Raw genomic sequence first — 57,671 nt, forward strand, 5'->3', positions numbered from 1 at the left:
TGCAGGGCGAGCAGGCCCTCGAGGCCGCGCGCGCCCTCGACGCGAGGCGCGCGCGCGGCGATGCGCTCGGCCCGCTCGCCGGCGTGCCGGTCGGGCTCAAGGACGCGCTCTGCACCGAGGGCGCGCCGACGACCGCCGGCTCGAAGATCCTCACGCGGGCGGCGGCGGGCGGCTCGTCGAAGGCGCCTGATCCGTCGCGCGGGTATCGCCCGCCGTACGACGCCACGGTCGTCGCCCGCCTGCGCGAAGCCGGCGCGATCCTGCCGGGCAAGTGCAACATGGACGAGTTCGCGATGGGCTCGTCGAACGAGAACAGCGCCTTCGGCCCGGTGAAGAACCCGTGGGACCCGACGCGCATCCCCGGCGGGTCGTCCGGCGGCAGCGCGGTCGCGGTGGCGGCGGGGATGACGCCCGGCTCGCTCGGCTCGGACACGGGCGGCTCCATCCGGCAGCCGGCGAGCCTCACCGGCGTCGTCGGCATCAAGCCGACGTACGGCCGCGTCTCTCGCTACGGCCTCATCGCCTTCGCCTCGAGCCTCGACCAGATCGGGCCGTTCGCGCAGGACGTGAAGGGCGCCGCGCGCCTGCTCGAGGTGATCTCGGGCCGCGATCCGCGCGACGCGACGAGCCTCGACGCGCCGGTGGGCGCCTACGAGGCCGCGTGCGGCCGCGACGTCGCGGGCCTGCGCATCGGCGTGCCCGAGGAGTACTTCGCGAAGGGCATCGATCCGCAGGTCGAGGCGAAGGTGCGGGAGGCGATCGAGGGCCTGCGCGGGCTCGGCTGCGAGATCAGGCCCGTGCACCTGCCGCACACGCGCTACGCCGTGGCGGCCTACTACATCGTGGCGACCGCCGAGGCGTCGTCCAACCTGGCGCGCTTCGACGGCGTGCGCTTCGGGCTGCGCGTGGACGGCGAGCGCGGCGGGAAGGCGGACCTCCAGGGCCTCTACGGCAGCACGCGCGGCGAGGGGTTCGGCCGGGAGGTGAAGCGGCGCATCCTGCTCGGCACGTACGTGCTCTCCGCGGGCTACTACGACGCGTACTACCTGCGCGCGCAGAAGGTCAGGACGCTGATCCGGCGCGACTTCGACGAGGCCTTCCGCGAGGTCGACCTCATCGCGGCGCCGGTCTCGCCGACGGTCGCGTTCCGGCTCGGGGAGCGCGTCGACGACCCGCTCTCGATGTACCTGGCCGACGTCTACACGCTGCCCGCGAGCATGGCGGGCCTGCCCGCGATCAGCGTCCCGTGCGCGACCGCGCCGGCGCCCGACGGCGGGCCTGCGCTGCCCGTCGGCCTGCAGCTCATCGGCCCTGCGCTGGAGGAGGCGCGGCTCTGCAGGGCGGCCTACGCGTGGGAGCAGATCTCTCCGGTGCGCGGGCTGCGCGCGCGCGTGTCGATCGCATGAGGAAGGGAGCGCGAAGGTGAGCTCCGCGATCGCGGTGGCGGCGGCCGGCCCCGAGCACCTGGCCGGGCTCGAGGCGCTCTTCGAGGCCGCCGGCACGCCCTGCTACTGCCGCTACTACCACTTCGGGGGCACAAACAACGAGTGGCTCGCGCGGTGCTCGGACGGCCAGGGCGAGAACCGCCGGGAGTTCGCCGAGGCGCTCGCCGCACGCAGCGACGAGGCGCGCGGCGTCGTGGCGCTCGCGAAGGACGTCTCGGACGTGGTCGGGTGGCTCAAGGTCGCGCCCGCCGCGGTCGTGGCGAAGGCCTACGAGCGCCGGCTGTACCGGGGGCTGCCGTGCTTCGCGGGCGATCGCGCCGGCGTCTTCCTGATCGGCTGCGCCGTCGTGCACCCGGGCCATCGCCGGCAGGGCGTCGCGACGGCGCTCGTCGCGGGCGCGGTGGAGCTCGCGCCCGCCTGGGGTGCGCGCGCCCTCGAGGCCCTGCCCCGCCGTCCGAAGGAGCCGGTGAGCGACGAGGAGCTGTGGACCGGCCCCGTCTCCGCGTTCACGACGAACGGATTCGTCGAGGTGAACGCTTTCGAGCCGTACCCGGTCCTTCGCCGGATGCTGTGACCGCGCCGCCCCGCGGACGTCGCGGGCGGGCCCGGCGGCCGTCGCGCTGCGCTTGCGCGCGCCGGCCGACCAGGTAGTGTCGCGCCCGCGCGCATGGCTCCCCCGTCCGAGCACCCCGACGCTGCGGCCCACGACGACCCTGCCGAGCGGAGCTCCGCCGGCGGTGCAGACCGCGCCGCGCCTGCCGCCGACCCAGGCGCGGCGACGAACAGCCCGGGCGAGCTCGCGGCCGTCGAGGCCGCGCCGGTCAGCCGGCAACCGTCGTCCGGCCCGAGGGGCCGGGTCGTCGCCCTCACCGGCGCCGCGTCCTTCCTCGGGCGCAACCTCATTGGCATCCTCGAGGAGGATCCCCGCATCGCCCGCGTGGTGGCCATCGACATCAAGCCGCCGGACACGGGCGGCTCCAAGCTGCGCTTGCACACGGTCGACCTGACGGCGCCTGCATCCGGGGAGCACGTCGCCGAGGTGCTCGCGGCCGAGCAGGTGGACACGCTCGTCCACCTTGGCTTCCTCTCGTCGCCGACCCCGGCGACCGCCTGGGCCCACGAGCTCGAGTCGGTGGGCACGATGCACCTGCTCCACGGCGCGCGCCAGGCGAGCCTGCGCAAGCTGATCCTCTGGAGCCAGACGATCCTCTACGGCGCACACCCGACAAACCCCAATTTCCTCACGGAGAAGCACCCGCTCCGCGCCGATCCGGAGGAGCGCTTCTTCGCGGACAAGATGGCGGCCGAGCGGGAGTTCAACGCCTTCGGCGCGAAGGCCAAGGGCACGACCGTCACCCTCCTGCGGACCGCGCCGATCCTCGGTCCGACCGTCCAGAACTACCTCACCCGGTACCTGGCGCGGCGGCTGGTCATGACCATGCTCGGCTTCGACCCGCTGTGGCAGTTCATCCACGAGGTCGACGCGATCGCCGCCTTCAAGCTCGCCATCGACAGCGATTTCCCTGGAACGTTCAACATCGTTGGCGACGGCGTGCTGCCGGTCTCCACGATCGTGCGCCTCGCGGGCCGGACGTCCTTCCCGGTGCTGCACAGCGCCGCCGGACCGCTCGTCGCTGCCCTCTGGGCTGCGCACGCGGCGATCGCGCCGCCCAGCTTCCTGCGCTACCTGCGCTACGTGTGCGTGGCGGACGGCGAGAAGGCGGCGCGCGTCATGGGGTTCCGGCCGGTCTACTCCACGCGCGAGGCGCTTCTCGACTACACAAGCGCGCAGCGGCTGCGGGACGTGCGGCTCCTGCAGGAGACACCCGCGTGAGGCAGTTCGGGGGGTAGAGCATGGGCACGGAGCACGATCGAGAGCGCAGGGGAGCAGTGAACGGGCCGACGGCGTCGGCGCGGGGGCGCTCCGAACGGCCGGGGTCGATGCAGGTCGTGCCCAGCATCGACGTCGAGGACGAGGAGACCCGGTACCTGGCGCCGATCGGCCCGACGGAGCCGTCCGACGGGCGAAAGATGCAGTCGTCCGAGGCGCACGCCCCTGTCGTGCCGGTGACGGCCGACGAGCTGGAGCGTCAGATCCGGGAGCTCGAGACGCGGCTCAAGAGCATGCTCGCCGGGGGCCAGCCGCACGACGCGAGCGAGGGGGGCCGCGGCGGGCCCGAGACGCAGCGGGGCCCCCGCCAGGGCGACGCGCCCGCGGCTCGCGAAAGCTACGCCAGCGAGCCGCCGCCGTCCGAGCCGGGGACGGCGCGGGACGTCCTGTCGACCGATTTCTACCTGCGGCAGTGGGGTCGCGCCGGCCTGCGCAGCCGCTCGGAGGAGGTCGACGAGTTCGGCTTCGATCCCAAGTACGAGGCCCGCTACAGGCCGCTCTTCGACTTCCTGTACAGGCACTACTTCCGCATCGATCTCCAGGGCGTCGAGCACATCCCCAGCGAGGGGCGGTGCCTCGTGGTGTCGAACCACGCGGGCGGGCCCATCCCGTACGACGGGCTCATGCTGCGGGCGGCGGTGCGGCGGGAGCACCCGGCGCATCGGGAGCTCCGCTGGCTGGCCGACGACTTCGTGTACTACCTGCCGTTCGCCGGCACGATCATGAACCGGCTCGGCGCCGTGCGGGCCTGCCAGGAGAACGCCGAGCGGCTGCTCGCGGGCGAGCGGCTCGTCGCGGTGTTCCCGGAGGGGGCCAAGGGCAGCGGGAAGCTCTACAAGGACCGGTACCAGCTCCAGCGGTTCGGCCGCGGCGGGTTCATCCGGCTCTGCCTGCGCACGCGCACGCCGCTCGTGCCCTGCGCCATCGTGGGGGCCGAGGAGACGAACCCGCTCCTTTACCGGGTCGAGCACGTCACGCGCGCGCTCGGCATCCCGTACTTGCCCATCACGCCGACGTTCCCTGCGCTCGGGCCGCTGGGCCTCGTGCCTGCGCCCACCAAGTGGAAGATTCGCATGGCCGAGCCGGTGCGGTTCGACGCCTACGGCCCCGAGGCGGCGGACGACCAGATCCTTGTGCAGCGCCTCGCCGAGCGGGTACGCGCCACGATCCAGGGGCTCCTCGACGAGACCCTGGCCACCCGGAAATCGATCTGGTTCGGATGAAGCAGACTGCGCAGACGGTTCCTCCACCCATGCCCGAGCACACCCTGGAAGGGACACCGCCCCCTGAGCCCGAGCGGGCGACGACCGGCAGGCCACGCCCCGACGGCGTGCTGGTGATCGACAAGCCGCGCGGACCGACGAGCCATGACGTCGTGGCCCGGCTGCGCCGCATCCTCGGGGTGAAGCGCATCGGGCATGCCGGGACGCTGGACCCGATGGCGTCCGGCGTCCTCGTGGTGCTCGTCGGTGAGGCCACAAAGCTCGCCCCGTACCTGACCGCGGAGGACAAGCGCTACACGGCGCGCGTCGTCCTCGGCGTCGGCACGGACACCCTCGATGCGGACGGGGAGATCACGGCGGCGCAGCCCTTGCCGGCGTGGCTCGACGACGAGCTCGGCGCGCTCGCCGGGGCCGGCGGGGCCCCCGGCGCCGAGGCGGTCGCGCGCGCGGCGCCGCGCATCGCGGCGGCGCTCGACGCGGAGCGGGCGAGGCGGGAACAGACGCCGCCGGCCTACTCGGCCATCAAGGTCGCGGGGCAGCGCAGCTATGCCCTCGCGCGCGCCGGCCAGGCGGTGGATCTCGCGGCGCGGACCGTCGAGGTCCGGTCGCTCGCGGTCGCCGGCGCCTCGCGCGGCGGGCCCGGCACGCCGGCCGCGGACGCCGCGCCCGCCACCCTCGATCTCGAGCTCGAAGTGAGCAAGGGCTACTACGTGCGCTCGCTCGCCGGCGATCTCGGCGCGCACCTCGGCGTGCCCGCGCATCTATCTGCCCTCCGCCGCACCGCGAGCGGCGCCTTCACGGTGGCGCAGGCGGTGCCCCTCGATGCCGGCGCCGAGGCGCTGCGCGCCGCCCTGCGTCCGCTCGCCGAGGCAGCCGCTTCCAGCCTCCCCGTCGCCCGCCTGACCGAGGACGGCACCCGGCGCGCGCGCCTCGGACAATCGCTCACCGAGTCCGACTTCTCCATGGCTCCTGCGCATCCCGGCGCCGCCGTATGGCTCGACCCGGACGGACACGTCGTTGCGCTGGGCGCGCCGGACATTGCGCTGGGCGCTCCCGAGGGCACCGGCGCCGAGGCTTCCGAGAGCTCACCTGCGCTGCTCGCGACCCGATTTTCCGTCCTACGTGGTTTCACCGGGGGGGCGGATGTCCGTGGAAGTTCTGCCAAGTAATGGAAATAGTGTAACGCACGGCAATTCCCTGGACTTCGGCAGATCCACGGATCATGTCACTGGCCGAGCTCGGCCTTGTGGGTCGAGCCAGGGAGTCCGCCCTGCAGCGAGACCGCCGAGAGCGCGTGGATCCGTCCTCTCCCGAGATTTCGCGCCCCGGTCCGGTTGCGCTCCCCTCGCCTGTTCCGTTACGATTCGTCCGTTAGGAGTCTCGGTTTGAGTCCCGATTTCGTTCCATTGCCAGCGCTCGGCGCTGCAGTTCTCTCCGCTGTACTTGGCTCGCTGTTCGTCGGCGCCGACACCGCCCTGACGACGCTGAGCGCAACGAGGCTCGGCGCGCTGATTGAGCAGTCGAAGGGCCCCACGAAGGCTGCCTACGAGCGGATTCGTCGAGAGGACGCCAAGCTCCGCTCCCGTTACCTGCTCGGCTGGGTCGTCTCGACCAGCCTGACCGCCGCCTGCTTCGACCTCTTCTTCCGGCGAAGCGTCCCGGAGGCGGCCCTGGGTCTCGAGCTGGCGACCACCGCCGTCGTCTGCGGGGCCCTTTACGAGGTCAGCTCGACGCTGGGCCGCAAGCACGCCGATCGGGCGGCATCGATGGCGGTCCGCTTCTTGCGCCCTCTCGAGATCGCGATGCTGCCGCTCGCCATACCGCTTGGCTGGATCGGCTCCCGGCTCGGGCAGCGGGACGGGGAGCAGCCTTCGGACCCGCGGGTTGCCGAGGCCGAGGTCGAGATCCTTGTCGATGAGGTCGAGCGCTCTGGCCTCTTCGGGCGAGAACCGGCGGAGATGATCCGGAATGTGCTCGAGTTCGCCGATCGCACGGCGCGGGACGTCATGGTGCCGCGCTCCAAGGTCGAGGCGATCGAGATCTCCACTCCGCTCGAGAAGGTGCTGGAGATCGTGACCGAGAGCGGGCACTCCAGGTATCCGGTGTACAAGGACCAGATCGACAACATCGCTGGTCTTCTCTACGCGAAGGACATGTTCAAGGTCCTCGAGGAGCGCCGTCTCAAGAACACGACGCTCCGGGAGATCACGCGGAGCCCTGCCAATTTCGTCGCCGAGTCGCAGCCGCTCTCCTCTCTGCTGAGGGAGATGAAGAGCCGGAGACAGCACCTTGCGATCGTGGTCGACGAGTTTGGTGGGATGTCTGGGATTGTCACCCTGGAAGACGTCCTCGAGGAGATCGTCGGCGACATCCGGGATGAGCACGACGAGACGGACGATGGGGCGTCGATCCAGGACCTCGGCGATGGCCGGCTGGTCGCCGACGCGGCGGTGTCGATGAGCGATCTCTCGGCGTACCTGGGAGCGGAGCTCGACCGGGAGGGGAAGTACGACTCGCTCGGCGGCATGCTCACGCAGCACGTGGGCAAGGTGCCCGAGGTGGGCACGGCGGTGAGCAAGTTCGGCTTGCGCTTCATCGTGCGGGACAGCGACGAGCGGCACATCGGGAAGGTGGAGATCGTCCGCCCCCGTGCCATGGGCGCCGGCGGCGCTGCCTGAAGCGGCCGCCCGCGCACGCGAGCCCTTGCCGAGCTACCCCGCCCGCGGTGCTCGTCGCGCGCCGCGCGCAGCCCTCCGCTCTGCGACGGCCGACCGCCGCGCGCAGCCCTCCGCTCTGCGACGACCGACCGCCGCGCGTTGCCTTCCGTTCTGCGACGGCCGAGCGGCGCGCGCCCGCACAGGAGACGGGCCCAGATCGGCGTTTTCGGCGCGCAGGCGTACTCTCGTACGCCGAGCACCGAAAACGCCGAGGTGGGCCCGTATCCGCAGCGGGCGTGCGTCGCTCAGCGGGCGAGGGAGACTTTGCGGAGCTCGTTCGCGAGATCGTCGCCCTCTTTGATGAGGCCGGCCGTCTCGGTGGCGGGGTTTTCCTTGTTGCCCTCGAGCAGCTGGCGGACGTCGATCATCGCGCCGCGCAGCTTGAAGACGATCTGCTCGCTCGTGAAGGCGGCCACGGACTGAGGGTCGACCGGAAGGGCCTGCAGGTCGCCGCCGGCGATGTCGCCCTTGGTCCAGCGGGTGGCCTCCTTCTCGGCAGGCTTCAGGCCCTGCTGCGTGCGCTCGAGACGGGTCACCGCGTACTTCGCCGGCCAGTCCTTGCCGAACGGGAACGGCGCCTTGTTTGGAACGAGCTCGGCCAGCGTCTTGTCGCCGTCCCGGCGGAAGACGACCGAGAAGTTCACCACGGGCTCGTCCTGCTCCTTCCACGATTTCTCGACGGAGCTCTGCGCCGCCGTGAGCAGGTTCTTGAGGCTGTCCTTGGTCTTGTTGAGATCCTGGACCGACGTCGTGTAGGCGAGCAGCTGACGCATCACCCGGCCCGGAAGGCTGCCGATCTGCTTCCCCTCCAGGTTGGTGGCGTCGAACGGGACGTTGATCGCGCCGAGCTCGGTCGTCAGCTCTGCCGGGAAGCTCTTCTGCGAGAGCTTCGCGGCCCCCTCCTCGAGCTTCTTTGTCAGCTCCTCCATCTTCGCGTTCGCGGCCCGCACGTCCTTCTCGAGCGCCGCGGCGCCCTCGATAGCGAGCTTGGCGCGATCGCCGCGCTCCTTCGTGCCGCCGACCGCGAAGCCCACGGCGATGCCGAGCAGCGCCGCGAGGCTCGCGTAGAGCGCCGTCCTCTTCGAGGCCTTCCGGCGCTCCTGCTCGACCTCCTCGCCGACCTCGACCTTGATGGTCTGCGCGGCCGCCGTCGGCTTCGGCGGGGACGTCTGGATCACGGGACGCGGCGCCGGCGCGAACGGAGGCAGCGGGATGCCCGGAGAGATGCCCGGCGGAGGCGCAATGCCTCCCACGGAGGGCATGGGCGGACGCGCGCTCGGATACGGCGAGGGCATGCCGCCCGGGAGCGGGCTCCCGTCGGGAGGCGGCCCCGATCCGGGCTGCGGGCCTGGCACGGGAAGGGGGACGGCCGCTCCCGGGGCCCCGCCTATCGTCGTTTTGCCAAGCCGAGCCTTCAGATCGATTTTGCTCTTCTTCTTTTCTTCAGCCATCGGCTCCTCGGGGACGGGATCGCTGCACCACTTCGCCCTGAAAACGCCAGCCCGCCCGAGGGAACCGACCCACCGCGGCCCGAACCGGAGCTGCTCCTGCGCGAGCGGCGACAGGATGTGACACGGGCCGGCCTCCAGCGGACCGACATGGGAGCGGGGAGGAAAAGATCAGCAACACAACGGGAGCGTCGGGCGAGAGGACGACCCGCCGCGCACGTTAGCGGCGCGCCGCCTGGAATGTCAACGCGATGGCGATCATGGCGCAGCGTCGGTTTCGATGAGCGATCGCCAGGCCGCTCCGCCATCGCGATCCGCGGCAGCGCCCTCACCCGGGCGTCAGGCCCCGCCCCCTCCCCACCCGCACGTCGCCGGCAGCATGGCCCTCCGCCGAGGGACCGGGTAGGAAGCAGGGGCCCATGGTCTCGTTCAAGTTCGGCGGAGGCCGGCAAGCGCCGCCCCCTTCTTCCCCCGGCGAGGGCCGGCAGGCATCGCCTCCGCGGCGACCGCCGCTCCGGATGGAAACCCGGCGGGTGACGAGCTTTGATGGAACCGACATCGCGTACCGGGTGACGCCACCGCCGTTCGAAGGAGCGAAGACGGTGGTCCTGCTCAACGGGCTGGGCGGGCCCTACCTCGTCTGGCGGGCGCAGATCGAGTACCTCTCCGACCAGTACCGCTTCATCACGTGGGACTACCGCGGGATGTACGCGTCGGGGCGCCCGTCGCTGGACGCCCCGGATGCCTATGCGGTGGCCAGCCACGTCCGCGACCTGGAGGCGATCCTCGCGGCCGAAGGGGTCCGGCACGGCTCGCTCATGGGATGGAGCATGGGCGTCCAGGTCGCGCTGGAGGCGTTCCGCCGGCTCCCAGGGTTCGCCGCGAACCTGGTCCTGTTGAACGGCACCCACCGCCCGCCGCTGGAGACGATGGGGCCGCTGCCGGGGCTCGGGCGGCTGTTCCCGCCGCTCATGGCGCTCGCAGCGCGCGCTCAGACGGCCGCGACGAAGATAACGCGTCGCGTCATCGGCCAGCCGGACGCTGCGGCGTGGCTGAGGCGGCTGGGGCTGCTCGGGAAGACGCTCGACGGCGAGGTGCTCGCCGAGCTCGTGCAGCCGTTCGGCCAGCTCGATATGGAGGCGTTCCTGCGGAACCTCCGCGCGCTGGGCACGCACGACGTCGAGGAGGCGCTCGACCAGATCGACGTCCCGACGCTGCTCATCACCGGCGACCGCGACGCGTTCACGCCCCTGGCGCTGGTCCAGTCGATGGCGCGACGCATCCCGCTGGCCGAGATCCTCGTGGTCCGCGGCGGCACCCACACCACCGCGCTCGAGTTCCCGGAGCTCGTCTCGCTCCGGATCGAGCGCTTCTTCGCGGACCACGATTTCTAGACCGGAGCCCCCGCCAGGACGCCGAGAGAGCCGCTTCTTCTCCGCTGGCGTCTTCGGCGTCCTCGCGGCTCTTCTCTTCCCTCGCGACCGGCGCTGACGGCGGCCCGCAGCGAGCCGCCCGTCACCTCGGGGCTATTTTCGCAGCAGATCCGCGAACGGGTTGTTGCGGAAGCCGCCCGCCGAGTTGCCCTGCCCCTGCCCCTTCCCTTGCCCCTGGGCCGGCTTGCGGCCGTCGTTGCGAGCGCGCGCGTCGCCGCCGGCCGGCGGGCCGCCCGCCTGCGGGCGCGCGCCGGCCGGCGCGCCGCCCTTCTTCGCGGTGAGGGAGATGCGCTTGCGCACGAGGTCGACCTCCAGCACGCGCACCTTGATCTTCTCGCCGACCTTGGCGACCTCGTTCGGATCCTTCACGAACCGATCCGCGAGCTGCGAGACGTGCACGAGGCCGTCCTGATGGACGCCGACGTCGACGAAGGCGCCGAACGCCGTCACGTTGGTCACCACGCCCTCGAGCTCCATGCCCGGCTTGAGATCCTCCATGGTCCGCACGTCGTCGCGGAACTTCGGCGGCTCGAACGTGGCGCGCGGGTCGCGGCCGGGCTTCTTCAGCTCGCTCAGGATGTCGTTCAGCGTGAACGAGCCGACGTCGCCGGCCTCGTACTTCTTGGGATCGATCCGCGCGATCGCCGCCGTGTCGCCGATGAGCGACCCGACCGGCACGCCGAGATCCGTCGCGATGCGCTCGACGAGGCCGTAGCGCTCCGGGTGCACGGCGCTCGCGTCGAGCGGGTGCTCCCCTCCCCGGACCCGCACGAAGCCCGCCGCCTGCTCGAACGTCCGCGGGCCGACCCCGGGCACGTCGAGCAGCGCCTTGCGGCTCTTGAACGCGCCGTGCAGATCGCGGTGGGCGACGATCTTCTTCGCGAGGCTCGGGCCGATGCCGGCGACGCGGGCGAGCAGCGGGGCGCTCGCGGTGTTGAGCTCGACGCCGACCCGGTTGACGCAGCTCTCGATCACCTCGTCGAGCTTCCGCGCGAGCAGCCCCTGATAGACGTCGTGCTGGTACTGGCCGACGCCGATGCTCTTCGGGTCGACCTTCACGAGCTCCGCGAGCGGGTCCTGCAGCCGGCGGGCGATGCTGATCGCGCCGCGCACCGTGAGGTCGAGGTCGGGGAACTCCTCGCGCGCGACGTCGCTCGCCGAGTAGATGCTCGCGCCTGCCTCGCTCACCGGGACGCAGAACATCGTCTCTGACGTGGGCCCGTGATCGGCGCTCGCCGTCTCCTTCAGCCCCTCCGACGCGAGCACGTCCTTCACGAACGCCTCGGTCTCGCGGCCGTGCGTGCCGTTGCCCACCGCGACCGCGCGGAGCGGGTACTTGCGGCAGATGCGGCGCAGATCCTGCCGCGCGCGCTCCAGCGCGTCGCTGCTCCCGACCAGGTAGATCGTCGTGTGCTCGAGGAGCTTGCCCGTCTCGTCGACGACGGCGCACTTGCAGCCGGTGCGCTGGCCCGGGTCGATGCCGAGCACCGCCTTCGTGCCGAAGGGCGCCGCGAGGAGGAGCTCGCGGAGGTTCTGGGCGAAGACCTCGACCGCGCCGCGATCGGCCTGCATCTTGAGGTCGACGCGCACGTCGCTCTGCACCGCCGGGAGCAGGAGCCGCTTCACGGCGTCCTCCGCGGCCTTCATGAGCTCGCCGGCCCACGGCGACTTCGGCTTCAGCCCCACCGCCGCGTGGATCGGCGGGACGAGCGGCTCGGGCGCGAGCTCGATCGCGGCGCGGAGCACGCCCTCGGCCTCGCCGCGGCGGATGGCGAGGTAGCGGTGCGAGGGGATGTTCGCGACGGGCTCCTCGAAGCTCGCGTACATGTCGAACTTCGTCTGCTTGCCGTCGTGCTCCTCGTTCTTCTGGACCTTGATGACGCCTTCCTTGACGTAGGCCTCGCGGACGAGCTTGCGCACGTCGGCGTGCTCGGCGATGCGCTCGGCGCAGATGTCGCGCGCGCCGGCGAGGGCGGCCGCCGCGTCGGGGACCTCCTTCTCGGCGCTGACGAAGGCGCGGGCCTCCTCCTCGGGGTTGCCGTCCGCGGCCTGCGACCAGAGGCGATCCGCGAGCGGCTCGAGGCCCCGCTCCTTCGCGATGATGGCGCGCGTGCGGCGCTTCGGCTTGAAGGGCAGGTAGAGGTCCTCGAGCTCGGCCTTGGTCTGGCAGGCGCGGATCTTCGAGGCGAGCGCGTCGGTGAGCTTGCCCTGCTTCTGGATCTCCGCGAGCACCGTGCCGCGGCGCTCCTCGAGCTCGAGCAGGTAGGCGCGGCGCTCCTCGATCGCGCGGATCTGCACCTCGTCGAGCCCGCCGGTCGCCTCCTTGCGGTAGCGGGCGATGAACGGCACCGTCGCCCCCTCGGCGAGCAGCTTGGCCACCGCCGAGACCCCCTGGCGCGGGAGGCTCAGCTCCTCGGCGAGGAGCGGGACGGGATCGAACGAGCTGTCCGCGCGGCTCGGGACAGCGACAGGGCTCTGCGTCTCGGTCATGAGCGCGGCATACGCGCAGGGTGCACGCGCGTCCAGGCTTGACTTGCGCGCCGCCTCACCCGGCCGCCGCGATGACCTCGCCGTCACGCAGCACCGCCAGCGCGCGCGGCGCGCCCCAGGGCTGCACGATCGCGTTCTCGTGCGGCAGGTCCCAGACGACGAGGTCGGCGCGGAGCCCCGGCCGCACGGCGCCGCACACGCCGGCGAGGCCGAGCGCGCGCGCCGCCTCGCGCGTGGCGCCCAGGATCGCCTCGGCGACCGTGAGGCCGTAGAGCCGCACCGCGAGCGCGAGCGCGAGCGGCAGGCTCTCGGTCGGCGCCGTGCCGGGGTTCGCGTCGCTGCCCACGACGAGCGGGACGCCGGCGGCCCGGAGCGCGGCGACGGGCGGCGGCTCCTGCCGCAGCGTGAAGCTCGCCACGGGCAAGAGCGCGGCGGCGACGCCCGCCCGGGCGAGCGCCGCGATGCCCCCGGGCGCGACGTGCTCGAGGTGGTCCGCCGACGCGGCGCCTAGCTCGGCCGCGAGCTCGGCGCCGCCCACGTCCGCGAACTGCCCGACGTGCACGCGCACGCCGAGCCCCAGCGCGCGCGCGCGCTCGAGCACCGGCCGCGCCTCGTCCACCGAGAACGCGCTCCGGTCGATGTACGCGTCGACGTAGCGCGCGAGGCCGGCCGCGGCGATCGCGGGCAGCCAGGAGCGCGCGACGACGCCGGCGTAGGCGGCGCGATCGCCGCCCGCCTCCGGCGGCAGCGCGTGCAGGGCGAGGTACGTCGGCACGACGCGGGGCAGGCGCGCGTCCCTCCCGGCGTCAGCGATCGCCTCGAGCTGCTTGCGCTCCGAGGCCTCGTCGAGGCCATAGCCGCTCTTCGCCTCCACGGCGGTCACGCCGAGCGCCGCCATCCGGCGGAGGCGGGCGCGGAGGGCGCCGGCGAGCTCGCCGGCCGTCGCGGCGCGCACTGCGCGCATGCTCGCGACGATGCCGCCGCCCGCCGCGGCGATCGCCTCGTAGTCGCCGCCGGCCATGCGGACCGCGTACTCCGCGTCCCGCGAGCCGACCCACGGCGCGTGCGTGTGGCCGTCGACGAGCCCGGGCGTGACGACGCCCGCGGCCTCGATCGCGACCGGGACGCCGGCCTCGGGCCGCAGCACCTCGCGCCGCGGCCCGACCGCCTCGATAGCGCCGCCCCGCACGACGATCGCGGCGTCCTCGATCACCCCGAGCGGGTCGCCGGCCGAGGCGCGGGACGGGTCGCACGTGACGAGCCGGCGCGCGGTGACGGCGAACGCGCGATCGGGGCGCTGCGCGGGCTCCCCCGGCGCGGCCCCCGGCGGCGCCGTCACGTCGCCGCCCCCGCGGCGAGCGCGGCGCGCGCCCGCTCGATGTCCGCGAGCACCGCCCTCGAGGCAGGCCCGCCGACGATCTCGGCGAGCGCCGCGGGCGAGGAGACCGGTCGCGGCGGGCACCGCCGGCGCAGCCCGAGGCAGCGCGCGGCCGCCTCGACGCAGCGGTCGCGGAAGCGCGGATCGCGCTCGGCCCTGCGCACGAGCGCCTCGTGCGCGCGGTCCTGAAGGTCCTCGTCCTTGCAGACGAGCAGCGCGTCGCAGCCCGCCGAGATGGCCGCGGTGGCGGCCTCCTCGACCGGGTGATGCGCCGCGATCGCGGCCATCTCGAGGTCGTCCGAGAAGAGCACCCCCTCGAAGCCGATCTCGTCGCGCAGGAGGCCGGTGCAGATGGATCGGGAGAGCGTCGCCGGTACGCCGGGATCGAGCGCCTCGACGACGATGTGCGCCGTCATCAGCGACGCGACCCCGGCGCGGGAGGCGGCGCGGAACGGCGGCAGCTCGATCTCGTCGAGACGACCGCGACCGTGGGCGAGGGTCGGGAGCGCGAGGTGGCTGTCGAGCGCCGTGTCGCCGTGCCCCGGAAAATGCTTGCCGCAGGCGAGGACGCGCTCCTCCTGGAGCCCCTCGAGGAACGCGACGCCGCCCTCCGCGGCGGCGCGAGGATCGCGGCCGAAGGCGCGATCGCCGATGATCGGGTTCGCGGGGTTCGAGTCGACGTCGAGCACGGGGGCGAAGTTCAGGTTGATGCCGAGGGCCCGGAGCTCGGACGCGACGGCGCGCGCCGCGCGGCGCAGCAGCGGGAGATCCATGAGGTCGCCGAGCGAGCGCATCGGCGGCAGCTTCAGGAACGGCGCGGGCAGGCGGGTGACGCGGCCCCCCTCCTGATCGATGCCGAGGAAGGGAGGCCTATCCGGGCCGCCCGCCGCGGCGAGCGCCGCGCAGAGCCGCAGCGTGGCGTCCATGTCAGGGACGTTGCGCCGGAAGAGGATCGCTCCGCCCCTCCGCCCCTCGGCGAGCGCCCGGAGGTACCGGGCGGGCGGCTCGGCGCCGTCGAAACCGCCCACGATGAGCTGACCACACAGGACCTCGAGCTGCACCGTCCACCACCTCTCGCGCGGCCGAGGCGCGTGGCTGGCCGCGGGGTCCGTTCGTAAACGACTTGGGCCGGCGGGGCCACTTTTGAGGACGCGCCGGGGCGCCGGCGGGAGGGCGCGCGCCGCGGCCCGCCCGTCAGAACCGGAGCGCGATCTTCCCGAAGTGTCCGCCGCTCGCCATGTGGTCGAGCGCCTGGCGGATCTCGGTGAAGGGGAACACGCGGTCGACGACCGGGCGGAGTCCGCTCGCCGCGATCGCGCGGCCGAGGTCCTCGAACATCGCGCGCGAGCCGACGAAGATGCCCTGCGCGCGGATCTGCTTCATCAGGAAGGGGAACAGGTTGAGCTCCGGCGCGCCGCCCGAGAGCACGCCGATGAGGCTCACGCGCCCGCCGATCCGCACCGCGCGGAGCGACCGGGCGATCGTACCCGCGCCGCCCACCTCGATCACGTGATCCACCCCCGCGCCGCCGGTGAGCGAGAGCGCCTGCGTGTCCCAGTCGGGCGTCGTGCGGTAGTTGATCGTCTCCGACGCCCCGAGCGACCTCGCGCGCTCGAGCTTCTCGTCGCTGCTCGAGGTGACGATGACGCGGGCGCCCGCGAGCCGGGCGAGCTGCAGCGCGAAGATCGAGACGCCGCCCGTGCCCTGCACGAGCACCGTGTCGCCCGCCTTGAGGTGGCTCGCCGCGAAGAGCGCGTTCCAGGCGGTCACCGCGGCGCACGGCAGCGTCGCGGCCTCCTCGTCCGTGAGGTGCGGCGGGACCGCGACGACCCCCTCCTGATCCAGGAGCACCTGCTCCGAGAGCACCCCCGGCAGCTCTCCGCCGAGCGCCCCCTTCGTCTTGGCCCAGGATATCTCCCCGTCGATCCAGCGCTGGTGGAAGATCGGGCACACGCGATCGCCGACCTTCACCCGCGTCACCCCTTCCCCCACCCCGATCACCTCGCCGACCCCGTCCGAGAGCGGGACGAGCGGCAGCGGGAGCTTCGGGTTGTAGAGGCCCTTCGCCATGAGCAGGTCGCGGAAGTTGAGCGACGCCGCCTTCATCCGGAGGACGATCTGCCCGGGTCCGGGCTTCGGATCCGGGAGGTCCATCGGGCGGAGCGCGTCGAGGCCGAACGAACCCTGGAGAGCGAACGCTTTCATGCAGATCCTCCTTGATCGGAGGTGCGCTATCTCATGCGGGGTGGACCCGGTCAACGCGCCGCGCGTCGCGCGGCGCCTGGGAAGCGAGCCAGAGGCCCGGGCTGCTCCGCTCGCCGACCAGGCGCGGCGCTCCCGGGTGCGCGCACGACAGCCAGGCGCTACCGTCGCAACAATGCATGCGAGCACGAGAAGAGGACGAATGACAGGAGCGATGAGCGGGGCGCCCAGGCTGGGGCTCATCGCCGCGGGCGCCCACGCGCTCGCGTGCGGCGCGAGCGCCGGGAGGGAGCCGGCCGGAGGAACGTCGGGGGCGCGGGCCGCCGAGGCAGCGACGGAGGAGAGCGCGCGCACTTCGGGGGGCGAGGCCTCGGACGCCGAGCCCGGCAGCGGCGGCGAGGCGCAGGCCGCACCCGCGCCGCCCGCGCCGGGGCCGCGGATGACCCGCGCGGAGGCGGGGCGGTACGTGCTCGCGCTGGTGAACCGCGATCGGGCGGCGCACAAGCTGCCGCCCGTCCGGTGGGACGAGACCGCGGCGCGCGCGGGGCGGCGGCACACGGAGGACATGGTCCGCGTGGGCTTCACCGGCCACTGGGGCAGCGACGGGTCGGTCCCGGAGGAGCGCTACACAGCGGCCGGAGGCGACGGCTTCGTCATGGAGAACGCCGGCTGCTTCGCCGACGCGATCCCGCGCGAAGTCGATCCGGATCCGCGCTTCTCCGCGGAGAGCCTCGATCGGGTCCACCACGCCTTCATGAACGAGAAGCCCCCGGCCGACGGGCACCGACGCAACGTGCTCACAGCGTCGCACACGTCGCTCGGGGTCGGGCTGGCCAAGGCCAAGGGGTTCGACATCGCCTGCATGGCGCAGGAGTTCGTCGACGACTACGGCACGTACCAGAAGCTGCCCAGGCGGGCGCAGATCGGCGAGGTGATCCAGGTGGCCGGCGAGGTCCGCGCGCCGGCGAAGATCGCGGGCGTCGGGATCTCGCGGATCGAGCCGGGCAAGCCGATCCCGCCGGAGAAGCTGCTCAGGATGGGCGGATACGCGATCCCGTCCCCCTACGCGACGTTCTTCCCGAAAGGCTTCAAGACGCCTATTCCTCTTCAGGTGACAGGCAATCGATTCGACATCCAGGTCCCGCTGAACGACCGCAAGCGGCCCGGCCTCTACGGCGTCAGCGTCTGGGCGACGTTCCCCCCCTCGAACGAGCTCAAGATGGTCTCGCTCCGCACGATCGACGTCGGCAAGGGAGGCGCGCGGTGAACCACAGCCGCCCGCCGGCGTCGTCGCCCGAGGATCTCGACGCGGTCAAGGTGCTCGATCACCTGGTCCGCCGCGCGGTCTCCATGGGCGCGAGCGACATCCACGTCGAGCCGAAGCGCGACAGCATCCGCGTGCGCTACCGCGTCGACGGCGTGATGGTGGCCCAGGGCCAGATCCCGATCGAGATCGCGCCGTCGCTCACGTCGCGCGTGAAGGTGCTCGCCCGGATGGACATGACCGAGCGGCGCCTGCCGCAGGACGGCCAGTTCGGCCTGGAGCTGCACGGGCACCCGCTCATCCACCTGCGCGCCTCGACGTTCCCCGCGATCCACGGCGAGACGCTCGTGCTGCGCGTGCTGCTCAGCCACCAGCTGATCGCGCTCGAGAAGCTCGGGCTCTCCGAGGGCGACGTGCCGCGGGTCCAGGGGCTCGCGGAGCGCGCTTCGGGGCTCATCGTCGTGTGCGGGCCGACCGGCTCGGGCAAGACGTCGACGCTCTACTCGCTGATCAAGGTGATGAAGACCAGCGAGCTCAGCATCGTCACGCTGGAGGATCCGATCGAGGTCGAGTTCGCCGACATCACCCAGGGGCAGACCAACCCGAGGCAGGGCTTCACGTTCGCGACCGGCCTGCGCGCGATCCTGCGGCAGGACCCGGACGTGATCATGGTCGGTGAGATGCGCGATCCAGAGACGGCGCAGATCGCGCTGCAGGCGAGCCTCACGGGGCACCTCGTGCTGTCGACGCTGCACACCTCGGATGCGGTCGACACGGTCGCGCGACTCGTGGACCTCGGCGCGGAGTCGTGGATCGTGGCGAACGCCCTGCTCGCGGTGATCGCGCAGCGGCTCGTGCGGCGGCTCTGCGATGAGTGCGCGGAGAAGTACGAGCTCGAGACCGCCGTGATGGACGAGGAGGAGCAGGTCCTCATCGAGAAAGGCACCGAGCTGAAGCGCGGGGTCGGGTGCCAGACATGCCACCTGACGGGTTACCGGGGCCGGATCGGGCTCTTCGAGATGCTGGAGCTCGACGACGACCTGCGGGATCTCGTGAAGGCGCGGGCGGGGAAGCGCGCGTACCGGGACGCCTCGCGCAAGGTGGGGCTCGTGCCGCTCCGGCACGCCGGGCTCACCAAGGTGAAAGAGGGCATCACCTCCCTCGACGAGGTGCTCCGCGTGACGTGACGGCCTCTGGCGTAGCGCGCAGCGCGCTGCGCGCGCCGCCTGTCAGGTGGCTCGCGAGGCGCCGTCGTCGACGGCGTTGGCGGCGATGACGCCCTTGTACCAGAGCGCGCTGTCCTTCGGGACGCGGCGCTGCGTCTCGTAGTCCACCCAGACGATGCCGAACCGCTGGGAGTAGCCGCGGTCCCACTCGTAGTTGTCCATCAAGGACCACACGAAGTACCCGGCGAGCGGCGCCCCCGCGTCGATCGCGCCCCGCGCAGCGACGAAGTGATCGCGCAGGAACTGCAGCCGCTGCACGTCCGGAATGCGGCCGTCCTTGTCGGGCCCGGTCGAGTAGGCCGCGCCGTTCTCCGTCACGTAGAGCTTGGGCACCCCGTACTCCACATGCAGCCGGATGAGCAGCCGCCGGAGCCCGTCCGGGTACACCTCCCAGCCCATCTCGGTCTGCTCGGAAGCGGGCGCGACGTGCTCCGTCCTCGGCAGGTTCTGCTCCTCGGGCACCTTGCTGCTCCGCAGCACCGCCCGGGAGTAGTAGTTGAGGCCGAGGAAGTCGCACTGCGTCGCGATGATGTCGAGATCGCCCGGCTTGCACACGGTCAGCCCCTCCGGCGGGAGGTGGCCCAGCGCGATGTAGTCCGCGATCATGTCCGCCGGGTAGTGCCGGCCGTACAGCGGATCGAGGAACCAACGGCTGAAATACCCGTCGTAGTGGCGGGCCGCGTCGTAATCGGCGGCGCTCGGCGACGCGGGCATCGCGTAGTTCATGTTCAGCGTGATGCCGACCTCGGCGCCAGGAACGTTCTTGCGCAGCACGGGCACCGCGAGGCCGTGCGAGAGCAGGAGGTGGTGGCTAACCGCCAGCGCCTTGCCGAAATCGCGCATGCCCGGCGCGTGGATCCCCTTCTCGTAGCTGAGGAACGCCGTGCACCACGGCTCGTTGTGCGTGATCCACTTCTTGACGCGATCGCCGAGCCTCCGCGACACCACGTCGGCGAACTCCACGAACGCATCGGCCGTCGAGCGGTGCTGCCAGCCCCCGACCTGGTCCTGGAGCACCTGCGGCAGGTCCCAGTGGAAGAGCGTCGCGTACGGCTCGATCCCGGCCTCGAGCAGGCCGTCCACCAGCCGGCTGTAGAAGTCGAGCCCCTTCTGGTTCACCGCGCCCCGGCCGTCCGGGAGGATGCGCGGCCACGCGATCGAGAACCTGTAGGCCATCAGGCCCAGGCTCTTCATCAGCGCGATGTCTTCAGGCCAGCGGTGATAGTGCTCGCACGCGACGTCGCCGTTGGTCCCGTCCGTGATCTGACCGGGCGTCTTCGCGAAGCGATCCCAGATCGACTCGCTGCGCCCATCCTCGCTCGTGGCGCCCTCGATCTGATAGGAGGACGTCGCAGCCCCCCAAACAAACTTGTCGGGAAATCTCAGGGACGACATGTTCTCTCGTGAATCTCCTCAGACAGATACGGCCTCGACGGAGGCAGGTACCTTGCGCTCGTACTGCGCGGAGGGAGCGACGGAACCGGGCGAGTAGAGGTGGCAGCGGACCCAGTGCCCCGAGCCGACGTCGACGGCCGCCGGCATCTGCTCCCGGCACGCGTTCATCACGCTCGGGCAGCGATCGGCGAAGGGGCAGCCCGGCGGCGGGTTGACGAGCTTCGGCGCGCCGGAGCGGGCCGGGAGCTCGCCGCGGATCGAGCCGTTCGGGTCGGGCACCGCCGAGAGCAGGAGCTTCGTGTACGGGTGCGCCGGCTGCTGCATCAGCTCCTCGCTCGGCGCGCCCTCCACGATGTGGCCGGCGTACATCACCATCGTGCGATCCGCGACGTAGCGCGCGCTCGCGATGTCGTGGGTGATGTAGAGGTACGAGATGCCGCGCTCCTCCTTGAGCTTCTCCATCAGGTTCAGGACGCCCATGCGGATCGAGACGTCGAGCATCGAGATCGGCTCGTCCGCGAGGATCACGCTGGGATCCACGGCGAGGGCGCGGGCGATCGCCACGCGCTGCCGCTGGCCGCCCGAGAGCTGGTGCGGGTACTTGACCGCGACCTCCGCAGGCGGGTTGAGATCGACCGTCTTGAGGAGCGCGTGCACCTTCTCCCGGAGGATCGCGGCGTTCGGCGCCTTGTTGTGGAGCAGCAGCGGCCGCTCCAGGTGGTAGCCGATCGAATGCACCGGGTTGAGCGAGCCGAACGGATCCTGGAAGATCATCTGCACCTGCCCGCGGTAAGCGAGCGAGGCGCGCGTCGGCTCTTCCTTCAGCACGTCGCGACCCTTGAACAGGATCTGCCCGCTGCTCGGGGGCATCAGCCGCGCGAGCAGCCGTGCGATCGTGCTCTTGCCGCTGCCCGACTCTCCGACAAGCGCGATGACCTCACGCTCGGCTAGCGAGAACGAGGCGTCGTGCAGCGCCCGGAGCTGCTGCGTGCGTAGGCCGCCGCCGACGGGGAAGAACTTGGCGAGGCGCACCACGTCGAGGACAGGCGAGACATAAGGTTGCGTCATCGTCATCGTCAGTAGAGGTGGCAGGCGCCGCGATGCTCGGGCGCGATTTCACGAAGGGCGGGCTGCTCGGTCTGGCAGGTCGCGAAGGCTTGCGGACACCGGGGATGGAAGCGGCAGCCGGACGGCGGGTTGCGCATGTCGGGCGGCGTGCCCGGGATGCCCTGCAGCCTGCGGCGCGGGCCCCGGACCGAGGGGAACGACCCGAGGAGCCCCTGCGTGTACGGGTGCTTCGGATCGCTGAAGAGGTCCTTGGCGCGAGCGGTCTCCGCGAGCTTGCCCGCGTAGAGGATGGCGATGCGCGTGGAGAACTCGGCGATGAGCGAGAGGTCGTGCGTGATGAAGAGGATCGAGAAGCCGAGGCGCTCCTTGAGCTCGGCGATCTGCTGCAGGATCTCCCGCTGCACGACCACGTCGAGCGCCGTCGTGGGCTCATCCATGATGAGGAACGGCGGCTTGAGCGCCATGGCGATCGCGATCACGACGCGCTGGCGCATGCCGCCCGACAGCTGGTGCGGGTAGCTGGTCAGGCGCGTCGGGTCGATGTTGACGAGCTTGAGCAGATCGGCCGCGCGCTCCATCGCCTGCGCCGGCGTCACGCGGTCGTGCGCGATGATCGGATCCGCGATCTGATCGCCGATCGTCAGCACCGGGTTGAGCGCGTTCATCGCGCTCTGGAACACCAGCGCCACCTTCCGCCAGCGGAACGCGCGGAGCTGCTCCTCGTTCATGGACAGGACGTCCTGCCCGGCGAAGTACACGTGCCCGCCCGTGATGACCGCCGGCGGCCGGAGCAGGCGCATGATGGCCTGCGCCACCGTCGACTTGCCGCTGCCCGACTCGCCCGCGAGGCCCAGCACCTCGCCCGGGGCGATGTCGAAGGAGACGTTGTCGACCGCGCAGACCGGACCGGCCGGGGTCATGAACTCGACCCGGAGATCCTGAACCGAGAGAATCGGACTAGGCGCCATGAGCCCTCACTACCGGCGTGGACGGACCTGCCGCGACGTTGCGGCTCTTGAGCAGGCGCGACCAGGACCCCTCCGCGCGGAGCCGCGGATTCGAGATCTCGTCGATCGCGTAGTTGATCAGCGTGAGCGCGAACCCGACGAGCGCGACGCACACGCCCGTGGGCACGATGGTCCACCAGGCGCCCGTGAGGAGCGCGGCGTTGTTGCTTGACCAGTAGAGGTTCGTCCCCCAGGTCACCGCGCTGAGGTCGCCGAGCCCGAGGAACTCCAGGCCGACCTGCGCGCCGATCGCGTAGACCGTGGCGCCGATGAAGCCGGACATGAGGAGCGACGTCATGTTCGGCAGGATCTCGCGGAAGATGATGCGCGCGCTGCCCTCGCCGCTCACGAGGGCGGCGGAGACGAAGTCCTTGTCGCGCAGCGCGAGCACCTGCGACCGGAGCACGCGCGCGTTCCACGCCCAGCCCGTGAGGATGAGGACGAGGAGGATCGTCATCGGCCCGGCCGGCAGATAGGCCGCGATGACGACGGCCATCGGCAGGCCGGGGATGATCAGGAACACGTTCGTGAGCAGCGAGAGCACGTTGTCGACCCAGCCGCCGAAGTAGCCTCCGGCCATGCCGATCGCCGCGCCGATCGCCATCACGGCGAAGCCCGTGGCGAAGCCGACGGCCAGCGAGGTCCGCGCGCCGACGATCGTCTGCGCGAGCACGTCCTGCCCCTGGCCCGTCGTGCCGAAGAGGTGCTCGGCCGACGGCGCCTCGTGCGGCATGCCCACGAACGCGTGCGGATCTTGACCGACGAGCACGGGGCCGAGCACCGAGAGGAGCAGGAAGAAGAGCACGATGATCGTGCCCACCATCGCCTTGCGATTCGAGAGGAGGAGGCGGATCCACCCCGCCGAACGGGTGGCGCTGCCCCCGCTGTTGCTTTGTTGCGCAGCCATCGCTTCTCCTGGACCGAGCCCTCAGCGCCCTCGGGCGCGGGGATCAAGAAACACGTAGACGACGTCGACCAAGAAGTTCGCCCCCAGCACGGCCAGCGTGATGGTGAGGAAGATCCCCTGCATGAGCGGATAGTCCTGGTTACGAACGGCCTGGATGAGCAGGAAGCCCTGACCCGGATACGAGAAGACGATCTCGGTGAGCAGCGACCCGGCGAGCACGAAACCAAGCGCCATGCCGAACCCGGTGACGTTGGGCAGGAGCGCGTTCCGCGCGGCGTAGCTGAACATGACCCGCCACTGGGAGAGCCCCTTGGCCTGGGCCATCGTGATGTACTCCTCGGACAGCACGGTGACCATCGCGCTGCGCATGCCGAGCATCCAGCCCCCGATGGTGGCGATGACGATCGACAGGCCGGGCAGGACCATGTGCGACAGCACGCTCCCGATGAACTCGAAGCTCCACTCGGGCGAGAGCGTGTCGCTGTAGGCGTGGCGCAGCGGGAAGGCCCCGAGCACGAAGCCGAGGATGTAGAGCGCCACCATCGCGAGCCAGAAGTACGGGAACGCGCCGAGGAACATCAGGACGGGCGGCATGAGCGAGTCGAGCCAACCGCCCCGCTTCCACGTCGCGATGATGCCGAGCAGCGTCCCCAGCGCGAAGCTGACGAGCACGGCGGAGCCCGACAGGAGCATCGTCCAGCCGAGCCCCGTCGCGATGACGTCCGTCACCTTCGCGGGGAAGTGCGCGATCGACAGGCCGAGATCTCCCGTCAGCGTGTGGCTCAGGTAGGTGATGTATTGCTTGTAGAGCGGCGCATCCGTGAACCCGAACGCCTTCCGCAGCGCGTCGATCGCTTCCGGCTGAAGCTGCCCGCGGAAGCGCGCGAACATCGCCGAGGCGGGGTCGCCCGGCATGAGCCGCGGAATGAGGAAGTTCAGGGTGAGCGATGCCCACGCCGCGATGAAATACAAGCCCAGCTGTCGAAGAAGGTAACGCACAGAAGCTCTCTCTTCTAACCTGCTCTCCGGATCAGATCACGCCCGATGTCACTTCGGCTTGAGCTCGGTGAGGACGAGCAGGTACTCGGGCGGGTTGTTCGGCGACAGCTTCGCGTACGGGTTCTCCTTGCTGGGGAACCCGGTGAAGCGGCGGGTGTTGAACTCGCCCCAGGACGGCCCGGGGAAGAGCGGGATGGAGGGCGCCGTCTCGGAGAACGTCTCCTGGAGCTGCTCGATGAGCTTCTTCTGCTCCGCAGGATCCGTCGCGGCCTCGAACGCCTCGAAGAGGCTGTCCGTCTGCTTGGCGCCGAAGCGGTGCCAGTTGCGCGCCGACGACTCGCCGACCGGCTTCACGGTCGCGGTGCCGATGAGGTCGCGGTAGAAGTTGTAGGGCGTCGGCTCCTCGTTCGACCAGCCCATCGACAGATCGAAGGTGCCCTTCTGGAGCGCCTCGAAGAACGCGCTGAAGTCGTACGTCCTCAGCGAGGCCTCGACGCCGACCTGCTTCACCTGCTGCGTGACGATCTGCGCCGCGCGCACCCAGTCGGACCAGCCGGTGACGACGTTGATATCGAAGCGCAGTGGCTTCCCGTCCTTCGAGCGGATGCCGTCCGGGCCCTTGGCGTAGCCCGCCTCGTCGAGCATCTGGTTCGCCTTGGCCACGTTGAACTTCACCCAGTCGCCGCCCTCGACGACCTTCTGGCTGCGCCAGCGCTCGTGCGCGTCGCTGAGCGCCGTCGCGTCCGCCGGCCGCGTGTAGTTGTTCATGGCGACCTTGACGATCTGCTCGCGGTCGAGCGACATGCTGATCGCCTTGCGCACCCGAACGTCGTCGAGCGGCTTCTTCGTCGTGTTCGTGTAGACGAACACGGTGCTACCGACGAGCGGGAACCAGTAGTGGTGATTGGCGGGGTCCTTGCCGACGTAGACCTTCTCGATCTCCGGGACGAAGTTGCCGGCCCAGTCGACCTCGCCGTTCAGGAGCGCCAGGTTGGCCTGGTCGTTGCCGGGGTAGGCCGGGAAGCGGAGCCCCTTGATCGCGGGCTTGCCCTGCTGCCAGTAGTTCGGGTTCCGGCCGAGCTCGTAGATCTGGTTCTGGAAGGTCTTCACCTCGGTGAAGGGCCCCGTCGCGACCGGGTTCTCGTTCGTGAACGTGACCGGATCCGTCACGTCCTTCCACTTGTGCTCCGGCACGATCGGCTGGTGCCCGAGGAAGACGAGCCCGGGGACGTACGGCCGCGTGAGCGTGAACTCGACCGAGGAGTCGCTCTTGGCCTCAACCGCGGTCAGCCACTTCCAGACGCCCTGCAGGTCGAGGGCCGCGTGCTTCTTCAGCAGCCCGAAGGTGAAGGCCACGTCCTTCGCCGTGAAGGGCTGGCCATCGGACCACTTCACGCCGGGGCGCGTCGTGAAGGTGAGCGTCTTGTTCCCGTTGCTCCACTCGTACTTCGAGGCGAGCCAGGGGGTGAACTCGCCCTTCATCGTGTTGTAAACGAGGAGCGGCTCGTAGATGCCAGCGACGGTCGGCCAGCGAACGTTGCCAGCGGCCAGCAGAGGATTGAAGTTGCGCACCCACGAGGCTTGCTGCTCGATCGACACGGTCAGGAAGGTGTCCGCAGCCGCGGGGTTCTTGCCGGTCCCCTGACCGGCCGGGGCCGTGCCCGCGGGGTCCTTCTTCGCATCGGACTTCCCGCAACCCGCCGCGGCGCCGACCGAAAGAAGCAACGCCGAAAGAACCAACGTTCGACGCGGCAGCAACCAGTTCCTCATGAAATGCTCCTCAGCGGGGCCCTCGTGGACACGCCCGAGCGCCCACCGTCCCTCTCCCATTCATTTGATCTTCCTGGAAGCCGCCACGTGACAGAGCGACTCGCCGGAGCCCGACGCGCGCAACGCAGCGCACCATACCGGCATCCAGACGTCGGCACTGTAGCCGTCTTCGCACAGCAGTGTCAACGGGGATTCGAGGTCGCTATCAAGTTCTCACGCCGCTCGCGCAGGCGCGTTTTCAAGGGAGATGTCGTGGCGCGTCATGCCTCGCGGCGGCAACTCCGTCTCATGGTGTCATCGCGCGTCATGACGGCTGAGGGCTCCGGCACTGACACTGTTATTTTCTTCGTTCACAGCAAGGCAGGAAGGCTGTCGATGACGCATGGTTTCAGAGAGCGGTCGGAGCACGTCATATACAGATGTCCGTGATCGATGACAAGACCAGATTTTTCGGTCTCGTTCCAGTGTGCGGATGGGCACTCTCGGAGGGGCGAGGTGCTGCGCTCGCCCAGCGCTGGCGGCAGGGAGATCGTGCGCCGCGCGCGCGGCGCGATGCGGTCGATAGGCCGGTGCGCTCAGGGTCAATCCGGGGCTGGCGACTCTACCCGTGGAGCCGTGATCCCCGCGGCCGTGGCCCTGGAACCCAGGTAGATACCACGTGTCGAGGAAGATTCCACTCCATGTCCGTTTGGTTTCGTATGGGCTCCTACGAGCTCGTTCGGGCTCGTGCGACGGGGCGGGGGCGTGGTCGAGCGGGCGCGCCTCACGGAAGCGGGGGAGCGGACGCTGGCACGAGGAAATCGGCGCCCCAAAGCTCGTCTGCCGCGCTGTTGTCGGTGAACGCGTTCTCGCTCTCCTTCTTCAGCCGGGGCGCGGGCGAGCCCTGCACGACCAGCCCGAAGCGGTTGTCCGAGGCGCGCACCCTGGAGAGGCGACCCGAGCTCTGGTCGTACAGGATGCCAGCCCGCGCACAGCCGGCGACACGCACGTCGTCGAGGGTGGCTGTGGACCCGGCGAGCACCAGGACGCCATCGGCGACGACGTCGTCGCGCCGCGCGCCCTTCCCGGCTCGGCCGTCGCCGGTCACCCCGTCGACGACGGTCTGTGCGATCTCCGCCTCGGCGGCGAACAGCGCCACGCCGGCCGTGCGGCTCGCGCGGACGATGGACGAGGCGAGCCGGAGCTGATAGCCCGCGGCGGCGACACCGATGCCGGCGCCGCCGTCGCTCGCCTCGCCGCCCGAGGTGTCCTCGATGAGGTCCCCCGTGATCTCGACCTTGCCGCCCGGGAACTCCGCGCCGGCGAGGACGCCGACGGAGCGGTTGCCGCGGATGACGTTGCCCGCGAGCACCGCGGTGGCCCCCCGATAGATGACGATCCCCTGCCCCACCGGCGCGCGGCGGTCCGGCGCGACATGCCCTTCGACGAGGTTGCCTGTCACGGTCGCCTCGGACCCGTCATACCCCACCGACAGCCCGGGCCCCTCGTTGTCGCGAATGGCGTTCGACGAGAGCGTCACGCGGCCCTCCATCACGGCCACCCCGGCGCCGTCGCCCCAGGCCCCTCCGGCGATCGTCCCCTCGATGAGGTTGCCCCCGGCGACCAGCTCGGCGGAGAGATCGCCCACGTGAACCCCGGTCCCTCGGTTCTGAACGACCGCGCTGTCCTGGAGGCGCATCGCCGCGCCGCGGGCCACGGCGACGCCGAACCCGCCGAGGAGCGACAGCGACGGGGCCGCCACCGTGCCCTTGACCAGGCTCCGCGTCATCGTCGCCGCCGAGCCCTCGCCGATGACGGCGACGCCGAGCTCCGCGTTGCCGAGGATCACGCTCGAGTCGATCGCGACGCGCGATCCGCTCGCCGCGTACACGCCGACGCCGTAGCTCGGCTCGTGAATCCCGGGCATCGTCCCCTCGACGAGCACGCCGGAGATCGTCGCCAGGGAGCTCCCCGACGCGACGATCCCCGATAGCCGGTTTCCGACCACAGCCGTGCGCTCGATCGACGCCTCGGCGCCGCCCCGGACGACGATCCCCTCGCCGTCCAGGAGGTGCTCCGACGACGAGGTCCCCTCGATGAGGCTGCCCACCACGGCCGCCGTGGCGCCCACCTCGAGCGCGGCCACGCCCGCGGCGCGGCAGCCCGTCACGGCGCTCTCCTTCACGAACAGCGCGCCGCCGGTGTCCGCGGAGGCGCCCATGCCGTCGCCCGCGCTGCCGGCGCGCGTCCCCTCGATCCAGCTCTGCGCCACCGAGAGCCGCGCGCCGTCGCTTGAGAGGACGCCGGCATGGACAGCGCCCTTGATGTGCACGCGCTCGATCGTCACGGCGCTCGCGCCCATGGCCACCACGCCGGCGCCATCCCCGCCGATCTCGACCCCCCGGAGCGCCACCTCCCCTGCGCCGAGCACGGCCACGATCGCCGGAGGATGGACGAGCGGGCTCACCCCGCGGATGCGCACATGCGAGGCGCACCGGCCGGCGATCGCGAGGGGCCTCGTGATGACGACCGGCTCGTCGTAGGTGCCGTCCGCGAGCGCGATCGTCCCGCCCTCGACGACGAGCTCGAGCGCCGCCGCGAGCGTCGTGGCCGGCCTCGCCTCGGAGCCGTCGCTGTCCGGGCCGGCGTAGCTCGGGTCGACATACACGTTCCCGGGCGCGCGAGGGATGTTCCCCCACGGCCCGAGCCCGCAACCGTCGGGGCCGTCGACGGACACGCACCCCGCTTCCGGGACTGCGAACGTGCCTGTCGGGCACTTCGCCATGGCCGGCCTGCAGAGCCCGTCATCGCCGACGAGCTCGGGAGCGCAGCGCGGGATGCCGGCGGGGACGCAGCCCTCATCGAACTTCGGGATCGTCCCCGGAGGGCATTTCGCCATCGAGGGGTGGCAGAGATCGTCGCTTTCCACGAACAGCTCTGCGCACCCCTGGATGCCCACCGGCATGCACGCGTCCCCGGGCCCGAGGACGTGCCCGCGCGCGCAGCGCGGGGCGACGTGCTCCCCGTCGAGCGCGGCGTCGGCGCTGCGAGCGCGGTCGCCGCACGCCGCGGCGAGCAGCGACAGGGCCGCGATGCCGGCGGCCAGGCAAGACAAACCCGCGCGCGTCGCGCAGAAGCGCATGCAATACCCTCCCTGGACAGCGCTGCCTCGTGGCGCGCCCCGCGAGCTCCCGCTCGCTCCTCGGGCGAACGGCTGCCCGGGGCCCCCGCGACAGCGGGAGACCGCGTGTCCGGCATGAACCGGCGCTCCGAGCGCCGGAGATCCTCATCGAGCCCGCGGAAAGATGACGAGGACAGCGCCTGAACGGCGCCGCGCGCCCCCTTCCGCGTAATGAATCCTACAACAGGAGATAGCCTCCTGCCAGGCAGAGGCGTCTCGATCGCGCCGACTTTCCCTGCATCGCCGGGGACGTCTGCGCCGCGCTGCTCGCTTCGATGCGGGCGTGGGCGGGCCTGTGGATCCTCTCGGGCGGCGAGGCTCGGGCGCGCCTCCACTCGTGTGGGTCGCACGCTTTCTGTCAATCACGTCGGGCCGCGCCGAGCGCCGCCGGGTGGCGCCGCGGAGGAGGCCGTTTTCGCTGCTTCGCGGGGCTGCCGTCCGCGGCTGAAGGCCGCGGCGGCGCCGTCGTTCGGGACGACATGGCGATGGTGCGCAGCGCAGAGCGCGGCTCGAGCGCGCGCTGCGCCGACGCGGTCGCCGCAGAAGGAGCGCCGCTCTGGGCCTCTGTCGGCTCACGTGGGCTGAGCACGGCGTGACCAGAGGACCCGAGGCCCGCGGGCCGTTGCCGCCCATCAGCGATGATGTCGAGTCTCCTCAGCCCTCGATTGCAGAGATCGACCAGGTCTTCGGAAATGCGGTTTGCAGGGCCCGATAAAGCTGCAAGTCGGGTCGCTCTCGTCCCGTCCCGCCGCGCGTCGCGCGCGGGGGAGCCCCGCGGCGCGCGTCGACATTTGCCTTTCTCCAGCGCTCGGGAGCCTCCCACATCGGCGCTGCGGGGCGACGTCGATACGCGCCGGCGCGGCGGCGCTCGGGCGCGATGAAGAGGGGCAGAGCTCCCACCCGGCGCGGATTCAGACAATGCCCTTTCGCCGTCGCCGTCCGGCGGCCGCAGAGGGCCGACGCGGCAAGCTCTGCACACGCGCTGTCAGGCACGCAGCCTGCTCTCGACACCGCTCAACATGCCACTGCGGGCCTGACGGCCCTGGCGGGGCATGGAAGGAGGACGGATGGTTAGCTCGATCGATATGAAGATGGCGCAAGCGGCGATGCTCTTTTCCGTGTTGATGACCGGGTGCGCGGTCGACGCGGTGACACCGGAGGAGGCCGACTTGGAGCAGGCCGACGTCGACGTGGCGTCGAGCGAGCAGGCGTTGGAGGGAGAGACGGAGGAGACGCGGGGCGGCGGCGTGGTGGGCCCGCCCGTGATGCCGGGCAAGACCGATATCGGCCAGGGGCCGATCAAGGGCCCCGGCGGGCCGCTCGTTCAGGGCCCGGGCGGCCCGGGCGTGGGTGGGCCGTTTCAAGGGCCCCCCATCGGCAAGGGCGGCCCCGTCGGCCAGGCTGATCCCGGGCAGATCCCGGGCGGCTATCCGGGCGGCTATCCGGGCGGCTATCCGGGCGGCTATCCGGGCGGCGGCTTCCCGGGCGGCGGCTTCCCGGGCGGCGGCTTCCCGGGCGGCTATCCGGGCGGCGGCTTCCCGGGCGGCTATCCGGGCGGCTTCCCGGGCGGCTATCCGGGCGGCGGCCTCGGCGGCCTCGGCGGCTATCCGGGCGGCGGCCTCGGCGGCCTCGGCGGCTATCCGGGCGGCGGCCTCGGCGGCCTCGGCGGCCTCGGCGGCGGTTTCGGCGGCTCCCCGTACGGCAACTTCTCCGGCGGCCTGGGGGGGGCGGGCGCCCCCGGGCTGTTCCCCTGACGTCATCGCCTGAATTGGCCGGCCACGTTGCCGGTCGAGAACAGCGGTGATCGACGCGACGGGCCGCCGGAACCTCTGCGGGGAGCCGCACAAGCTCCCCGCGAGGCCGGCGGCCCGCCGGTCGATCGACCTGTCGAGATCACACGCCCGCCACGGCGCGCTGGCTCGAGCGGCGCGCGAGGCCCGCGCGAAAGGTTGGACCCCCGCCGCGCGGTCGAGGCAGCATACGGCGATGGAAGACGCCCCCCTCCTAGAGCGCGAGCCGGAGACCAACACCTTCGGTGAGTCCATGGCGGTGTTTCACACGGCCGCGGATCTCATCGGCCTGGCTCCCCGCATCCGGCTGGAGCTCGAGCAGCCCGACTACGAGCACATCTTCTACATCACCACGCAGCTCCAGGACCGCCTCGTCCCCTTCCGCGGGGAGGCGGCCGCGACCTACGAACGGCTCCCCGCGTCGACGATCCCGAACCGCGCCGCCATCACCCCGCTCTTCAACGGCAAGCTCATCCTCCGCCCCGAGGCGCTCCGGAGCGGCTCGATCCACGTGCAGGACGGCGTGATCCGCCTCGCCGACCAGGGGCTTTACCGGATCCAGCCCGGCGAGTTCGTCCGCTTCAAGGCCTATCGGGTCCAGCACAACCAGGCGAGGGGGCCCTACAAGGGAGGGCTCCGCTTCCACAAGGCCGTGTCGCTCGACCTGTTCAACGCGCTCGCCGCCGAGATGACCTGGAAGACCGCCATCGCGCATGTCCCGTTCGGCGGCGCCAAGGGCGGTATTCGCATGGATCCGCGCGAGCACAGCAAGGAGGAGCTCGAGGCGATCTCGCTCCGGTACATGTACCGGCTCAAGCAGCTCATCGGGCCCAACGTCGACATCCCCGCGCCCGACGTGGGCACGAACGCCGAGGTGATGGCGTGGCTCCTGCGCCAGTACAGCGACGGCGAGCGCGAGCGGCACAACCACCGCGGCGTCGTCACGGGCAAGGACGTGCGCATCGGCGGCTCCGAGGGGCGTGCCAGGGCGACCGGCCAGGGGCTCGCGTACTGCATCGAGGACTGGTACGCGCAGCGCGGCGCCTCCCTCGCCGGGGTGCGCTTCATCGTGCAGGGTTTCGGCAATGTCGGCTCCGCCGCCGCCGAGATCCTGTGCAGGATGGGCGCCCGGTGCGTCGCGGTCCAGGACGCCGACGGCGCGGTGGCCGACCCGAACGGCATCGATGTCGGCGCGCTGATGGCCTATGTCAGCGAGAACCCGCAGAACCTCCGGCGGTCGGTCGCCGGCTACGGCGGGGCCCAGCCGATCGCGCGGGACGACTTCTGGGGCGTCGACGCGGAGATCTGCATCCCTGCCGCGCTCGGCGACGCCATCACCGGCGAGGTGGCCGAGCGGCTCAAGGCGAAGCTCGTGGCCGAGGGCGCCAACCGCCCGACCACGACCGAGGGGGACAGGGTGCTGGCGGAGCGCGGCATCAGCGTCATCCCCGACATCATCGGCAACGCGGGCGGCGTGACCGTCTCGTACTACGAGTGGATCCAGAACAAGCGCATGGAGCACTGGACCGAGGGCGAGGTGAACACGCGGCTCGAGCGCGCCATCAAGAGCAACTACCGCCTGATCTGCGACATCGCGGAGGACCGGCCGCGCCGCACCGAAGATCACGACTCGACGAGGCTCGTCCTCGGCAAGCGCCTGCCGATGCGGCTCGCCGCGATGGTGCTCGCGCTCAAGCGCATCGAGGCGCACTACATGCTGGAAGGGTTCTCCCAGTAGGCCGCGCCTCCGGCCGCCGAAGCGGCGCAGACGTCCGGCCGTCCCTGGCCGGACGTCCTCCGGGCGGCGCTACCGGGCGACGCCGTACCCGAGCTTCTTGATGCCGTAGACCTTGATCTTGTGCTGCAGCGTCCGCAGCGGCAGCTCGAGGCGCCGCGCCGCCTCCGTCTGGTTCCAGTCGGACGCGCGCAGCGCCTCGAGCAGGAGATCGGCCTCGATCTGCTCCAGGCGCATCTTGAGGCCGCCCGCCGCGGGGGCCGACGACGACGTCGGCTCGGACGCGCGCGAGAGCAGCGGCTCGGACGGGCGCTGGGACAGGGCCGGCATGCCGGGCTCGGACGAGCGCGAGGGGCCGTGGGCGCGCGACGTCGCGGGCGGCGAGCTGGGCGAGGTCACCGCCACGCGGATCCGCTCCGGGAGGTCGCGCGCCATGATCGCCTCGCCCTCCGCGATCACCACCGCCCGCTCGATCGCGTTGCGGAGCTCGCGCACGTTGCCGGGCCACGGGTAGCTCTTCAGCAGGGCCAGCGCCTCGGACGTGATCGACTGAACCCTGCTGAGGTTCGCCGCGTTCGCCTGCTGCAGGAAGCCCGCGGCGAGCGTCGCGATGTCGTCGCGGCGCGCGCGGAGCGGCGGGATGTTCAGCGTCATCGCGTTCAGCCGGTAGAGCAGATCGAGCCGGAACGTGCCCGCGTCGCACATCGCGTCGAGGTCGCGGTGCGTCGCCGCGATCACGCGGACGTCGACCTCGATCTCCTTTGTCGCGCCGACGCGCGTCACCCGCTTGGTCTCGAGCACGCGCAGGAGCGCGGCCTGCGCGGCCGCGGGCAGCTCGCCGATCTCGTCGAGCAGGACCGTGCCGCCGGCGGCCGCCTCGAAGACGCCCTTATGCTGCTGGCTCGCCCCGGTGAAGGCGCCGCGCTCGTGGCCGAAGAGGGTGCTCTCGATGAGCAGCGCCGGGATCGCCCCGCAGTTCACGCAGATGAGCGGCTCGCCGCGGCGCGGGCTGCGGTCGTGGATGAACCTCGCGAGCACCTCCTTGCCCGTCCCGGTCTCGCCGCGCAGGAGCACCGGGATCGAGGAGCGCGCGGCCCGCAGCGCCACCTCGACGAGCGATCGCATGAGCGGGCTCTTGGTCGCGAGGACGTGGCCGTCGGCCTCCCACTGGCTCTCCGGCACCGCGCTCGCGGCGCCCTCCTCCTCGGGCGGCCGGGCGCCTTCGACCTTCGGCGCGACGTAGAGCAGCGCGCCCTCCGGGGCCGCGAGGCGCACGGGCTCCGCGGGGCTCGCGCTCCGCGACGCCTCGTGGCTGACCTCGATGAGCTTGTCGGTGGAGGTCGCGGCGTCGGGGAACACGGCGACCCCCGACACCAGCATGGGCTCGCCCTCGCGGCGCGCGACGATCGCCTTCGCGAGCTCCTCCGCGAGCTCGGGCGTGACCTCGGGGAGCAGGATCTCGAGGGTGTCGGCGCTGTAGAACGCGACGCGATCGACGGGCCGCAGCGCCTCGCGCACGCGGAGCCCCCAGTGGCGGAGGTGGCTCGCCTGCGCGCCGAGCGAGCGGACCACGACGAGCGCGAACTTCCGGCTGAAGAACCTGGACCGCACGATCTCGGCCTGCAGGGCGATGCGGAGCGCGTCGGAGCCCTCCAGGCCGAACGGCGGCAGCTCGCCGCCGGCGAGCACGTGCACCGACGCGACGATGCCGCCGAGCAGCACTTCGTCCCCGGCCTTGACCACGCCGCTCTCGACCCGCTGCCCCGAGATGCGCGTCCCGTTGCGCGAGCCGAGGTCCTCGACCACGACCTCGCCGCCCACGAGGGTGAAGCGCGCGTGCCGGCGCGAGATGCTCCTGTCCCGGATCACGACGTCGGCCGGGGGTTCCCTGCCGACGACGACGCCGACGCCGGGGCTCATCGGGGCCATCTCGACGCCGTCACGATGGTAAACGAGCAGGAGAACACGCCGCTTCTCCGAGCGCGCGCCCTGAATGAGCTCCCCTGTCTTGAATGACAGCGGTGCAGTCGTCGCCATGGGGCCGGTTCTGTGACCGCTCACACTGCCCAACTACGCCTCATTGCTCCAAGCGGCAACCGGGAAGCAACGGCACCGCCGGTCTTCGACGAACGCGCGCCGGGACGCTCGGTCTGCCGCATGCCTGCGCCCCGCGCCCTGCGCCCCGCGTCCCGCGCGGCGGCCGCGTGGTAAGGTGGTCGCATGCTCCGTCTCAACGCCGAATGGACAGAGGTGCTCCGCCGGTACAAGGAAGACCACCAGGATCCGCGCAACCAGGCATGTCACAAGGTGGGCATACCGCTGATCGTCGCGAGCTTCCCGGTGGGCGCGACCCTCATCGGCCTCCCGCTCGCGGCCGCGATGTTCACGGCAGGCTGGGGCTTCCAGTTCGCGGGTCACTACTTCGAGGGGAAGAAGCCGTCGTTCGTGGACGACAAACGGAGCCTGATCGTCGGCGTGCTCTGGTGTCTCGAGAAATATGGCCTGCGCGTCTTCGAGGAGACGCCCGCCCCCTGACGCGCCGCTCCAGCCTCGGCCATCTCTGCCGTCCCACGTGCACGGCTGTGACGCGGACACACCCGACCGCGCATTCAAGGAAAATCTGGAATTACCTACTTCACGCCCCTGCTGCGATGCGTAATGCTCGCTTGACGTGATGCATGCAGGGTCGTACCTGTGTCGCGGGCGGGGGACGACGACTCTTCTTCTTCGGGGTTTCCGGCGGGCGCCGCGCCGTCTCGGCGCTTCGGCGTGTGCCCGCTGCCTGCTCCTGTCGCCGACAAGCTCCCGGAGCGTCGTTACCGGCCCGCCGCCGCAGCGATGAGATGACGATGACGGCGAGACGAGGAGACGGGAGATGGGGTGTGCGCAAGGCATGAGGGGGAAAGTCGCCGTGATCACCGGGGGCACCTCGGGGATCGGGCTCGCGACGGCATCTGCGCTGGCGCGGCAGGGCGCCCGGGTGACCGTGCTCTGCCGCAGGACCGGCTCCGAGGGCGCGAGGAAGCTCGCCGCGCTGAAGGTGCAGGGAGAGGTCAGCCTCGTCGAGTGCGATCTCGGCCGGCTCGCGTCGGTGCGCGCCGCGGCCAGGCAGGTGGCTGATCGGTGCGGGGTCGTTCACCTGCTCGTCAACAACGCGGGGGTGTTCCTGCGCGAGCGCGCGGAGTCCGCCGACGGCCTCGAGATGACGTTCCAGGTGAACTATCTGTCGCATTTCCTGCTGTCGAACCTGCTGCTCGGCCGGCTCAAGGCCGCGCGCGACGCGCGCGTGGTCAACCTTGTCGCGCCGGTGGACGGCATCCGACTCGACTTCGACGACCTCATGTCGAAGCGCTCCTACTCGTTCCTCGCCGCGTCCGCGCGGTCGAAGCTCGCGCTCGTGCTCGCCGCGCACCGGCTCTCGGAGGCGCTCTCGGGCACGGGGGCCCAGGTGCTCTGCTACTACCCCGGGCTCGTGCGGTCGGGGCTCTTCGAGGGGAGCTCTCGCGTCCTCAAGGCGCTGATCGACGTCGTGGGCGCGACCCCGACGCAGGCCGCCGCGAACCTCCTCGCGATCCTGGCCGACGCGTCGCTCACCGAGAGCCCCGCCTTCTTCGAGCGGACCCGGGTGAGGCCCCTCAAGGGGATGGCGACGGACGCCGACGCGGCCGCGCGGCTCTGGGAGATGAGCTCGCGGCTCGTCGGCCTCACCCGGGCCGACGTCATCGGAGCCCCCGCTTCTTGAGTCGAGCTCGCCGAGCGCGGCCGCCGGGCTGACCGAGCTCGATCAGGTCGTCGATCATCGAGAGCACCGTGTCGCCGTTGCTCCGGATGCGCCGGGTCCACGAGGGGCAAGTGTACAGCTCACAATGTTCCGGCGAAAAGTTTGCCGTGAGCCCTGGAACGACCGTTCGCCGCGTACATCGGCTCGGCGCGGCGGCGCAGCATGCCGAGCCACCATGACCCACCATGACGTGGAGCGCTGGACGGGGGGCATGCGGGAGACCGGCTGGGGCGCTGCGAGAAGCATCGAACGAGGTCCCCGTCGGCGACGGATGGGGGTCCGCCTCCGCGATCGCACAAGACGGGACGGGCGCGCACCATGGCGCAGGTTTCCGGCGCCGCGCGCGGCGCGCGGTGTCAACGCCGCGACGCGCTCGTCGAGATAGGGCCCTTGGTACCCGTCGTGGGCGTGGGATACGATAGTCGACCCACTGTGTTCTTCGAGCAGCTCGATCTCCCCCTCGGAGGGCTCTATCCCCAGACCGAGCCCACGCGCATCCCACGGACCCGACGCGTCTTCGTCAACCGCAACCTCAAGCTCGCGGGGGTCGACTGGGTCGGCTTCGACATGGACTACACCCTGGCGATCTACGACCAGACCGAGATGGACAACCTCTCGATCCAGGGGACCGTCACGAAGCTCGCCGCGCGCGGCTACCCCGAGGATCTCCTGCGGCACCTCCGCTACCCGATCCACTTCCCCATCCGCGGCCTGCTGATCGACAAGCGCTTCGGCCACGTGCTCAAGATGGACCGGTTCAAGGTGGTCCAGCGCGGGTACCACGGGCTGCGCGAGCTCACGAAGGACGAGCTCCGGTCGCTCTACCAGCACCGCAAGATCCGGCCGAACACGGCCCGCTACCACTGGATCGACACGCTGTACGCGCTGAGCGAGGCCACGCTCTACGCCGGCATCGTCGACGCGCTCGAGGGGCGCGGCGTCCCGCTCGACTACGCGCGGCTCTTCACCGACATCCGCGAGTGCATCGACGAGGCGCACCGCGACGGCACCATCCTCGACGTCGTGCTCTCGGACCTGCCGCGCTTCGTCCAGCGCGACCCGAACCTGGCGCAGACGCTCCACAAGTTCCGCTCGGCGGGCAAGAAGCTCTTCCTGCTGACGAACTCGCGCTGGCCGTTCACCGAGAAGATGATGACGTACCTGCTCGGGGACGCGATGCCCGAGTACCCGAGCTTCCGGCACTACTTCGACGTCCTGGTCGTCGCCGCGCAGAAGCCGGCGTTCTTCCAGGAGCGCCGCCCGCTGCTCATCCGCGACGGCGCCGAGGTCCGCCCCGCCACGGCGCCGCTCGAGCGCGGCACCGTCTACGAGGGGGGCAACCTCCACGACTTCGAGAAGTTCCTGAACATCTCCGGCGATCGCGTCCTCTACGTGGGCGATCACATCTACGGCGACATCCTCCGCTCCAAGAAGGAGAGCGCGTGGCGCACGGCGATGATCATCCAGGAGATGGAGGCCGAGGTCGCCGCCCACGAGTCGTGCCGCCGCGAGCACATGGAGAGCGCGCTGCTCGAGGGGCGCCGCGAGGAGCTCGAGGACCAGCTCCGCTTCTACCAGCAGCGCTACAAGGACCTCACCCGCAAGATCGAGGAGGAGCAGCAGAAGAAGAACGGCGCGACCAACGGGGGCGGAGGCCCGCTGCTCGCGGGGGCGGCCGGCGGCCACGTCCAGATCGACTACGCGACGTCGTTCTACGAGGCCGAGCGGGGCCGCACGAAGCGCGCGGTCGAGCGCATCCGCGGCCAGCTCCGGGCCGTCGACGCCGAGGTCGGCAAGCTGGAGCGCGAGATCGCCCGCCGCTTCCACCCCTACTGGGGCTCGCTGCTCAAGGAGGCGAACGAGACGTCCAGCTTCGGCGATCAGGTCGAGGAGTACGCGTGCATCTACACGTCGCGCGTCTCGAACCTGCTCGCCTACTCGCCGCTGCAGTACTTCCGGAGCCCGCGCGACCTGATGCCGCACGAGCTCTGATCGCCAGGGTCCACCGCACCTCCGCGCCCGCGCGCGGGCGCCGCTCCCCGAGATCGCCATGAGCATCGCCAGCCTCCGCCCGCTGATCCTCGCGCTCGTCCCCCCCGCCCTCCTCCTCTCGGCCGGCTGCGGCAAGCGGGCGTGCTTTCACTGGACCGAGCTCGAGGGGGCATGCCCGTCCAGCGAGGACGCGTACGTGTTCTTCCAGAACCCCGGTTGCCTGAGCTCGGTCGAGTCCATCGACAGCGAGGCGGATTTCGACGGTGAGCTCTGCTGCTACGACGTCACCACGGTCGACACGGGCGACGAGGAGTGCGCGACCGTGCAGAGCCCCGTACCCGGCGGCGGTGGCGTCGGCGGCTCCTCCGGGCCCAGGTAGCGGCAGCGCGCGTTCGCCTCTGGACGCCGGGGCGATTTGGGTCACGCTGGCGCTCCCTATGACAACCACCGTCCCGCCCGTCGCGGACCTCGCGGCCGCGGGCCCGCCCGGCGACCTTCCCACGGCCGTGCTCCGGAGCTCGCCGGCGGACTTCGTCGTCGAAGAGCTCCCCGCCTACGCCCCCAGCGGCCGCGGCGAGCACGTGTTCGTGACCTTCCGCAAGACGGGGCGCACCACGCCCGACGCGGTGCGGGCCATCGCGCTCGCGCTCGGGGCCGACCCGGGCAGCACCGGCTTCGCCGGCATGAAGGACCGGCACGCGATCACCACGCAGACCGCCTCGTTCCAGCTCCCGCTCGCGCGCGATCCCGCGCCCCTGCTCGAGCAGGCCGAGCTGCCCGGGATCGAGATCCTCGCCGTCGCCCGCCACGACAACAAGCTCAAGCCGGGGCACCTGCTCGGCAACCGGTTCCGGATCGCGCTCCGCGGCATCGCCCCGGCGGCGCTCCCGCTCGCCGAGCGCCGCCTCGCCGAGATCGGCCGCGCCGGCATACCGAACGCGTTCGGCCCGCAGCGGTTCGGGAGGAACGGCGATAACCCCGAGCGCGCGCTCGCGTGGCTCGCGGGCCGGGAGCGCGGACCCCGCGACCGGCGCGAGCAGCGGCTGCTGTTCTCGGCGCTCCAGTCGCGCTGGTTCAACGAGGTGCTCGCGCGCCGCGAGGCGGACGGCACCTGGAGCACCGTGCTCCCCGGCGATCTCGCCAAGAAGCGCGACACCGGCGGGCTGTTCCTCGTGCCCCTCGAGGGCCCGGAGGTCGCGGACGCCGAGGCGCGCGCCGCCACGCTCGCGATCTCGGCGACGGGCCCGATGTTCGGCCGGAAAATGCGCTGGCCCGAGGGCGCCCCGGGCGCGCTGGAGCTCGAGGTGCTCACGGCGGCGATCGGCGACCCGCGCAGGCTCGACGCGTTCGCCCACGCCGGAGAAGGCACGCGGCGCCCGCTGCGGCTGGAGGTGGACGGCCTGGAGGTGTCCGTCGCCTGGGAGCCGGCGGTGGACGCCGGCGCGCCTCAGCCCGCGGGCGATCCGGGCGCAGGGCAAGGAATCGTCGTCTCGTTTGTGCTACCGAAGGGCGGCTACGCGACCACCGTCCTTGGGCGAGTCTTTCGGCTCGTCGACGCCTCCGCCCCCCAGCCCTCCGTCGGCAGGCCGGGGGCGGCGGGCGCCCCCGCTCCGGAGGAGGAGGACGCAGTCGAGGAAGGGCAGCCCCGCGCCGACCCGTAGGTCCTCTCGAAGCGCGGCTCCCCCACCCCACCCCATCGGAAAGGCACCAAGGAACAAGATGAACCTCGTCGAGTGGCTGCAGCGCATCATGGTCGGCTTCGGGGCCGCCTGGGTCATGTGGTTGATGATCGCCCTCAGCGTCGTCTCGGTCGCCATCATCCTGGAGCGCGCCTGGTTCTTCTGGTCGCTCCGCGACGACCTCGCCGTCCTCGCGCGGGATCTCCGGACCTCCCTCGACGACTCGATCGAGGGGGCGCGCAGGCGGATGGACGCCTCGCCCTCGGCCGAGGCCGCGGTCGTCTCGGCCGGGCTCGCGGTGGCGCATCAGGGCCCCGACGCGGCCGAGGAGGCGATGGCCGGCGCCGCGGCGCTCCAGCGCATGAAGCTGGAGCGGCGCCTCGCCTACCTGGGCACGCTCGGCAACAACGCGCCGTTCATCGGGCTGTTCGGCACCGTCATCGGCGTCGTCGGCGCCTTCGACGCGCTCGGCCAGGCGGCGAAGGCGCCGGTCGCGCAGGCCGCGTCGCAGTCGATGGCGCCGCAGGCGGTCATGTCGAGCATCGCCGAGGCGCTCGTCGCGACCGCGGTCGGCCTCGCGGTCGCCATCCCGGCCGTCGCGGCGAACAACTTCTTCCAGCGGATGATCAAGTCGACGCTGGCCAACACCGAGGCGCTCACGCGGGTCCTGCTCGCGCACCTCAAGATCGACCCGGCGTTCGCCGGGGCCGCGCCCGCCGCCGCCCCCGAGCCGCGCGGCAAGGCCGCGAGGGCGCCGCGTCAGGACGAGAGCAAGAAGAGCAGCGCGGGCGAGGAGGAGCGCTGATGGCCGCCACGAGCCGCAACGACGATGACGACATGATCAGCGGCATCAACGTCACGCCGCTCGTCGACATCACCCTGGTGCTCCTCATCATCTTCATGGTCACCGCGAAGATCATCGTCTCGCAGTCGCTCCCGCTCGACCTGCCGAAGGCGGCGCAGGGGCAGGAGGTGCAGCTCATCTTCGGGCTCGAGCTGCACGCGAACGGCGACACGCTCGCCGACGGCAAGAAGCTCGCGGGCGAGGACGCCATCCTGCCGATCGCGCGCGAGGCCCAGGCGAAGAACCCGGAGCTCCGCGCCGTGATCCGCGCCGACACGACGGTCCCGCACGGCCGGGTGATCCGCGCGCTCGACCTGCTGAAGCAGGCGGGCGTCTCCAAGATCGCGTTCGGCGTGACGCCGATCGCGCCCGAGCCCGGCGCGGCGCCCGGTCCGGCGCCCGGCGCCCCGGCCGCGCCTCCCCCGGCCGCCCCCGCGCCGGCCACACCGAGCCCCGCGCCCTGAGCGCGCCGAGCGAGAGCTTATGAGCCAGGCCACGAGCGATCGCGCCGCGGGGGCGCTTCACGACGGGCGCCGCCGCGACAAGCGCGGCGGCGCCGATCCCGGGGGCGCCAAGGGGCCCCCGACCGCGCTCGCCGCGCCGGCCCCGGGTCCCGCCGGCGACCGGCGGCGCGCCGCGGATCCGCTCGCCGCGGTGCTCGCGCTCGGCGACCGCGCCTCGCGCGTGGGCGCCTTCCTCGGGGTCACGCTGGCGCTCACCAGCCACAGCGCGGCCTCGGCCCGGGCGATCGTCTCGGGGTCGCTGCGCGACATGCGGCAGGTGGTCGAGGAGATGCGCGTCGGCATCCACGACTACCTCTGGGCGATCTACGAGATCGACCTCACGCCGCCGAAGGCCGAGGAGCCCAAGCCGCCCGAGCCCGAGCCCGAGCCCGAGCCGCCGGCGCCCGAGCCCGAGCCCGTCCCGAAGGTCGCGCCGCCTCCGCAGGCGAACACGCCGCCGCCCAAGGACGACCCCTACGAGCCGCCCCCCGCCGCCGCCGAGGCGGCGAAGGTCCTCACGCGCGAGCCGGATCCGGACGAGGTCCTCGACATGACCGATCGCGGGATCGCGAGCGGCGAGGGCCAGGGCGTCGGCTACGGCCAGGTGGCCGGCGCGGGCACGGCGAAGTCCCCCACCTTCAACCCGAACGCCAAGGTCGGGGGCGTCGTCGGCGGCAAGGGCACGGGCGCTCCGGTCCCGCCGCCTCCGGCCGCCGTGGGCCCGGACCTCTCGGCCCCGCCCGGCCTCGTCGGCAGCAGCAACTGGAACTGTCCTTTCCCTCCGGAGGCCGACGTCGACCAGATCGATCAGGCGAAGGTCGTCCTCATGATCACGGTGCGACCCGACGGCAGCCCGCTGTCCGTCAAGGTCGTCCGTGATCCCGGACACGGTTTCGGTCGCTCCGCGCGCATGTGCGCGCTCAGCCGGCGCTACACCCCCGGCAAGGATCGTGCGGGATCGCCGATCGCCGCCACGACGCCGCCCATCACGGTGACGTTCACGCGCTAGGGTCTCACCGAGAGCTGCCTGAAAATTCGCTCTGCGACCGGCGCCTCGGCTATTCTCCGCGGCAGCTTGTGATCGTCCCCGAACGGATCGAGCAGCTCTCGAAGGTTCCCCTGTTCAAGGGCCTCACTCCGGCCGCGCTCGAGCTCATCTCGCGCGTCGCGAGCGAGGAGACGCACGCCCTCGGCACCAAGATCTTCCAGCACGGGGATCCGGGCGACAAGCTCTACATCCTGCTCGAAGGCAAGGTCCGGATCAGCCGCGAGATCGCCGGGATCGGCGAGGAAGCGCTCGCGGTGCTCGGCCCCGGCGCGGTGTTCGGCGAGATGGCGCTGCTCGACGAGGCCCCCCGCTCCGCCGACGCGCGCGTCCACGAGCGCTGCCGGCTGCTCACCGTGTCGAAGGACGCGTTCGAGGATCTGCTCTTCCTGCACAAAGAGCTCGCGTACGAGGTCCTCTGGAACGTCGTCCGGATGCTCGTCCAGCGGCTCCGCGAGACCAACAACAAGCTCACGTTCCTCTCTGTCTCGGGCAAATTCGAGTAGAGTACGCTTGATCGCCCGGCGACCGTGGGAGCGCGCCCAGGCGGCGCGCCCTGCTGCACGGGAAGCCGCGCTCTGCTCACGATCAACGTTCCTTTGGAGGAGTATGGCAGCCAGGATGAAGCACGCAGCGCTCGCCCTTGCGCTCTGGATGGGCGCCTTCGCAGGAGCATGTGGCTCCGCCACGCCGCCGCCCGAGACGGCGGCCGACAAGGACGACTTCGACGGAGAGTCGAGCCCGGGCGAGGGCGCCGCGACCGCCGGCGCGGAGGGCGAGAAGCCCGCGAAGCCGGAGAAGACGGCGGAGGCCGACAAGGGCGAGGCGGACAAGGCGCCCGCCAAGTCGACGCCGCTCCAGGCGACAAAGTTCGAGGCCGATCTGAAGAAGATCGGGATCAACCTCAAGAAGATCCCCGCGCTCGAGAAGCTCCCGGCCGCGCAGAAGAAGAAGGTGATGCCGCTGCTCCAGAAGGCGCTCGGCCTCGACACCTGCGAGGGCTGCCACGCCGAGGGCGACTTCAAGAAAGAGACGCGGGACATGAAGGTCGCCCGCGAGATGTGGCGCAATTTCGTGATGCCGCTCCGCAGCGAGAGCGGCGGCACCCTCTTCTGCGACAGCTGTCACGCAGGGAACGAGCACGTCCTGAACCGCAAGGACAAGAAGGCCCTGCAGACGTTCATGGAGGAGGAGTACCAATACAAGATCTCGCGCGCGAACAAGGAGGACATGGAGTGCGGCACGTGCCACGGCGACGCCATGGAAACCAAGATCATCGAGAAGCTCTGGAACATCCCGAAATAATGGGAGTTACCCGGCGTTCCTGACGCGCCTTCCTCGTCCAGCACCGGCGTCCCTGACGCGCCTTCCTCGCCCAGCAGCGAAATACCGAGGAATTTCGCGATCCTGGCGCCCCGCAACGCCACCGATTCGTTAGCCCGCTTACCTTCCGGGCGCGATCGGTCTGCGTGCCTGCCCGTGCCCTGATCTCGCACCAGCGTCCGCCCAGAGCTCGGCGCCGGCGCTCGGCCGCCTCATCATGACGACAGATCGCCATGATGGTGGGTCATGCCCCGTTTTCGTACTAGATAGGCGGCATGTGCGGTGTGTTCGGAATCTTTGGCCACCCCGAGGCGGCCAACATGGCCTACCTCGGGTTGCACGCGCTCCAGCATCGAGGGCAGGAATCTGCGGGTATCGTCAGCAGCGACGGGGAGCGCCTCTTCGGCCACCGCGCCATGGGGCGGGTGCAGTCCGGCTTCACCCCGTCCGATCTCGCGGCGCTGCCCGGCGATCGCGCCATCGGCCACGTCCGCTACTCCACCGCGGGCGGCTCGCACCTGAAGAACGCGCAGCCGCTCGGCGTCGACTACGCGCGCGGCTCGCTCGCGGTCGCGCACAACGGCAACCTCACGAACCACGAGGCCCTGCGCGAGCGGCTCGAGGCGCGCGGCTCGATCTACCAGACCGCGAGCGACACCGAGTCGATCGTCCACCTCATCGCGATGAGCAAGAAGCAAGAGCTCCGCGACCGCATCGCGGAGGCGCTGAAGCAGGTGGAGGGCGCGTACTCGCTGCTCTTCCTGACGGAGCGCGAGCTCGTCGCCGTGCGCGACCCGCGCGCCATCCGGCCGCTCTGCCTGGGCGAGATGCCGATGAGCGACGGCGGCGTCGCCCACGTGGTCGCGAGCGAGTCGACGGCGTTCGACCTCATCGGCGCCCGCAAGGTGCGCGACGTCGCCCCGGGCGAGATGCTGATCATCAACGCGGACGGGGTCCGCTCCGAGTTCCCCTTCGCGCCCGAGCCGCGCAAGCTCTGCATCTTCGAGCACGTCTACTTCGCCCGCCCCGACTCGACGATCCAGGGCGTGAGCGTCTACGAGGTCCGCAAGGCGTTCGGCCGGCGCCTGGCCATGGAGCAGCCGATCGAGTCCGGTGACAATCTCGTCGTGATCCCCGTGCCCGACTCGGGCGTGCCGGCGGCGATCGGCTTCGCCGACCGCGCGCGCGCCCCCTTCGAGATGGGCCTCATCCGCAGCCATTACGTCGGCCGCACGTTCATCGAGCCGCAGCAGTCGATCCGGCACTTCGGCGTCCGGCTCAAGCTCAACCCGAACCGGGCGGTGATCCAGGGCAAGCGGGTCGTCGTCGTCGACGACTCGATCGTCCGCGGGACGACGAGCCGGAAGATCGTCAAGATGATCCGCGACGCGGGCGCCCGCGAGGTGCACGTCCGCATCTCGAGCCCGCCCACGCGCTGGCCCTGCTACTACGGAGTCGACACGCCGACGCGATCAGAGCTCATCGCCTCGAGCCACTCCGTGGACGAGATCCGCAGCTACCTGACGGCCGACAGCGTCGGGTACCTGTCGCTGGAGGGCATGGTCGAGAGCGTGCGGTCGATCGAGGAGCGCGAGGGCGACGCCACCACCGCGCGGCCGTCGGCGGACAGCTACTGCCACGCGTGCTTCTCCGGCAACTACCCGATCCCCTTCACGCCGGCCGCGCCGAACAGGCAGCTCCGGATGGTGAGCGGTTGACGCTGCCGCGCTGCCGCGCTCTGGCGCTGAGGGTCTGCCGATGACCGAGGGCACCGCCGAGCACTCGAGCGCGGATCGCGCCGCCTCCGCCCCGCCGCTCTTCGCCCGCGTCGCCGACGAGGTCTCGATCTACGAGGTGAGCCCGCGGGACGGGCTCCAGAACGAGGCGGCGATGATCCCGCTCGAGGGCAAGCGGCGGCTCATCGCGGCGCTCGTCGCCGCCGGCCTCCGCCGGATCGAGATCACGAGCTTCGTCTCGCCGAAGTGGGTCCCGCAGCTCGCCGACGCCGAGGAGCTCGCGAGGACGCTCTCGGCCGAGCCTGGCGTGACCTTCAGCGCCCTGTGCCCGAACGCGCGCGGCCTCGAGCGCGCGCTCGCGGTGGGCCTGCGCGAGATCGCCGTCTTCCTGAGCGCGAGCGAGGCGCACAACCGCGCCAACGTCAACAGGTCGATCGACGACACGCTCTCGGTGTTCTCGGAGATCGTCCCTCCGGCGCGCGAGGCGGGCGTCGCCGTCCGCGCCTACGTCTCGACCGTGTGGGGCTGCCCGTACGAGGGCGACGTCGATCCCGCCCGCGTCGTGCGCATCGCGGAGCGGCTCATCGAGCTCGGGTGCTACCAGGTCTCGCTCGGCGACACGATCGGCATCGGCACGCCGCGGCAGACGCACGACATCGTCCGCCGCTTCCTGGACGCGATGCCGCCCGAGCGGTTCGCGCTCCACCTGCACGACACGCGGGGCACGGCGCTCGCGAACATCCTGATCGGCCTGGAGCTCGGCGTGCGCGACTTCGACGCGTCGGTGGCGGGCGTGGGCGGCTGCCCCTACGCGCCGGGCGCGGCCGGCAACATGGCGACGGAGGATCTCGTGTTCATGCTCCACGGGATGGGCGTCCGGACCGGCGTCGATCTCGACAAGCTCATCGAGGCGGGCAACGTCGCCGAGCAGGTCATCGGCCGCCCGCTGCCGGGCAAGGTCCACCGCGCCGGCCCCTTCCGGCTGCGCCGCCTGCCGACCCGGGGCTGAGCGCGGCGCCGAGCCGACGCCGCGCTCGGCCCCGAGGTCAGCACGCGCTCGGCCCCGAGCGCCGTCAGTCGCCCGCGATGCAGGCGAGCCGGGTGAAGAAGACGTGGTGCTCGCCGCCCTCGCGATCGTCGCGGAAGAGGATGCCCACGTCGCCCTCCGGCCCGAACGTCGCGACCGGGCCGATGCTGTCGCGGCGCGCGAAGGTGAGCCGCTGCTCGGCGCTGATCGGCGCGAGCGCCGCGTTCACCGTGACCGCGTAGAGCTCGTAGCCGTCGTTCTGATCGCGATCGTCCGAGTAGATCGCGAGCAGCCGATCGCCGAGCGGGCGCAGGAACGGATACCGGGAGCGGAACGACCCAGGGTTCGAGATCGCCGTGGGCTGCGCGAGGATCTCACCGCGCTCCGAGACCGCGGCGGCATAGATGCCCTTGGGGCTCGCCGACTTGTCGAACCACGCGATGACGTAGCGGTCGCGGTTCCACACCACCGTCGGATAGACCGCGTCGGTCTCGCCGCTCGTGAGCGTGACGACCTCCGAGATCGGCTCGAGCTCAGCGTCGAACGTCCGGAACTGGATGAGGTGGGTGACCGCGTCGCCCGTGGACCACGCGACGCCGATGCCGCCCTGGCCCGCGGCCGCGGCGGGCGCCTCGTTCGGGAAGCCGAGCGATGCGTCGGTGAGCCGGACGTTGTCGCCGATCAGGTTGCCGTCGATGTCGATGCGCTGGGCGAACAGGTCGAAGGCGCCGGTGCGCTCGTCCTGCCAGACGGGGATGAACTCCGCGTCGGTCCACGTGAGCGCGACGTTGACCGAGAAGCCGGGGGCGTTCGTGAGCCGCCGATCGCCGCCCTCCACCTTCTGGCCGTTCTCGTCGAGCAGGGAAAAGTACACCTCGTAGTCGCCGTCGCGCCGGTCCTGCCAGGCGGCGCCGTACCGATCGCCGACCCACACGATCGGCCCGCCGGAGGCGTCGCCGTTCTTCGGCGTGATGATCTCCTCGCCCGGCGCGAGCGGCTCTCCGTCGGCGCTGATCATCGAGCGGTACAAGTTGAAGCCCCGCGCGGTCCCGGTGTAGAGCGCCGCATACGAGGTCCCGCTCCAGGCGAGGCCGCCGGAGCCGGCCGGCGCGATGTCGCCCGAGATGCGGATCGCGTCCGCGTCGCGCGCCACGAAGCGCGCCCCGTTGTCGACCGTGCCGTCACAGTCGTTGTCGACCCCGTCGCAGATCTCCTGCCCGCCGGGGAAGGCCGCGGCGCTCGAGTCGTCGCAGTCGTCGCCGCACGAGAGCGGCTCGCCGGGCCTCGTGCCGGGCAGCGGCGCGCGGAAGCCGTCGCCGTCGCTGTCGAGCGTCGACGGCCCGTAGCTGCACGCCCCGGTCGCGCTCTCGCAGGTGTCGCGGGTGCACGGATCGCCGTCGTCGCAGTCGACCGGCGCCAGCGCGACGCACGTCCCGCCGCGCCGGCCCGCCGCGCCGCCCGTCGCGCCCCCGGGCGAGGGCGCCGCGCCGCCGCCGGACTGCCCCGCCTCGAACAGCTGGCAGACCACCGGCGCGCAGAGGTCCTCGACGCCGGGGCAGTCGGCGTCCACCTCGCACTCCGGCGCGGGCGGCGGGATGTTCAGCCCCGTCCGCGCCCCGCACCCCCCCGAGAGCGCGGCGCCGCCGGAGGCGATCCCGAGCAGCACCAGCGCCAGGGCCGACCTCCGATGCGCGAGCCGATCCACGGAGCGCTTCGTCACAGGCATCCGCCGATCCCCTCGACGTCGATCGGCTCGCACACGAGCCCCGGACCGCAGTTGTCGTCGCCGCTGAGCGCGCAGAGCCCCACGCACTGCGTGCCCGAGCCGGTCACGACACAGGCGAACCCGGCGCCGCACCCCTCCCAGCACGGATCGCCCTGTCCGCCGGAGCCGGCCGGCGCGCAGGAGGCGCCGTAGATCTCTTGCCCGCACGGCTCGTCCGGATACCGCACGAAGATGAAGCACCCCTCTCCGGGGGCGCAAAAGCCGCTCGACTGATCGTAGGGATCGCACGCGAAATCCGTGAGCGGCGGCCCCGTGTCGGGACAGCCGGGGTCCTCGTACTCCTCGAGCGGGTCCGTTACCGCGCCCGCGCCGCCCCCCCCGACGCCCGGGACAGGGGGCGCGCCAGCCTGGCCCCCCCCGCCGTCCGCGGATGGATCGTCCACGATGACTGTCTGTCCGCAACCGACGGCGAGGCCCAGCCCAGGGAGCGGTACGCAGAGAAGTGTCAGGAAGAGCGAGAAGCAGCGTCGCATGGCGTCATGCTATCGATTCCTCGCGCGCCCGCCACGCCTTTGGCAGAGCGGGCAGCGTCCTGACGCGATCGCGAGAGGTGGATCCTTTCCCCCAGGCTGCAATCCCACTTGCCTGTTGGCCAGCGCTCTGATGTATCTCTCAACAATGCACAAACGCAACCTGCTCAGTATCGCGCTCCTCGCGGCTTCCCCTCTGACGCTCGCTCACCTCATGGCTTGCGGCGACGACGACGCGACCGGAGGAGGCGGGGCGAGCTCTTCCAGCACCACCTCGAGCAGCACGGGCGAAGGCGGCGGCGGCGGTGAGGCCGGCGGCGGCGGCGGCGGCGCGGGCGGAGGCGGCGGCGCGGGCGGAGGCGGCGGCGGCGGCGGCGAGGTCCCCGGCGAGCCCGCAGGCCACCTGCTGATCTCGGAGGTCGTCGTCCGGCCTGGAGCGGCCGAGTTCATCGAGATCTGGAACCCGACCGAGGCTGCGGTCGACCTCACCAACTACTACCTTTCGGACAACACCGTTTATTATGCCCTCACCGAGGGTGAACCCTGGGCGCCCGTCGGCAGCGCAGGGACGGACTTCCTCGTCCAGTTCCCTCCCGGGACCATGATCGGCCCAGGGGCATACCTCGTGCTCGCGAGCGACGAGGGGTTCGAGCTCGCGTTCGATCGGTGCGCCGATTTCGCGCTTGACGAGACGGCCATCCCCTGCGGGGGGAGCGACGTGCCGCCCATGATCGCGCCCACGAACGGCGCCCTCGGGGCGCAAGCCGGCGGGCTGCTCACCGACAGCGGGGAGATGGTGATCCTCTTCGAGTGGGACGGGACGGAAGGCAGCCCGCTCAAGGACATCGACTACGTCATCTGGGGCGAGGAGCTGGGGAACTCGGCGATGGCCTACAAGACGGGGAAGAGGGGCTATGCCGACGACACCGCGCGCAACAGCCAGCGGCCCGCCGCGGCCCCCGGCGACGGAGAGAGCATCGTCCGCTGTAGCGATCGTGAGATCGGCGAGCTCCTGACCGAAGGCAACGGCATCAGCGGGCACGACGAGACGAGCGAGTGGCTCGACGTCAGCTTCACCGCGTCCTCGCCGTCGCCCGGCGAGGCGAGCGACTGCGAGGAGTAGCCACCTCCCCTCCGAGCTCGGCCCCTCGCCGCGCGGCGGCGGGAGCGCGAGATCGGCGCGGCGAGCGCCGGGACGCGGTCACTGCCGGGTGATCGTCACCTTCTTGATGACCGGCGGGTTGGCCGGGCGTTCGCCCTTGACCTCGACGCTGGCGAGCTTGTGGACGAGCTCCTCGGGCCCGCACTCACCGAAGATGGTGTAGCCGTTGTCGAGGTGGAACGCCGCCGCGTCGGTGATGAAGAACTGCGCGGAGTTCGTGTTCTTGCCGCGGTTCGCCATGCACAGGAGGCCCGCGCGGTCGTGGCTACCGTCCTCCCAGACCTCGTCGGGGATCACGTAGCCGGCCTCGCCGGTGCCGTTCTTCTTCGCGTCGCCGCCCTGGATCATGAATCCCTTGATGATGCGGTGGAAGATCGTCCCGTCGTAGGCGGGCTTCTTCTCCCAGGTGCCCTCGGGCGTCTTCCAGGGCCTGATCCCGCGCGCCAGGCCGACGAAGTTGGCCACCGTGATCGGCGCCTTGTCGTCGAACAGCTTGCAGGACAGCGTGCCGAGATCGGTCTCGATCGACGCCGTCAGCGCCTTGCCCGCCGGGAGCCCCTTGGTGGCGTCCTCGAGCGTCCACTTGCCCTTGACCGGGTCGTCCTCGCTGGGCTTGACCTCGGCGACCGGCTTCGCGGCGACCTTGCGCCGCTGCGGCGGGGGGCGCTCCTTCTCCGTCTTCTCCTCCGTCTTCTCCGCCTTGCCTCCGGCCAGCCCCGTCGACGCCGGCGTCGTCGTCTTCGGCTTCGGCGATTCTTCGGCCGTGGGCTCCGGGGTCTTCGAACATCCGGCGAGGATCGCCAGCGCGGCGAGCGTGGCGACGGACTGATTGGCGAGGGTTCGAGCGATCATCGGTCAACGATTTCGCTCGTCGTGGTCCAGCGGTCAAGGACGAGCGGCGCCGTGGTAGGAAGCGCCATGAGCTCGCGCTGCGCCCTCGCGACCCGTCCGTTCTCGCTCGCCTCGCTCGCCTCGCTCGCCTCGCTCGCCCCGCTCGCCCCCGCCCTGGGCGCGCTGCTGCTCGCGGTCGCCCTCGGCGCGTGCGAGCGCCGCGTCGACGAGCCGCTCCCGGCCACGCCCCGCAGCGACGCGGTCGACGTCCCCGCCCACGACGTCGCGCCGCCCCCGACCGGGACGCCGCCCGCCGTGGCCGAGGCGCCGGGCGCCGGCCGCTGCATCGACGCGACCCCACCAACGCCGGCGCGACCGCCCCCGAAGGCCGGCCCGGATCCGGCGTGCCCCGACGACCCGACCGGCCCGTTCCAGCTCGCGACCGGCAAGGTGACGTTCCTCGAGGCCAGGGCTCCCGACGTGCTCGTCGAGATCGCGCGGAAGGAGCAAGAGCGCGCCCGCGGGCTCATGTACAGAAAGAGCATGGCGGAGAACCGCGGGATGCTCTTCGTCTTCCAGCAGCGGAGAAATCACTCGTTCTGGATGCACAACACCTGCATCCCGCTCGACATGCTGTTCATCGACAGCGATGGAACGATCGTCGGTATCGAGGAGAACACCCCGACGCTCAATGACTCGAACTTCGACGTCGCCTGTCCCTCGACGTACGTCCTCGAGCTGAACGCCGGCTGGGCGCGGCGTAACGGCGTCGTCGCGGGCCAGAAGGTCCGGCTCGAGGGGATCTGACGCGCGCCCGGCGCAGGGCCTGGCGACATCGCCCGCCCGGCGCGCCGAGCTACATCCCCGGAAACAGGCCGAGCTGACGCGGGGGAGCCGGCGGGCCGAGCGCCGAGCGCGCCGCGCCGGGCGGCGGGGCCGGCGGCGCCGTGTCGAGGACGAGCGGCCCTCGCGGCGGCGCGGCGATGAGGCGCGTGCGCCTGCCGAGGAGCGCGTCGCGGGCGGCGTCGAGCGCGAGCTCCGGGCGGTTGTTGACCTCGGAGAGGTGCATCAGCGCGACCGTGTGCGTGCCGCCGGGCAGCGCCGCGAGCAGCGCGCACGCCTGCGCGTTCGCCAGGTGACCCCGCGCCGAGCGGATCCTGCGCTTGAGGTGCTGCGGGTAGGGGCCGGCCTCGAGCAGGTCGGCGTCGTAGTTCGACTCGAGCATCAGCACATCGCAGCCGGCGACGTGCTCCAGAAGCCCCGGCGGGACCTCCCCGAGATCGGTCACGAGCGCGGCCCGCCGCGCGCCGTCGTCGACGACGAGCGCGACCTGCGCCGCGTCGTGCGGCAGCGGCCGCGGTGAGAAGGTGAGCGCGCCGATCGCGAACGGCTCGCGCGGCGAGAAGCTCCGGACGCGCGCCGGGTCGCCGAGCTCCGCGGCGCGCGCGGTCGCCTCCGAGGCGTAGATCGGGATCTTGTGCTTCTTGTTGTATTTGGCGGCCACGCCGACGTGGTCGGCGTGCGCGTGCGTGATCACGATCGCGTCGGGCGCCCAGCCGAGCGCGCCGCCCGCGCCCGCCGCCGAGAGGCACTGCTCGAGCACCCGGGGCCCGACGCCCGCGTCCACGAGGACCCGCGTGCCCCGGGAGGCGAACAGCGTGGCGTTGCCTCCGCTCCCGCTCGCGATGATGGTGATCTTCATACCGGGCTCCGCGGAACGGGACCGACGACGGGCGGCTCCTGTGACCCGTAGCGCAGCCGAGGGCCCGGCTGCAAGCGCGCTGGAGCCGCGCGAAGCGCTCGCGAGCGCGCTGGAACGACGCTACAGCAATTCCACGTCGTGCTGCCCTCCTCTCGCCCCTCCCCTGACCCCGACGCGGAGGCGCCGCTCGCCGCGCCGGGTGCCCCCGGCGACAGCGGCCGCGGCGACAGCAGCGGTGCGCCGCGCGGCAAGCGGCGCCGCCGCGCCCTGATCGCGGCGCTCGTCGTCGTCGCCCTCGTCGCGGCGGCCGTCGCCGCGCTCCTCGTGCTCGGTCCGCCCGCGCTCCGCCGGCATGTCGTCGCCGAGGCCCGCGCGCGCGGCGTCGCGCTGGATCCGGGCGCGGTCGACGTCGGCCTCGACGCGGTCCGCCTGCGCGACGCGCGCTTCTCGCTGCTCGGGGTGCGCGGCCTCTCGGGCACGGTGGCGCGCACCACGATCGCGCTGCGCGGGCTCTCGCCCACGGGGATCACGGCGGACGGGGTCGAGCTCACGCTCGTGGGGGTCGACGCCCTGGAGGGCCTGCCAGCCTGGGTCGCGCAGCACGGCCCGCGCGCGTCGGCGCTGCGGCTCACCACGGGCCGCGTCCGCCTCGGTCTACGGGATCGCGAGGGAGGACCGGAGGTGCTCGCGCTGACGGATGCCTCCCTCGTGCGGCGCGCGGCCGGCTCGGTCCAGGGCGCCGCAGCGCCGCCGCCGGGCGCGCCGCGACCGGAGGTCGGCGTCCTGAAGCAGGCGCGCGTGCTGGTCGCCGGCAACGAGGTGGCGCGCACCGATATCGCCTGGTCGATCGGCGCGACGGCCATCTCCCTGGGCTTCGGCGGCGAGGACGTCCCCTCCGCGCCGCTCCGGGCCGAGCTCCGGCCGCTGCCCTCGCCGAGCGCCTCGATCGAGCTCGCGCCGACGCCGCTCTCCGCCCTGGGCGCGCTGCTTGGCGTGGACGTCGGCGCCTCGACGATGGTCGTCTCCGGCACGTTCGAGCTGCGGCTCGCGGCCGGGGCGGATCGGACGGCCCTGTCCGAGGCGCCGCTCGAGGGCCCGATCGCGCTCACGGTGAAGGGCTTCACCTTGCCCCACCCCAGGGAGCTCGACGGGCTCCTCTTCGGCGACACCACCACCCTCAAGGCGGACGCACACATCTCGGGCGACCGCCGGCGCATCGCGCTGAGCGCGATGGAGGTCGCCGCCGGGGCGCTGAAGCTCAAAGGCACGGGGACGATCCAGCGCGAAGGCACGGACGCCGCGATCGGGATGGATCTGTCTGGATCCATTCCGTGCTCTCTGCTGGCCGGCTCTGCCGCGATGTCGCACCTGACCGGCGCCGTGGGTCTGCTCGCGCGCGACCTGGCGAGCCGCGCGCTTGCGGGGTCGGTGGCGGTCCAGGTTCGCGTCGACGCGCGCGCGAGCCGGTTGACCGCCGCGCGCGTCACCCCGAGCGCGATCCTCCGCTGCAAGGTCCGCCTCTAGCGCGGTGCTCTGCGGCGTCTGGCACGGCGGTACGGCGAACAGGAAGCAAGAAGAAGAAAACCGCCAAGGCGCCAAGGACGCCAGGGGAGGAAATTTTCAACTCGGGACCTCTGGTATCCTTGGCGGTTTGTCTTCTTCTCGTCTGAGCGCCGCGCTCGGGCGGAGCCGCCCCCGGCGGGCGGGTCCGTCCCAGCACAGCGAGGGTCCACGAACGAGGAAGGCGGAGGGCGAAGGTCGGTATCGAGGACGATTCGACGCAACGGATCACGGCGGAGAGCCGCGCGCGCGCTCGACGAGAGAGCGCCGCTCTGCCACCCTCGTCGATGAGGAGCCCGCAATGCGCCCTGGAGCTCTCGCCGTTCGGATCGCCTCGCTTCTCGGGCTCGTATCCCTCTTCAGCGCTTCCTGCACCGGCGGCCTCGGCTCCGACAAGGACGACGCCTCGGGCGGCGGGGGGGCAGCAGCGACGTCCTCGTCGACCTCCATGACCCTCGCCGGCAGCGGTGGCGCTGGAGGAGGCGGCGGCGCGGTGGAGGGCGGCGCGGGAGAAGGCGGCGCCGGATATGGCGGCGCGGGGGGAGGCAGCGGCGGAATCGACGAACAGGACTTACCGCTCGACACGCTGCCCGAGGGGCCGTGCCCGCCCGACATGGTGGAGGTCGAGGGATACTGCATCGATCGCTTCGAGGCGCCGAACATCGAAGGCGCGCTGCCGCTCGTGATGGAGAGCGCCGTCTCGGCACACGCCTGGTGCGAGGAGCGCGGCAAGCGGCTCTGCACCGAGGACGAGTGGGACACGGCGTGCCAGGGCCCCGAGGCGTTCGTCTATCCGTACGGGAACACCCACGAAGCCGAGCGCTGCAACGACAACAAGACGTGGATTGCGCCGGACGAGCGGGCGCTCAACACCTGGCCTTCCGACGAGGCGCTCGCCGAGGTCCAGGCGCTCTACCAGGCCGCGCCGAGCGGCTCGCGGCCTGGATGCGTGAGCGCGTTCGGCGTCTACGACATGACAGGGAACGTCGAGGAGTGGGTGGTGCGCACCCGATACCACGTCAACGAGCACCCTCATGTCCTCAAGGGCTGTTACTGGTCCGGCTGCTTCGGCGGCGCGAAGCCGCGGTGCAGCTCCACGAACCCGGCGCACGCGGACGGGTTCCGCTTCTACGAGACCAGCTTCCGGTGCTGCCGCGACGCCCAGTGACCGGCCCGGCGGCGCCGCTCCGGCCCGCGCCGCGGCGGCGCGCCGCGGGGGACCGGCGCGGGCAGCGACGGCGCGCCGGTAGCCCGGCGGCAGGCGCCCTGGACGAACCGCTTCCCCTCGGTCGCGCCGCAGGCTAGGGCACCGGGACACGGTGCTGATCCTGTCAAAAGAGCCCCGCCCCAGCCTCGACCTCGTGAGGGACGCAATCGCCGCGTTCTCGGCCAAGGGCCGCGAGCGCGCGCGCCCGGACGACCTCGACGCGCGCGACCCGGCGTTCATCGCGCGCGTGCTCCCGCTGCTCGGCTTCCTCTACGACGACTACTTCCGCTGCGAGACCGAGCTCGAAGAGGAGCTGCCCGACGGCCCCTTCCTCGCCGTCAGCAACCACAACGCGATGACGGGAATGCCGGATATGTACTGCCACATGACGGCGTTCTGGCGCCTTTATGGGCCCTCGCGCCTGTCCTACGGGCTGATGCACGACCTCCCGTTCAACGTCCCGAAGGCCGGCGCCTGGCTCAATGCCTGCGGGGCCATCGCCGCGAGCCCGGAGAACGCGCGGCGGGCGCTCGCCCGGGGCGCGGCGGTGCTGGTCTTCCCCGGCGGCGATCTCGACGCCTGCAAGCCCACGTCAGCGCAGTACACGATCCGCTTCGGCCGGCGCCGCGGCTTCGTCCGGCTCGCCATCCGCGAGGGCGTGCCGATCGTGCCGATCGTGAGCGTGGGCGCGCACCAATCGCTCTACATCGCCACGGATGGCCGCAGGGTGGCCGAGTGGCTCCGCCTCCCCCAGCTCGCGCGCTCGAACGTCGCGCCGCTCGGCCTCGCGCTGCCGTGGGGGCTCATCGTCGGCATCCCGATCCCCCATGTGCCCCTGCCGGTGAAGATTCACACACGCGTGCTCCGCCCGCTGCACCTCGGCCTCCCGAGAGAGGCAGCGAACGACCCGGACGAGGTGGAGCGCGCGTTCGCGCAGATCGTCGCGCGGATGCAGGCCGGTCTGGACGAGCTCCGGACGGCCGGCAGGCACGGCCTCTTCCCGCGCGGTTGACAGGTCAACCGCAGAAGGATGGCAGCGCGATCGCGCCCCGAGAGCGCCCATGACGCCGGCGGGCAGCGCTCCTGCCGCGCCGAAACCTGCCGGCGCGTGACAAAGGGGGCTCGGGCTCGCGCGGCTCTCGGAAAACCGAGTCCGTTCATGTACGCTTGAGCGCCAGCCGTGACCCCCGACCGCACCGCGCAGCTCCTCGCACCGCTGGCCCAGCCCGGAGAGCTCATCGCGGCCAAATACCGCGTCGAGCGGGTCGTGGCCATCGGCGGAATGGGCGTCGTGCTCGCGGCGCGCAACGAGGATCTCGACCAGCAGGTCGCCATCAAGATCCTGCGCCAGGACGCGCTCACGAACCAGGAGGCCGTCGCGCGCTTCCTGCGGGAGGCGCGCACGGCGGCCCGCCTGCAAGGCGAGCACGTCGCGCGCGTGTTCGACGTCGGCACCACGGAGAGCGGCGTGCCCTTCATGGTGATGGAGTTCCTGAGCGGCCTCGATCTCCAGCAGGTCATCGAGGCCCACGGCCCGCTGCCCATCCAGGACGCTGTCGACTACGTATTGCAGGCGCTGGAGGCGGTGGCCGAGGCGCACGCGGCCGGCGTCGTGCACCGGGACATCAAGCCATCGAATCTGTTCCTCGCCGAGCACACGGACGGGACACGGCACATCAAGGTCCTCGATTTCGGCATCTCGAAGGGACAAGGGCTCGACTCGCCCGCGGAGCCGGGGCTCACGTCGACGAAGCAGGTGATGGGCTCGCCCGGGTACATGTCGCCCGAACAGATGATGGCCCCGAGGACCGTCGACGGGCGCGCCGACGTATGGTCGTTCGGTGTGCTCCTCTACACGCTGGTGACGGGCGAGCCGCCGTTCCAGGGCGAGACGGTCGCCGCGGTGATGGCGAACATCCTGCACCAGCCGGTGCCGCGGCTGCGCGACAAGCGCAGCGACGCGCCCGCCATGCTGGAGCGGATCGTCGCGCGCTGCCTCGAGCGCGACGTGAGCGCTCGCTACGCCAACGTCGGCAAGCTCGCGCAGGCGCTCGATCCGCTCGGGTCGAGCTTCGCGAAGCTCTCGACCTCGCGCATCCAGAGCGCGATCGGCGCGGCGTCGCCGGCTGGACAGTCGCTGCTCAACTCGAGGGCGGCCGAGGACAGCGACCGGCTATCCGGTGCCTCGTGGACGCACACGGGCTTCCGCCGCCGATCGCGGCGCAAGCTGCTCGTGGCCGCCGGCGTGGGCGCGCTGCTCGCCTGCGTGGCCGGCGCGGGCGTGTGGCTGCTCGGGAGCGCGCGCGTGGCGCCGCAGGCGCCGAGCGCCGCCGCGGCGGGCGAGCCCGAGCGCCCCGGCAGCGGCGCGCTCGGCCCCGGCTCGCCCGCCGCGGCGCTCAACTCCGGCGCGCCGGCTGCAGCGCCGAGCGCGCCGAGCGCGCCGGCCGCGGAGCCCGGCGCCACGACCGCCGCGGC

At 71.7% G+C, this 57,671-nt stretch carries 46 protein-coding genes (2 of these 46 running past the window's edge); 29 read left to right on the forward strand and 17 right to left on the reverse strand.

Annotation, left to right across the window (positions count from 1 at the left end; genetic code table 11):
* From gatA to WMF28_RS21465, 6 genes are all read left to right on the forward strand, one after another.
* Positions 1 to 1,406 carry the 3' portion of an Asp-tRNA(Asn)/Glu-tRNA(Gln) amidotransferase subunit GatA gene (gene gatA, locus WMF28_RS21440; protein ID WP_437604119.1) on the forward strand. It extends 142 nt beyond the left edge of the window, so the window shows 1,406 of its 1,548 coding nt (coding positions 143-1,548); its start codon lies beyond the left edge, outside the window; it ends in the stop codon at positions 1,404 to 1,406.
* A 16-nt stretch (positions 1,407 to 1,422) separates the two neighbouring features.
* On the forward strand, positions 1,423 to 2,019 hold the full coding sequence (locus tag WMF28_RS21445) for a GNAT family N-acetyltransferase (protein ID WP_437604120.1): 597 nt from the start codon (positions 1,423 to 1,425) through the stop codon (positions 2,017 to 2,019).
* Positions 2,020 to 2,112: 93 nt separating this feature from the next.
* Positions 2,113 to 3,279 (forward strand): NAD-dependent epimerase/dehydratase family protein, encoded by a 1,167-nt coding sequence (locus WMF28_RS21450; protein ID WP_437604121.1) that lies wholly within the window; start codon positions 2,113 to 2,115, stop codon positions 3,277 to 3,279.
* A gap of 56 nt (positions 3,280 to 3,335) precedes the next feature.
* Entirely contained in the window at positions 3,336 to 4,559 is a 1,224-nt protein-coding gene (locus WMF28_RS21455; protein WP_437604122.1) for a lysophospholipid acyltransferase family protein, read from the forward strand.
* A 29-nt stretch (positions 4,560 to 4,588) separates the two neighbouring features.
* Positions 4,589 to 5,728 carry a tRNA pseudouridine synthase B gene (locus WMF28_RS21460; RefSeq protein ID WP_437604123.1) on the forward strand — a complete coding sequence of 380 codons (1,140 nt, stop codon included), beginning with the start codon at positions 4,589 to 4,591 and terminating at the stop codon, positions 5,726 to 5,728.
* Positions 5,729 to 5,893: 165 nt separating this feature from the next.
* The gene (locus WMF28_RS21465) at positions 5,894 to 7,237 is read left to right on the forward strand and encodes a hemolysin family protein (RefSeq protein ID WP_437604124.1); all 1,344 of its coding nucleotides are present in this window, start codon (positions 5,894 to 5,896) and stop codon (positions 7,235 to 7,237) included.
* 284 nt (positions 7,238 to 7,521) lie between these two features.
* Here the strand turns inward: WMF28_RS21465 and WMF28_RS21470 are convergent, their stop codons facing one another.
* Positions 7,522 to 8,538 (reverse strand): formin, encoded by a 1,017-nt coding sequence (locus WMF28_RS21470; protein WP_437604125.1) that lies wholly within the window; start codon positions 8,536 to 8,538, stop codon positions 7,522 to 7,524.
* A gap of 605 nt (positions 8,539 to 9,143) precedes the next feature.
* On the opposite strand from WMF28_RS21470, the gene WMF28_RS21475 reads away from it, so the two are divergent.
* Entirely contained in the window at positions 9,144 to 10,118 is a 975-nt protein-coding gene (locus tag WMF28_RS21475; protein ID WP_437604126.1) for an alpha/beta fold hydrolase, read from the forward strand.
* A 132-nt stretch (positions 10,119 to 10,250) separates the two neighbouring features.
* Here the strand turns inward: WMF28_RS21475 and WMF28_RS21480 are convergent, their stop codons facing one another.
* The 4 genes from WMF28_RS21480 to WMF28_RS21495 all read right to left on the reverse strand — a co-directional run bounded on the left by WMF28_RS21480 (position 10,251) and on the right by WMF28_RS21495 (position 16,230).
* Positions 10,251 to 12,647, reverse strand: coding sequence for a Tex family protein (locus tag WMF28_RS21480; protein WP_437604127.1), 2,397 nt, complete (start codon positions 12,645 to 12,647; stop codon positions 10,251 to 10,253).
* A 55-nt stretch (positions 12,648 to 12,702) separates the two neighbouring features.
* Complete coding sequence (gene hutI / locus WMF28_RS21485) at positions 12,703 to 13,986, reverse strand: imidazolonepropionase (protein WP_437604128.1); 1,284 nt, start codon at positions 13,984 to 13,986, stop codon at positions 12,703 to 12,705.
* Entirely contained in the window at positions 13,983 to 15,086 is a 1,104-nt protein-coding gene (gene nagZ / locus WMF28_RS21490; RefSeq protein WP_437604129.1) for a beta-N-acetylhexosaminidase, read from the reverse strand. The genes hutI and nagZ overlap by 4 nt, the downstream gene beginning before the upstream one ends.
* Before the next feature lie 133 nt (positions 15,087 to 15,219).
* Positions 15,220 to 16,230: a zinc-dependent alcohol dehydrogenase family protein gene (locus WMF28_RS21495; protein ID WP_437604130.1), complete on the reverse strand. Its 1,011-nt coding sequence runs from the start codon at positions 16,228 to 16,230 to the stop codon at positions 15,220 to 15,222.
* 199 nt (positions 16,231 to 16,429) lie between these two features.
* On the opposite strand from WMF28_RS21495, the gene WMF28_RS21500 reads away from it, so the two are divergent.
* Positions 16,430 to 17,494 (forward strand): CAP domain-containing protein, encoded by a 1,065-nt coding sequence (locus tag WMF28_RS21500; protein WP_437604131.1) that lies wholly within the window; start codon positions 16,430 to 16,432, stop codon positions 17,492 to 17,494.
* On the forward strand, positions 17,491 to 18,678 hold the full coding sequence (locus tag WMF28_RS21505) for a GspE/PulE family protein (protein ID WP_437604132.1): 1,188 nt from the start codon (positions 17,491 to 17,493) through the stop codon (positions 18,676 to 18,678). Before WMF28_RS21500 ends, WMF28_RS21505 begins: the two co-directional genes overlap by 4 nt.
* A gap of 42 nt (positions 18,679 to 18,720) precedes the next feature.
* On the opposite strand, the gene WMF28_RS21510 is transcribed toward WMF28_RS21505, so the two are convergent.
* The 7 genes from WMF28_RS21510 to WMF28_RS21540 all read right to left on the reverse strand — a co-directional run bounded on the left by WMF28_RS21510 (position 18,721) and on the right by WMF28_RS21540 (position 28,984).
* Positions 18,721 to 20,112: a GH1 family beta-glucosidase gene (locus tag WMF28_RS21510; RefSeq protein WP_437604133.1), complete on the reverse strand. Its 1,392-nt coding sequence runs from the start codon at positions 20,110 to 20,112 to the stop codon at positions 18,721 to 18,723.
* 18 nt (positions 20,113 to 20,130) lie between these two features.
* Positions 20,131 to 21,186 carry an ABC transporter ATP-binding protein gene (locus WMF28_RS21515; RefSeq protein ID WP_437604134.1) on the reverse strand — a complete coding sequence of 352 codons (1,056 nt, stop codon included), beginning with the start codon at positions 21,184 to 21,186 and terminating at the stop codon, positions 20,131 to 20,133.
* 2 nt (positions 21,187 to 21,188) lie between these two features.
* Positions 21,189 to 22,148 carry an ABC transporter ATP-binding protein gene (locus WMF28_RS21520; protein WP_437494498.1) on the reverse strand — a complete coding sequence of 320 codons (960 nt, stop codon included), beginning with the start codon at positions 22,146 to 22,148 and terminating at the stop codon, positions 21,189 to 21,191.
* Entirely contained in the window at positions 22,138 to 23,094 is a 957-nt protein-coding gene (locus tag WMF28_RS21525) for an ABC transporter permease (RefSeq protein ID WP_437604135.1), read from the reverse strand. The genes WMF28_RS21520 and WMF28_RS21525 overlap by 11 nt, the downstream gene beginning before the upstream one ends.
* Positions 23,095 to 23,115: 21 nt before the next feature.
* Entirely contained in the window at positions 23,116 to 24,093 is a 978-nt protein-coding gene (locus WMF28_RS21530) for an ABC transporter permease (protein WP_437604136.1), read from the reverse strand.
* Between the two features lie 48 nt (positions 24,094 to 24,141).
* Positions 24,142 to 25,863, reverse strand: coding sequence for an ABC transporter substrate-binding protein (locus WMF28_RS21535; RefSeq protein WP_437604137.1), 1,722 nt, complete (start codon positions 25,861 to 25,863; stop codon positions 24,142 to 24,144).
* Between the two features lie 763 nt (positions 25,864 to 26,626).
* On the reverse strand, positions 26,627 to 28,984 hold the full coding sequence (locus WMF28_RS21540; RefSeq protein ID WP_437604138.1) for a right-handed parallel beta-helix repeat-containing protein: 2,358 nt from the start codon (positions 28,982 to 28,984) through the stop codon (positions 26,627 to 26,629).
* A 1,106-nt stretch (positions 28,985 to 30,090) separates the two neighbouring features.
* Here WMF28_RS21540 and WMF28_RS21545 point away from each other — a divergent pair.
* The gene (locus tag WMF28_RS21545) at positions 30,091 to 30,777 is read left to right on the forward strand and encodes a hypothetical protein (RefSeq protein ID WP_437604139.1); all 687 of its coding nucleotides are present in this window, start codon (positions 30,091 to 30,093) and stop codon (positions 30,775 to 30,777) included.
* A gap of 232 nt (positions 30,778 to 31,009) precedes the next feature.
* Positions 31,010 to 32,551: a Glu/Leu/Phe/Val family dehydrogenase gene (locus WMF28_RS21550; RefSeq protein WP_437604140.1), complete on the forward strand. Its 1,542-nt coding sequence runs from the start codon at positions 31,010 to 31,012 to the stop codon at positions 32,549 to 32,551.
* A 69-nt stretch (positions 32,552 to 32,620) separates the two neighbouring features.
* Here the strand turns inward: WMF28_RS21550 and WMF28_RS21555 are convergent, their stop codons facing one another.
* Complete coding sequence (locus tag WMF28_RS21555; RefSeq protein ID WP_437604141.1) at positions 32,621 to 34,585, reverse strand: sigma 54-interacting transcriptional regulator; 1,965 nt, start codon at positions 34,583 to 34,585, stop codon at positions 32,621 to 32,623.
* A gap of 183 nt (positions 34,586 to 34,768) precedes the next feature.
* Here WMF28_RS21555 and WMF28_RS21560 point away from each other — a divergent pair, with 183 nt between their 5' ends.
* The 12 genes from WMF28_RS21560 (at position 34,769) to WMF28_RS21615 (ending at position 46,460) form a co-directional block, all read left to right on the forward strand.
* Positions 34,769 to 35,083 carry an Mpo1-like protein gene (locus WMF28_RS21560; protein WP_437604142.1) on the forward strand — a complete coding sequence of 105 codons (315 nt, stop codon included), beginning with the start codon at positions 34,769 to 34,771 and terminating at the stop codon, positions 35,081 to 35,083.
* 358 nt (positions 35,084 to 35,441) lie between these two features.
* A complete protein-coding gene (locus WMF28_RS21565; RefSeq protein WP_437604143.1) occupies positions 35,442 to 36,290 on the forward strand; it encodes an SDR family NAD(P)-dependent oxidoreductase in 849 nt (282 codons plus the stop codon).
* A 447-nt stretch (positions 36,291 to 36,737) separates the two neighbouring features.
* A complete protein-coding gene (locus WMF28_RS21570) occupies positions 36,738 to 38,321 on the forward strand; it encodes an HAD-IG family 5'-nucleotidase (RefSeq protein WP_437604144.1) in 1,584 nt (527 codons plus the stop codon).
* A gap of 58 nt (positions 38,322 to 38,379) precedes the next feature.
* On the forward strand, positions 38,380 to 38,700 hold the full coding sequence (locus tag WMF28_RS21575; RefSeq protein WP_437604145.1) for a hypothetical protein: 321 nt from the start codon (positions 38,380 to 38,382) through the stop codon (positions 38,698 to 38,700).
* Positions 38,701 to 38,758: 58 nt separating this feature from the next.
* Positions 38,759 to 39,982 (forward strand): tRNA pseudouridine(13) synthase TruD, encoded by a 1,224-nt coding sequence (truD, locus tag WMF28_RS21580; protein WP_437604146.1) that lies wholly within the window; start codon positions 38,759 to 38,761, stop codon positions 39,980 to 39,982.
* A gap of 58 nt (positions 39,983 to 40,040) precedes the next feature.
* Positions 40,041 to 40,805 carry a MotA/TolQ/ExbB proton channel family protein gene (locus WMF28_RS21585; protein WP_437604147.1) on the forward strand — a complete coding sequence of 255 codons (765 nt, stop codon included), beginning with the start codon at positions 40,041 to 40,043 and terminating at the stop codon, positions 40,803 to 40,805.
* Positions 40,805 to 41,308 carry an ExbD/TolR family protein gene (locus tag WMF28_RS21590; RefSeq protein WP_437604148.1) on the forward strand — a complete coding sequence of 168 codons (504 nt, stop codon included), beginning with the start codon at positions 40,805 to 40,807 and terminating at the stop codon, positions 41,306 to 41,308. The genes WMF28_RS21585 and WMF28_RS21590 overlap by 1 nt, the downstream gene beginning before the upstream one ends.
* A gap of 19 nt (positions 41,309 to 41,327) precedes the next feature.
* Entirely contained in the window at positions 41,328 to 42,356 is a 1,029-nt protein-coding gene (locus tag WMF28_RS21595) for an energy transducer TonB (RefSeq protein ID WP_437604149.1), read from the forward strand.
* A gap of 68 nt (positions 42,357 to 42,424) precedes the next feature.
* Complete coding sequence (locus WMF28_RS21600) at positions 42,425 to 42,898, forward strand: cyclic nucleotide-binding domain-containing protein (protein WP_012236950.1); 474 nt, start codon at positions 42,425 to 42,427, stop codon at positions 42,896 to 42,898.
* Positions 42,899 to 43,013: 115 nt separating this feature from the next.
* On the forward strand, positions 43,014 to 43,697 hold the full coding sequence (locus WMF28_RS21605) for a hypothetical protein (RefSeq protein ID WP_437604150.1): 684 nt from the start codon (positions 43,014 to 43,016) through the stop codon (positions 43,695 to 43,697).
* A 293-nt stretch (positions 43,698 to 43,990) separates the two neighbouring features.
* Positions 43,991 to 45,433, forward strand: coding sequence for an amidophosphoribosyltransferase (purF, locus tag WMF28_RS21610; RefSeq protein WP_437604151.1), 1,443 nt, complete (start codon positions 43,991 to 43,993; stop codon positions 45,431 to 45,433).
* A 40-nt stretch (positions 45,434 to 45,473) separates the two neighbouring features.
* Positions 45,474 to 46,460, forward strand: a complete 987-nt coding sequence (locus WMF28_RS21615) for a hydroxymethylglutaryl-CoA lyase (RefSeq protein ID WP_437604152.1) — start codon at positions 45,474 to 45,476, stop codon at positions 46,458 to 46,460.
* Positions 46,461 to 46,524: 64 nt separating this feature from the next.
* On the opposite strand, the gene WMF28_RS21620 is transcribed toward WMF28_RS21615, so the two are convergent.
* Together WMF28_RS21620 and WMF28_RS21625 are read right to left on the reverse strand one after the other, a co-directional pair.
* Positions 46,525 to 48,204: a putative metal-binding motif-containing protein gene (locus tag WMF28_RS21620; protein WP_437604153.1), complete on the reverse strand. Its 1,680-nt coding sequence runs from the start codon at positions 48,202 to 48,204 to the stop codon at positions 46,525 to 46,527.
* On the reverse strand, positions 48,195 to 48,737 hold the full coding sequence (locus WMF28_RS21625; protein ID WP_437604154.1) for a hypothetical protein: 543 nt from the start codon (positions 48,735 to 48,737) through the stop codon (positions 48,195 to 48,197). The genes WMF28_RS21620 and WMF28_RS21625 overlap by 10 nt, the downstream gene beginning before the upstream one ends.
* 145 nt (positions 48,738 to 48,882) lie before the next feature.
* Here WMF28_RS21625 and WMF28_RS21630 point away from each other — a divergent pair, with 145 nt between their 5' ends.
* Positions 48,883 to 49,857: a lamin tail domain-containing protein gene (locus WMF28_RS21630; RefSeq protein WP_437604155.1), complete on the forward strand. Its 975-nt coding sequence runs from the start codon at positions 48,883 to 48,885 to the stop codon at positions 49,855 to 49,857.
* Positions 49,858 to 49,935: 78 nt separating this feature from the next.
* On the opposite strand, the gene WMF28_RS21635 is transcribed toward WMF28_RS21630, so the two are convergent.
* A complete protein-coding gene (locus tag WMF28_RS21635) occupies positions 49,936 to 50,748 on the reverse strand; it encodes a peptidylprolyl isomerase (RefSeq protein WP_437604156.1) in 813 nt (270 codons plus the stop codon).
* Positions 50,749 to 50,814: 66 nt separating this feature from the next.
* Between WMF28_RS21635 and WMF28_RS21640 the strand changes: the two genes are divergently transcribed.
* Entirely contained in the window at positions 50,815 to 51,534 is a 720-nt protein-coding gene (locus tag WMF28_RS21640) for a DUF192 domain-containing protein (RefSeq protein ID WP_437604157.1), read from the forward strand.
* Between the two features lie 49 nt (positions 51,535 to 51,583).
* Here the strand turns inward: WMF28_RS21640 and WMF28_RS21645 are convergent, their stop codons facing one another.
* Complete coding sequence (locus WMF28_RS21645) at positions 51,584 to 52,429, reverse strand: MBL fold metallo-hydrolase (RefSeq protein WP_437604158.1); 846 nt, start codon at positions 52,427 to 52,429, stop codon at positions 51,584 to 51,586.
* A 138-nt stretch (positions 52,430 to 52,567) separates the two neighbouring features.
* Here WMF28_RS21645 and WMF28_RS21650 point away from each other — a divergent pair, with 138 nt between their 5' ends.
* The 4 genes from WMF28_RS21650 to WMF28_RS21665 form a co-directional block, all read left to right on the forward strand.
* Positions 52,568 to 53,953 carry a hypothetical protein gene (locus tag WMF28_RS21650; protein ID WP_437604159.1) on the forward strand — a complete coding sequence of 462 codons (1,386 nt, stop codon included), beginning with the start codon at positions 52,568 to 52,570 and terminating at the stop codon, positions 53,951 to 53,953.
* Positions 53,954 to 54,290: 337 nt separating this feature from the next.
* The gene (locus tag WMF28_RS21655) at positions 54,291 to 55,157 is read left to right on the forward strand and encodes a formylglycine-generating enzyme family protein (protein WP_437604160.1); all 867 of its coding nucleotides are present in this window, start codon (positions 54,291 to 54,293) and stop codon (positions 55,155 to 55,157) included.
* A 193-nt stretch (positions 55,158 to 55,350) separates the two neighbouring features.
* On the forward strand, positions 55,351 to 56,208 hold the full coding sequence (locus WMF28_RS21660; protein ID WP_437604161.1) for a 1-acyl-sn-glycerol-3-phosphate acyltransferase: 858 nt from the start codon (positions 55,351 to 55,353) through the stop codon (positions 56,206 to 56,208).
* 168 nt (positions 56,209 to 56,376) lie between these two features.
* Positions 56,377 to 57,671, forward strand: the 5' portion of a protein-coding gene (locus WMF28_RS21665) for a serine/threonine-protein kinase (RefSeq protein WP_437604162.1). Its footprint extends 154 nt past the window's final position; only the first 1,295 of its 1,449 coding nucleotides appear in the window; its start codon is at positions 56,377 to 56,379; the stop codon falls past the right edge of the window.

The sequence above is a fragment of the Sorangium sp. So ce590 genome (genome assembly GCF_051521365.1).
Taxonomy (GTDB): Bacteria; Myxococcota_A; Polyangia; order Polyangiales; family Polyangiaceae; genus Sorangium.

Bases quoted from the DNA above. Each gene is read 5' to 3' on its own strand.
- WMF28_RS21460 (WP_437604123.1), top strand. From the start codon at position 4,589: ATGCCCGAGCACACCCTGGAAGGGACACCGCCCCCTGAGCCCGAGCGG.
- WMF28_RS21655 (WP_437604160.1), top strand. From the start codon at position 54,291: ATGCGCCCTGGAGCTCTCGCCGTTCGGATCGCCTCGCTTCTCGGGCTC.
- truD (WP_437604146.1), top strand. From the start codon at position 38,759: ATGACAACCACCGTCCCGCCCGTCGCGGACCTCGCGGCCGCGGGCCCG.
- WMF28_RS21635 (WP_437604156.1), bottom strand. From the start codon at position 50,748: ATGATCGCTCGAACCCTCGCCAATCAGTCCGTCGCCACGCTCGCCGCG.
- purF (WP_437604151.1), top strand. From the start codon at position 43,991: ATGTGCGGTGTGTTCGGAATCTTTGGCCACCCCGAGGCGGCCAACATG.
- WMF28_RS21520 (WP_437494498.1), bottom strand. From the start codon at position 22,148: ATGGCGCCTAGTCCGATTCTCTCGGTTCAGGATCTCCGGGTCGAGTTC.
- WMF28_RS21480 (WP_437604127.1), bottom strand. From the start codon at position 12,647: ATGACCGAGACGCAGAGCCCTGTCGCTGTCCCGAGCCGCGCGGACAGC.
- WMF28_RS21590 (WP_437604148.1), top strand. From the start codon at position 40,805: ATGGCCGCCACGAGCCGCAACGACGATGACGACATGATCAGCGGCATC.
- WMF28_RS21515 (WP_437604134.1), bottom strand. From the start codon at position 21,186: ATGACGATGACGCAACCTTATGTCTCGCCTGTCCTCGACGTGGTGCGC.
- WMF28_RS21545 (WP_437604139.1), top strand. From the start codon at position 30,091: ATGGTTAGCTCGATCGATATGAAGATGGCGCAAGCGGCGATGCTCTTT.
- WMF28_RS21540 (WP_437604138.1), bottom strand. From the start codon at position 28,984: ATGCGCTTCTGCGCGACGCGCGCGGGTTTGTCTTGCCTGGCCGCCGGC.
- WMF28_RS21595 (WP_437604149.1), top strand. From the start codon at position 41,328: ATGAGCCAGGCCACGAGCGATCGCGCCGCGGGGGCGCTTCACGACGGG.
- WMF28_RS21555 (WP_437604141.1), bottom strand. From the start codon at position 34,585: ATGGCGACGACTGCACCGCTGTCATTCAAGACAGGGGAGCTCATTCAG.
- WMF28_RS21470 (WP_437604125.1), bottom strand. From the start codon at position 8,538: ATGCCCTCCGTGGGAGGCATTGCGCCTCCGCCGGGCATCTCTCCGGGC.
- WMF28_RS21495 (WP_437604130.1), bottom strand. From the start codon at position 16,230: ATGAAAGCGTTCGCTCTCCAGGGTTCGTTCGGCCTCGACGCGCTCCGC.
- WMF28_RS21560 (WP_437604142.1), top strand. From the start codon at position 34,769: ATGCTCCGTCTCAACGCCGAATGGACAGAGGTGCTCCGCCGGTACAAG.
- WMF28_RS21575 (WP_437604145.1), top strand. From the start codon at position 38,380: ATGAGCATCGCCAGCCTCCGCCCGCTGATCCTCGCGCTCGTCCCCCCC.
- WMF28_RS21535 (WP_437604137.1), bottom strand. From the start codon at position 25,863: ATGAGGAACTGGTTGCTGCCGCGTCGAACGTTGGTTCTTTCGGCGTTG.
- WMF28_RS21625 (WP_437604154.1), bottom strand. From the start codon at position 48,737: ATGCGACGCTGCTTCTCGCTCTTCCTGACACTTCTCTGCGTACCGCTC.
- WMF28_RS21620 (WP_437604153.1), bottom strand. From the start codon at position 48,204: ATGCCTGTGACGAAGCGCTCCGTGGATCGGCTCGCGCATCGGAGGTCG.
- WMF28_RS21585 (WP_437604147.1), top strand. From the start codon at position 40,041: ATGAACCTCGTCGAGTGGCTGCAGCGCATCATGGTCGGCTTCGGGGCC.
- WMF28_RS21500 (WP_437604131.1), top strand. From the start codon at position 16,430: ATGACAGGAGCGATGAGCGGGGCGCCCAGGCTGGGGCTCATCGCCGCG.
- WMF28_RS21450 (WP_437604121.1), top strand. From the start codon at position 2,113: ATGGCTCCCCCGTCCGAGCACCCCGACGCTGCGGCCCACGACGACCCT.
- WMF28_RS21550 (WP_437604140.1), top strand. From the start codon at position 31,010: ATGGAAGACGCCCCCCTCCTAGAGCGCGAGCCGGAGACCAACACCTTC.
- WMF28_RS21565 (WP_437604143.1), top strand. From the start codon at position 35,442: ATGAGGGGGAAAGTCGCCGTGATCACCGGGGGCACCTCGGGGATCGGG.
- WMF28_RS21525 (WP_437604135.1), bottom strand. From the start codon at position 23,094: ATGGCTGCGCAACAAAGCAACAGCGGGGGCAGCGCCACCCGTTCGGCG.
- WMF28_RS21640 (WP_437604157.1), top strand. From the start codon at position 50,815: ATGAGCTCGCGCTGCGCCCTCGCGACCCGTCCGTTCTCGCTCGCCTCG.
- WMF28_RS21510 (WP_437604133.1), bottom strand. From the start codon at position 20,112: ATGTCGTCCCTGAGATTTCCCGACAAGTTTGTTTGGGGGGCTGCGACG.
- WMF28_RS21645 (WP_437604158.1), bottom strand. From the start codon at position 52,429: ATGAAGATCACCATCATCGCGAGCGGGAGCGGAGGCAACGCCACGCTG.
- WMF28_RS21630 (WP_437604155.1), top strand. From the start codon at position 48,883: ATGCACAAACGCAACCTGCTCAGTATCGCGCTCCTCGCGGCTTCCCCT.
- WMF28_RS21475 (WP_437604126.1), top strand. From the start codon at position 9,144: ATGGTCTCGTTCAAGTTCGGCGGAGGCCGGCAAGCGCCGCCCCCTTCT.
- WMF28_RS21615 (WP_437604152.1), top strand. From the start codon at position 45,474: ATGACCGAGGGCACCGCCGAGCACTCGAGCGCGGATCGCGCCGCCTCC.
- WMF28_RS21605 (WP_437604150.1), top strand. From the start codon at position 43,014: ATGAAGCACGCAGCGCTCGCCCTTGCGCTCTGGATGGGCGCCTTCGCA.